Annotated in this window: 49 protein-coding genes (1 of these 49 only partly in view); 26 read left to right on the forward strand and 23 right to left on the reverse strand. The window is 42.4% G+C overall.

Annotated features, from left to right (window positions below; genetic code table 11):
- Positions 1–257 precede the first annotated feature (257 nt).
- From K7X70_RS11680 to K7X70_RS11695, 4 genes are all read left to right on the forward strand, one after another.
- Positions 258–3,662: a TonB-dependent receptor gene (locus tag K7X70_RS11680; RefSeq protein ID WP_222537278.1), complete on the forward strand. Its 3,405-nt coding sequence runs from the start codon at positions 258–260 to the stop codon at positions 3,660–3,662.
- Positions 3,663–3,674: 12 nt separating this feature from the next.
- A complete protein-coding gene (locus tag K7X70_RS11685) occupies positions 3,675–5,333 on the forward strand; it encodes a RagB/SusD family nutrient uptake outer membrane protein (RefSeq protein WP_222537279.1) in 1,659 nt (552 codons plus the stop codon).
- A gap of 56 nt (positions 5,334–5,389) precedes the next feature.
- Positions 5,390–6,913 (forward strand): sulfatase family protein, encoded by a 1,524-nt coding sequence (locus K7X70_RS11690; RefSeq protein ID WP_255607108.1) that lies wholly within the window; start codon positions 5,390–5,392, stop codon positions 6,911–6,913.
- A gap of 185 nt (positions 6,914–7,098) precedes the next feature.
- Positions 7,099–9,381, forward strand: coding sequence for a helix-turn-helix domain-containing protein (locus K7X70_RS11695; RefSeq protein WP_222537280.1), 2,283 nt, complete (start codon positions 7,099–7,101; stop codon positions 9,379–9,381).
- Here K7X70_RS11695 and dapF read toward each other — a convergent pair whose 3' ends face one another.
- Complete coding sequence (dapF, locus tag K7X70_RS11700) at positions 9,382–10,167, reverse strand: diaminopimelate epimerase (RefSeq protein WP_222537281.1); 786 nt, start codon at positions 10,165–10,167, stop codon at positions 9,382–9,384.
- 221 nt (positions 10,168–10,388) lie between these two features.
- On the opposite strand from dapF, the gene K7X70_RS11705 reads away from it, so the two are divergent.
- The 4 genes from K7X70_RS11705 to K7X70_RS11720 all read left to right on the forward strand — a co-directional run bounded on the left by K7X70_RS11705 (position 10,389) and on the right by K7X70_RS11720 (position 15,631).
- Positions 10,389–11,927, forward strand: coding sequence for a trypsin-like peptidase domain-containing protein (locus tag K7X70_RS11705; RefSeq protein ID WP_222537282.1), 1,539 nt, complete (start codon positions 10,389–10,391; stop codon positions 11,925–11,927).
- A 221-nt stretch (positions 11,928–12,148) separates the two neighbouring features.
- The gene (locus K7X70_RS11710) at positions 12,149–12,829 is read left to right on the forward strand and encodes a succinate dehydrogenase cytochrome b subunit (RefSeq protein WP_222537283.1); all 681 of its coding nucleotides are present in this window, start codon (positions 12,149–12,151) and stop codon (positions 12,827–12,829) included.
- A gap of 29 nt (positions 12,830–12,858) precedes the next feature.
- Positions 12,859–14,838, forward strand: coding sequence for a fumarate reductase/succinate dehydrogenase flavoprotein subunit (locus K7X70_RS11715; protein ID WP_222537284.1), 1,980 nt, complete (start codon positions 12,859–12,861; stop codon positions 14,836–14,838).
- 22 nt (positions 14,839–14,860) lie between these two features.
- The gene (locus K7X70_RS11720) at positions 14,861–15,631 is read left to right on the forward strand and encodes a succinate dehydrogenase/fumarate reductase iron-sulfur subunit (RefSeq protein WP_222537285.1); all 771 of its coding nucleotides are present in this window, start codon (positions 14,861–14,863) and stop codon (positions 15,629–15,631) included.
- A 96-nt stretch (positions 15,632–15,727) separates the two neighbouring features.
- Here the strand turns inward: K7X70_RS11720 and K7X70_RS11725 are convergent, their stop codons facing one another.
- The 4 genes from K7X70_RS11725 to K7X70_RS11740 all read right to left on the reverse strand — a co-directional run bounded on the left by K7X70_RS11725 (position 15,728) and on the right by K7X70_RS11740 (position 20,189).
- Positions 15,728–17,665 carry a TonB family protein gene (locus K7X70_RS11725; protein WP_222537286.1) on the reverse strand — a complete coding sequence of 646 codons (1,938 nt, stop codon included), beginning with the start codon at positions 17,663–17,665 and terminating at the stop codon, positions 15,728–15,730.
- The gene (locus tag K7X70_RS11730) at positions 17,662–18,039 is read right to left on the reverse strand and encodes a BlaI/MecI/CopY family transcriptional regulator (RefSeq protein ID WP_222537287.1); all 378 of its coding nucleotides are present in this window, start codon (positions 18,037–18,039) and stop codon (positions 17,662–17,664) included. The genes K7X70_RS11725 and K7X70_RS11730 overlap by 4 nt, the downstream gene beginning before the upstream one ends.
- Positions 18,040–18,225: 186 nt before the next feature.
- Entirely contained in the window at positions 18,226–19,797 is a 1,572-nt protein-coding gene (locus K7X70_RS11735; protein ID WP_222537288.1) for a M28 family metallopeptidase, read from the reverse strand.
- 218 nt (positions 19,798–20,015) lie between these two features.
- Complete coding sequence (locus tag K7X70_RS11740) at positions 20,016–20,189, reverse strand: hypothetical protein (RefSeq protein WP_157262555.1); 174 nt, start codon at positions 20,187–20,189, stop codon at positions 20,016–20,018.
- A gap of 255 nt (positions 20,190–20,444) precedes the next feature.
- Here K7X70_RS11740 and K7X70_RS11745 point away from each other — a divergent pair, with 255 nt between their 5' ends.
- Both K7X70_RS11745 and K7X70_RS11750 read left to right on the forward strand, forming a co-directional pair.
- Complete coding sequence (locus K7X70_RS11745) at positions 20,445–21,473, forward strand: sensor histidine kinase (protein ID WP_222537289.1); 1,029 nt, start codon at positions 20,445–20,447, stop codon at positions 21,471–21,473.
- Positions 21,470–22,228 carry a LytR/AlgR family response regulator transcription factor gene (locus K7X70_RS11750; protein ID WP_222537290.1) on the forward strand — a complete coding sequence of 253 codons (759 nt, stop codon included), beginning with the start codon at positions 21,470–21,472 and terminating at the stop codon, positions 22,226–22,228. The genes K7X70_RS11745 and K7X70_RS11750 overlap by 4 nt, the downstream gene beginning before the upstream one ends.
- Positions 22,229–22,253: 25 nt before the next feature.
- Here the strand turns inward: K7X70_RS11750 and K7X70_RS11755 are convergent, their stop codons facing one another.
- From K7X70_RS11755 to K7X70_RS11765, 3 genes are read right to left on the reverse strand one after another with little or no spacing between them, the layout of a single operon-like run.
- Positions 22,254–22,988, reverse strand: a complete 735-nt coding sequence (locus K7X70_RS11755) for a lysophospholipid acyltransferase family protein (protein WP_222537291.1) — start codon at positions 22,986–22,988, stop codon at positions 22,254–22,256.
- 17 nt (positions 22,989–23,005) lie between these two features.
- A complete protein-coding gene (locus K7X70_RS11760) occupies positions 23,006–23,560 on the reverse strand; it encodes an NUDIX domain-containing protein (RefSeq protein WP_222537292.1) in 555 nt (184 codons plus the stop codon).
- Positions 23,561–23,574: 14 nt separating this feature from the next.
- Complete coding sequence (locus tag K7X70_RS11765; protein WP_222537293.1) at positions 23,575–26,067, reverse strand: TonB-dependent receptor; 2,493 nt, start codon at positions 26,065–26,067, stop codon at positions 23,575–23,577.
- 99 nt (positions 26,068–26,166) lie between these two features.
- Here K7X70_RS11765 and K7X70_RS11770 point away from each other — a divergent pair, with 99 nt between their 5' ends.
- Positions 26,167–26,766 (forward strand): thioredoxin family protein, encoded by a 600-nt coding sequence (locus tag K7X70_RS11770; RefSeq protein ID WP_222537294.1) that lies wholly within the window; start codon positions 26,167–26,169, stop codon positions 26,764–26,766.
- A gap of 64 nt (positions 26,767–26,830) precedes the next feature.
- On the opposite strand, the gene K7X70_RS11775 is transcribed toward K7X70_RS11770, so the two are convergent.
- A complete protein-coding gene (locus K7X70_RS11775) occupies positions 26,831–27,112 on the reverse strand; it encodes an ATP-dependent Clp protease adaptor ClpS (protein WP_062550664.1) in 282 nt (93 codons plus the stop codon).
- 80 nt (positions 27,113–27,192) lie between these two features.
- Between K7X70_RS11775 and K7X70_RS11780 the strand changes: the two genes are divergently transcribed.
- On the forward strand, positions 27,193–28,239 hold the full coding sequence (locus K7X70_RS11780) for a 3-oxoacyl-ACP synthase III family protein (protein WP_222537295.1): 1,047 nt from the start codon (positions 27,193–27,195) through the stop codon (positions 28,237–28,239).
- A gap of 63 nt (positions 28,240–28,302) precedes the next feature.
- Here the strand turns inward: K7X70_RS11780 and K7X70_RS11785 are convergent, their stop codons facing one another.
- The 4 genes from K7X70_RS11785 to dcd form a co-directional block, all read right to left on the reverse strand.
- Positions 28,303–29,178: an SDR family oxidoreductase gene (locus tag K7X70_RS11785; RefSeq protein ID WP_222537296.1), complete on the reverse strand. Its 876-nt coding sequence runs from the start codon at positions 29,176–29,178 to the stop codon at positions 28,303–28,305.
- A gap of 3 nt (positions 29,179–29,181) precedes the next feature.
- Positions 29,182–29,943, reverse strand: coding sequence for an enoyl-CoA hydratase/isomerase family protein (locus K7X70_RS11790; protein ID WP_222537297.1), 762 nt, complete (start codon positions 29,941–29,943; stop codon positions 29,182–29,184).
- Positions 29,944–29,950: 7 nt separating this feature from the next.
- Positions 29,951–32,644 carry a TonB-dependent receptor plug domain-containing protein gene (locus K7X70_RS11795; protein ID WP_222537298.1) on the reverse strand — a complete coding sequence of 898 codons (2,694 nt, stop codon included), beginning with the start codon at positions 32,642–32,644 and terminating at the stop codon, positions 29,951–29,953.
- A gap of 86 nt (positions 32,645–32,730) precedes the next feature.
- The gene (dcd, locus tag K7X70_RS11800) at positions 32,731–33,267 is read right to left on the reverse strand and encodes a dCTP deaminase (RefSeq protein WP_062550660.1); all 537 of its coding nucleotides are present in this window, start codon (positions 33,265–33,267) and stop codon (positions 32,731–32,733) included.
- Between the two features lie 66 nt (positions 33,268–33,333).
- Here dcd and K7X70_RS11805 point away from each other — a divergent pair, with 66 nt between their 5' ends.
- The 5 genes from K7X70_RS11805 to K7X70_RS11825 all read left to right on the forward strand — a co-directional run bounded on the left by K7X70_RS11805 (position 33,334) and on the right by K7X70_RS11825 (position 36,259).
- Positions 33,334–33,975, forward strand: coding sequence for a 4'-phosphopantetheinyl transferase family protein (locus K7X70_RS11805; RefSeq protein ID WP_062550659.1), 642 nt, complete (start codon positions 33,334–33,336; stop codon positions 33,973–33,975).
- A 10-nt stretch (positions 33,976–33,985) separates the two neighbouring features.
- Positions 33,986–34,681, forward strand: coding sequence for a lipoyl(octanoyl) transferase LipB (gene lipB, locus K7X70_RS11810; protein WP_222537299.1), 696 nt, complete (start codon positions 33,986–33,988; stop codon positions 34,679–34,681).
- A gap of 76 nt (positions 34,682–34,757) precedes the next feature.
- Positions 34,758–35,204, forward strand: coding sequence for a DUF5684 domain-containing protein (locus tag K7X70_RS11815; RefSeq protein ID WP_222537300.1), 447 nt, complete (start codon positions 34,758–34,760; stop codon positions 35,202–35,204).
- Between the two features lie 12 nt (positions 35,205–35,216).
- Positions 35,217–35,549, forward strand: coding sequence for a DUF2752 domain-containing protein (locus tag K7X70_RS11820; protein ID WP_222537301.1), 333 nt, complete (start codon positions 35,217–35,219; stop codon positions 35,547–35,549).
- A 20-nt stretch (positions 35,550–35,569) separates the two neighbouring features.
- A complete protein-coding gene (locus K7X70_RS11825; RefSeq protein ID WP_222537302.1) occupies positions 35,570–36,259 on the forward strand; it encodes an SGNH/GDSL hydrolase family protein in 690 nt (229 codons plus the stop codon).
- A gap of 23 nt (positions 36,260–36,282) precedes the next feature.
- On the opposite strand, the gene K7X70_RS11830 is transcribed toward K7X70_RS11825, so the two are convergent.
- The 9 genes from K7X70_RS11830 to miaB form a co-directional block, all read right to left on the reverse strand.
- Positions 36,283–37,710, reverse strand: a complete 1,428-nt coding sequence (locus tag K7X70_RS11830) for an L-serine ammonia-lyase (RefSeq protein WP_222537303.1) — start codon at positions 37,708–37,710, stop codon at positions 36,283–36,285.
- A gap of 78 nt (positions 37,711–37,788) precedes the next feature.
- The gene (locus K7X70_RS11835; RefSeq protein WP_222537304.1) at positions 37,789–38,445 is read right to left on the reverse strand and encodes an MgtC/SapB family protein; all 657 of its coding nucleotides are present in this window, start codon (positions 38,443–38,445) and stop codon (positions 37,789–37,791) included.
- A gap of 99 nt (positions 38,446–38,544) precedes the next feature.
- Complete coding sequence (gene groL / locus K7X70_RS11840; protein WP_222537305.1) at positions 38,545–40,185, reverse strand: chaperonin GroEL; 1,641 nt, start codon at positions 40,183–40,185, stop codon at positions 38,545–38,547.
- Between the two features lie 58 nt (positions 40,186–40,243).
- Positions 40,244–40,537 (reverse strand): co-chaperone GroES, encoded by a 294-nt coding sequence (gene groES / locus K7X70_RS11845; RefSeq protein WP_062550653.1) that lies wholly within the window; start codon positions 40,535–40,537, stop codon positions 40,244–40,246.
- A gap of 237 nt (positions 40,538–40,774) precedes the next feature.
- Positions 40,775–41,125, reverse strand: coding sequence for a preprotein translocase subunit SecG (gene secG, locus K7X70_RS11850; RefSeq protein ID WP_062550652.1), 351 nt, complete (start codon positions 41,123–41,125; stop codon positions 40,775–40,777).
- A 14-nt stretch (positions 41,126–41,139) separates the two neighbouring features.
- Positions 41,140–42,201 (reverse strand): DUF8458 domain-containing protein, encoded by a 1,062-nt coding sequence (locus K7X70_RS11855; RefSeq protein ID WP_222537306.1) that lies wholly within the window; start codon positions 42,199–42,201, stop codon positions 41,140–41,142.
- 31 nt (positions 42,202–42,232) lie between these two features.
- Entirely contained in the window at positions 42,233–42,745 is a 513-nt protein-coding gene (gene lptE, locus K7X70_RS11860; RefSeq protein ID WP_222537307.1) for an LPS assembly lipoprotein LptE, read from the reverse strand.
- Between the two features lie 36 nt (positions 42,746–42,781).
- Entirely contained in the window at positions 42,782–44,011 is a 1,230-nt protein-coding gene (locus K7X70_RS11865) for a sigma-54 interaction domain-containing protein (RefSeq protein ID WP_222537308.1), read from the reverse strand.
- Positions 44,012–44,030: 19 nt separating this feature from the next.
- Entirely contained in the window at positions 44,031–45,479 is a 1,449-nt protein-coding gene (miaB, locus tag K7X70_RS11870; RefSeq protein ID WP_062550648.1) for a tRNA (N6-isopentenyl adenosine(37)-C2)-methylthiotransferase MiaB, read from the reverse strand.
- A gap of 172 nt (positions 45,480–45,651) precedes the next feature.
- On the opposite strand from miaB, the gene K7X70_RS11875 reads away from it, so the two are divergent.
- The 9 genes from K7X70_RS11875 (at position 45,652) to K7X70_RS11915 (ending at position 56,698) form a co-directional block, all read left to right on the forward strand.
- Positions 45,652–46,452, forward strand: coding sequence for a TIGR04325 family methyltransferase (locus K7X70_RS11875; RefSeq protein WP_222537309.1), 801 nt, complete (start codon positions 45,652–45,654; stop codon positions 46,450–46,452).
- Complete coding sequence (locus tag K7X70_RS11880) at positions 46,445–47,452, forward strand: glycosyl transferase (protein ID WP_222537310.1); 1,008 nt, start codon at positions 46,445–46,447, stop codon at positions 47,450–47,452. Before K7X70_RS11875 ends, K7X70_RS11880 begins: the two co-directional genes overlap by 8 nt.
- 62 nt (positions 47,453–47,514) lie before the next feature.
- Positions 47,515–47,994 carry a hypothetical protein gene (locus tag K7X70_RS11885; RefSeq protein WP_222537311.1) on the forward strand — a complete coding sequence of 160 codons (480 nt, stop codon included), beginning with the start codon at positions 47,515–47,517 and terminating at the stop codon, positions 47,992–47,994.
- A gap of 7 nt (positions 47,995–48,001) precedes the next feature.
- Positions 48,002–48,613, forward strand: a complete 612-nt coding sequence (locus K7X70_RS11890; RefSeq protein ID WP_255607109.1) for an RNA polymerase sigma factor — start codon at positions 48,002–48,004, stop codon at positions 48,611–48,613.
- Positions 48,614–48,623: 10 nt separating this feature from the next.
- On the forward strand, positions 48,624–49,640 hold the full coding sequence (locus K7X70_RS11895) for a FecR family protein (protein ID WP_222537312.1): 1,017 nt from the start codon (positions 48,624–48,626) through the stop codon (positions 49,638–49,640).
- The gene (locus K7X70_RS11900) at positions 49,640–52,189 is read left to right on the forward strand and encodes a TonB-dependent receptor (protein WP_222537313.1); all 2,550 of its coding nucleotides are present in this window, start codon (positions 49,640–49,642) and stop codon (positions 52,187–52,189) included. Before K7X70_RS11895 ends, K7X70_RS11900 begins: the two co-directional genes overlap by 1 nt.
- A 1-nt stretch (position 52,190) precedes the next feature.
- Complete coding sequence (locus K7X70_RS11905; RefSeq protein WP_222537314.1) at positions 52,191–53,021, forward strand: hypothetical protein; 831 nt, start codon at positions 52,191–52,193, stop codon at positions 53,019–53,021.
- A 41-nt stretch (positions 53,022–53,062) separates the two neighbouring features.
- Complete coding sequence (locus K7X70_RS11910) at positions 53,063–54,853, forward strand: AsmA family protein (protein ID WP_222537315.1); 1,791 nt, start codon at positions 53,063–53,065, stop codon at positions 54,851–54,853.
- A 33-nt stretch (positions 54,854–54,886) separates the two neighbouring features.
- Positions 54,887–56,698: an AsmA family protein gene (locus K7X70_RS11915; protein WP_222537316.1), complete on the forward strand. Its 1,812-nt coding sequence runs from the start codon at positions 54,887–54,889 to the stop codon at positions 56,696–56,698.
- Positions 56,699–56,739: 41 nt separating this feature from the next.
- Here K7X70_RS11915 and K7X70_RS11920 read toward each other — a convergent pair whose 3' ends face one another.
- Positions 56,740–57,671 carry the 3' portion of a phytase gene (locus K7X70_RS11920; protein WP_222537317.1) on the reverse strand. It continues 133 nt past the right edge of the window, so the window shows 932 of its 1,065 coding nt (coding positions 134–1,065); the start codon falls outside the window, past its right edge; it ends in the stop codon at positions 56,740–56,742.

Raw genomic sequence — 57,671 nt, forward strand, 5'->3', positions numbered from 1 at the left:
AGAAAGAGATTCATTCTATTAAATCGTACAATTAATAAATACAATTAACCTAAAACCAAATTAACCAGCTATGAACACAAACACATCTCCTTAAGGACGACATCGCCCTATTCTGAAAAATTGGGAGTGCTCGTAACACCCCCAAATTCTTCTGGGCTACCTCAATGCTTGCTGAATCAATTGTCAATTAAAACACCTGCTGTGCTTCCCTAATCTGTTGGAGGAAAGGGAAGCTACGCGTAAACCAAACCAAATGTATGAAATTTTACCATCTGTTTAGAAGCGGCGAATTAGCCGGGTCTTCTAAGACAATCCTTCGAATTATGAGGCTCACCATGATTATAATGACCACTTGCCTGCTGCAGGTAAGTGCTGCTGGTTTTGCACAGAGAATTACCCTTTCTGAAAGAAACACGGCATTAGTAAAGATTATCCAAAAAATAAGGACACAAAGCGGCTATGATTTTATGATCGATAGTAAGCTTTTGAATAAGGCAAAGCCGGTGACGGTTAATTTGAAAGGTGCCACGATAGAAGAAGCCATGAAAGCCTGTTTGGAAGGGCAGCAGATCAGCTTTTCTATTGAAAATAAAATCGTCCTGCTCAATCTGAAAGAAAGTTCAGTGATTGATCGCTTGCTGGATTATATCAATGCCATAGACATTAAAGGAAAGGTATTGGATGAAAGCGGACAAGGCTTGCCTGGTGCTAGTGTCAAGGTAAAAGGGAAAACTCAAACGGCCGTGACGGATGCAAATGGGGCATTCGCTTTAAAGAACCTAACGGAAGATGACGTCCTGCAGATTTCTTATGTTGGCTATGTCACGCAGGAACTGAAAGTTTCAAAATCGGCAGACATCAATATTAAATTGGTACCACAGCCTTCACAGCTGGGAGAGCTGGTAGTGGTGGGTTTTGGAACGCAGAAGAAAGCGAATGTGATCGGATCGGTGGCACAGGTTTCCGCAAAAGAGATCAACGATCGCCCGGTGAGCTCTTTGTCGAACGCCTTAACAGGAATGCTGCCTGGAGTAAGTATCATTCAGCGCAGCGGACAGCCGGGGCTGACTAATACTTCCATTCAAGTAAGGGGAGTTGGCTCTTTTGGTGCCAGTGCGGCGGCTTTGATTTTGGTAGATGGGATTCCAGTAAATTCATTTGATGATATCGATCCAAATGACGTAGAGAATATTTCCGTGCTGAAGGATGCTTCTACTGCGGCAATTTATGGTTCCCGCGCTTCTAACGGCGTAATCCTGGTGACCACCAAAACAGGTAAGAGCAGCGATGGCAAGATAAAAATCGCCTATAATGGCTATTCTGGGACGCAAAAAGCAACGGAGTATCCTGAGTTTGTCAATTCCGCAGACTATGCTACTTTAATGAATGAAGCGGTTCCGGGCGCCTATACAGCAGAGCAGATTGAGAAATATAGAAATGGTTCCGATCCGGATAACTATCCGAATGTGAATTATGCTGACCTGGTGTTTAAGAAATCTACCTTTCAAACCGGTCATAACCTTTCCTTTTCGAATAGCACACAAAACACACAATACATGTTGTCTATGGGTTACCTGTATCAAAATGGGATTGTAAAAAATAACGATTACAGCCGTTACAATCTGCGGTTCAATATGACCAATACTTTTACCCCAAACTTGAAATTAACTACTCGTTTGTCTGGCGCACAATACCTGAATCATGAGCCTGCACCACCGGCCACCTTGGATTGGACAAATATGCTGGGTAATATCAGTCAGGTGATCCGGGTGCCTGCCATCTATGTGAATCAACTGAGCAATGGGGATTATGGTCTTGGGGTAGTGGGTAAAGGAACACCCGTTTCTTACACCGATAACGATTCCTTTTTCAAGGATAAACAAACCGATCTATTGGTCAACACCCGTTTGGATTGGGATCCGATCAAAGACCTGAAGTTATCTGTCATTGCAGGATACACCCAATTGAACGATAATTCACAGCGTTTCCTGGCCAATCAACGCCTGACTTCCAAGCTGACTTTAGGCCCGGGTTCACTGAGCCAGGGAAATGCACTGAATACCTATAAGACTTTACAGCAGCTGGCAGAATATAAAAAAACGATCGGTAAGCATGAATTCGGTGTTTTGCTGGGACATTCTTATGAATACAAAAAGTTCTCCTCTTTTTCGGCCAATAGGACAGGTTACAACAGTAACACGCTGACAGAACTCAATGCCGGTGATGCCAACACACAGAAGAATACGGGAACGGCGGCAGAATATGCGCTGGATTCTTATTTTGGCAGGTTAAATTATAACTATGGTGGGAAATATCTTGCGGAAGGAACGATCAGGTATGATGGCTCTTCCCGCTTTCCTACAAATGACAAATATGCAGGTTTCTCTGCAATGGCTGTAGGCTGGAGAATTTCTGAAGAGTCCTTCCTGAAAGACAAGCTGGGCTGGCTGACAGATTTAAAATTAAAAGCTTCAATCGGCGTACTGGGCAATCAGAATATCCTGTTCAATAATGCGCAGGATTATTACCCTTATCAGGGAAAATTAACACCAGGCAGTAATTATCCCTTTGGAGGAGCGCTTTCTTCCGGGGTGGCTTATGTGACTTTAACTGATCCAACCATTCACTGGGAGTCTACCAGGACGAAGGATGCAGGAGTTGATGCGACCTTGTTTAAAGGGAAGTTAAATCTGAGTGCTACTTATTTCGACCGTTATACTTATGACATTCTGGTAAGTCCGGCAGGTAGTGTATCCAATGTACTGGGCTTCGGCGTAGGGGTTCAGAACTCCGGAAAGCTGAGTAACAAAGGCTGGGAATTTACTGCGGCTTATCGGGATCAGATTGGTGAATTCTCTTATAATATCAGTACTAATCTTTCCATTATCAACAATAAGGTGCTGGATCTTGGCGTAGGAAATATTACCCAGTTAAATGGGCTAACGGGTAATGGAAGTTCTCTGTTTATTGGTTCTCCAATGAACATCTACTACGGATATCAGGCAGATGGTTTATTTAAAGATGCCAATGATATCGCCAATTATGCAGATCAGAAGACGATCAATCCGAAAGTTCAGCCAGGAGATATTAAATATAAAGACATTAGTGGTCCAAACGGTGTACCAGATGGTAAGGTAGATGCCATTTATGACCGCACCGTATTGGGCAGTACAATTCCTAAGTATAGTTACGGAATCAATCTGGGCGCTAGTTATCACAATTTTGATATCTCTATCCTCTTACAGGGAGTAGCTAAAGTAAATGGCTATTTAAGTGAATATGCAGGGTATGCTTTCTATCAAAATGGAAATATTCAGAAATGGCAGGCAGAAGACCACTGGTCGGCCGCCAACCCAAATCCGAATGCGAAATACCCCCGCTTAGAGGCAATCACCAATCAGGGAACACCAAATACGCTGACTTCTTCTTTCTGGATGCTGAATGGAAACTACCTGAAAGTAAGAAATGTGCAGCTGGGGTATAAGTTTAATGGTATCGCGCTGAAAAAAGCAGGGATAGAAAACTTAAGGGTATATCTGACGGCACAAAATCCATTGGCATTTAGTAAATATCCTAAAGGCTGGGATCCGGAGATCAATACTACGGGGAATTATTATCCTATTATGGCGAATTATACGCTGGGTCTAAATGTTAATTTCTAAAAGCTATTTAAAATGAAGATTACCTATCTATATAAATTTCTGCTGCCGGTATTGTTAGTCTCGGCAGTATGGAGCTCCTGCAAAAAGGAACTCAATAAAACACCATTGGACCAGTTTTCTACCGAGTCTTTCTGGACGAGCCAAGCCAATGTAAACCTGGCGCTGGCAGGGATGTACAGAGGGAATATCCAAATGTCAGCGAACCCTACCGGGGCGGAATATTCGGCTACTGACTGGTGGTCTTACCATGGCTTGCTGTACACAGAGTTTGCTACGGATAATGCGTACGACAGACGCGGCGACAATTCCGGCTTTAATACCCTGACCAATGGAACACTGACCGCTACCAATAGTTATCTCGGAAATTACTGGACGGCCAGTTATGCCCGGATTGCGCGTTGTAATTACTTTATGGAAAATATTTCCAAAGCGGATATTGATCCGGCCATTCAAGCCAGGATGGTTGCGGAAGCCAGGTTTTTGAGGGCATGTCAGTATTTTTACCTTTCTCAGTTCTTTGGTTCGGTGCCATTGATACAAAAAGTACTGACCGCAGCAGAAGCCAATACCGTAACGAAGGCCAGCAAACAAGCGGTTCAGGATTTTGCAGAACAAGAGTTTAAAGCAACTGCACTGGCATTGCCAAGATATGGACAGATGGCAGGATCGGAAAGAGGGAGAGCAACTGCGCAGGCAGCTTTGGCTTTTCTAGGCCGTTTATACCTGGCGGAAGAAAAATGGACGGATGCTGCGGCGGCCTATAAACAGATCATTGATTTTGGCGACAACAGCATAGATCCGAACTTTGAAAGTTTATTTAATGGCACGAATGAAACGAGCAAAGAGATCATTTTTGCAACACAATATCAGCAGGATCTGGCGCCGAATGCCATGATGCAGCACAATTACCCAGCTACATTGGGTGGTTTTATGCTGGATTGTCCATTGGGAAGTCTGGTAGAATCTTATGAATTTAATGATGGGACGCCTTTTTCCTTTACTGATCCAAGGTATAATGCCGCGAATCCGGGACTGAACCGTGATCCAAGATTAAAGTTCACGGTGCTCTACAATGGACAGCCATTTAAAAATATCATCTATAATAGTCATCCAGATGCAACCAGTTCAGCAGATCAGCTGACTACTACCAAGCAGGGAACGAGAACAGGTTTCGCGTTAAAGAAATTCAATAGTGAAGCCTTTAGCGGTGGCGATTTACAAAATTCAGGGATCGATTTGCCGATTATCCGTTATGCGGAAGTGTTGCTAGGGTATCTGGAGGCAAAACTGGAAGCAGGACAAGCCAGTGATCAAGGCCTGTTGGATGCCACAATTAACAAGGTTAGAGGACGCAGTACGGTGAATATGCCTCCGGTAACAGAAATGAATCCTGCCGCGCTGCGTGTGATTTTGCGCAGGGAACGTAGAAATGAACTTGCCCTGGAAGGCATTCGTTATTGGGATTTACTGCGCTGGAAAAACATCGGACAGGTATTGAACGGTGATTTTTATGGGGCTGCATTTCCAGGTGCCGTAAACCTCCGTAAAAAGGGAAGTACGGTTGATCCTTACAGCCGCTGGTATGTGACTTCGAAAACATTTCGCATCGGACAGGATGAGTTATGGCCTATCCCACAGTCGGAAGTGAGTATTAACCCAAATCTGAAGTAATTTATCTGGCCGCCCCTATTTGTTTTTATCTTAGGGGCAGCTTAAATCACACACACATGAATAAGAACCTATTGACCCTTTTTTTTATGGCATTGGCCTGTACGGCCATTGGCCAGACCGCAAAAAAGCCCAAGAAAAATTTACCCAACGTCATTTATATTTGTGCAGATGACCTCGGTTATGGAGATCTGAGCTGTTATGGCGCTACAAAGATCAATACCCCAAACTTAGACCGCCTGGCGGCAGAAGGCATCCGCTTTACCGATGGCCATGCCACCTCTGCTACCTGCACGCCTTCGCGTTATGCCTTCATGACCGGCGAATATCCATGGCGTAGAAAAGGAACCGGAATTTTGCCTGGTGATGCCGCATTGATCATTCCTACCGATAAGACTACACTGCCGAATCTTTTTAAGAAAGCAGGTTATCAAACTGGGATTGTCGGAAAATGGCATCTGGGTATTGGTGAAGCCGTTGCTAAAGATTGGAACGGAGAGTTGAAACCAGGACCTAATGAGGTTGGTTTTGACTATTCGTTCATTTTTCCTGCTACTGCAGACCGCGTACCAACGGTATTCCTGGAAAACCATAAAGTGCTGGCTTTAGAAGCTAATGATCCTATTGAAGTCGATTATAAACAAAAAGTTGGAAACGATCCAACCGGAAAAGACCATCCTGAATTGCTGAAAATGCAGAGCTCGCCAGGACAAGGGCACAACCAGACCATCGTGAATGGCATTGGCCGTATCGGTTACATGAGCGGTGGTAAAATGGCAAGATGGGTAGATGAAGAGGTTTCGACCACTTTCTTAAGTACTGCTCAGGGCTTTATTGAGAAAAATCAGCACCAGCCTTTCTTCCTGTATTATGCCTTAACAGAGCCGCATGTGCCGCGTATGCCGGCCACCCGATTTAAAGGTATGAGTGGCTTAGGTTTGCGTGGGGACGCAATTTTACAGTTAGACTGGACGATTGGCGAGATCATGAAACAGCTGAAATTGTTGGGCATTGATAAAAATACCATGATTGTATTTACTAGTGACAATGGTCCGGTACTGGACGATGGTTATCAGGATGAGGCAGTCACAAAACAGAATGGACATCAGCCTGCAGGTGTACTGCGCGGTGGAAAATACAGTGCGTTAGAAGGTGGTACAAGGGTCCCATTTATTGTGAGCTGGCCAGGTCAGCTGAAACCTCAAGTGTCTTCGGCATTAGTGAGTCAAATGGATTTACTGGCTTCTTTTTCGAAGTTGATCCAACAGCCGATTCCTGCTGGTGATGCGCCAGATAGTGAAAACGTATTGGAGGCGCTGATGGGTAAATCCCAAAAAGGCAGATCTGTATTTGTGGAACAAGGAGGCCCGCTTTCGCTATTGAAAGATGGCTGGAAATACATTAGTCCGAGTAATGGCGGTGCTTTTATGCAGGACGTAGGAATTGAAACCGGCAATCTGCCCACCGCACAATTGTACCATTTAACGGAAGATCTTGCAGAAAAGAACAACCTGGCTTCAAAATATCCGGAAAGGGTAAAAGAGATGGCCGCGTTGCTGGAAGAGATTAAATCGAAAAAATAAATAGTATTCAGCAGAGCCCGATCTTCGATTCGGGCTCTTTTTATTTTAGGCGCTTTGCATAGGGTATAAATCCGTGTTTTATATCGTAAAACGATCGGTTTTTAATCATTATTAATTAACAGCATTCTTCTTATCTTTGAGCACAACAATTTAAAGATGGTTTATTTTTAATTGATGCCAATAATATGTCTGAACACAACCCCGCCGAGCTTGCCGCTAAATTTGTAAACTATACTGCTAAACACATCTTTCTGACAGGAAAGGCCGGCACCGGTAAAACAACCTTTTTGCGTAACCTGATAGAGCTGACTCATAAAAAAGCAGTGATTGCAGCACCAACGGGGATTGCAGCGATCAATGCAGCGGGAGTCACGATTCATTCTTTATTTCAGCTTCCTTTTGGAACGTATCTGCCTAAAGCTCCGGCTGCAGATGGGGATCATTATAACCAGCAATACAATACCCCGAAATCAATTGTCCGCCATTTAAACATGACTTCCTCGAAAAGGAAAGTGCTGATGGATATGGAATTGCTGATCATCGATGAGGTGAGTATGCTCCGTGCCGATTTACTGGATGCCATAGATATGGTGCTGCGCTATATCAGGAGGAACAATACCGCTAGTTTTGGAGGCGTACAAGTGTTGTTTATCGGTGATTTACACCAGCTGCCACCCGTAGTGAAGTCTTCGGAATGGAACCTGATGGGGCAATTTTATAACAGTGCTTACTTTTTCGATGCGCTGGCCCTGCAGAATAATCCACCAATCTATATCGAGCTGGAGAAAATTTACAGACAGGCAGATCAGGTGTTCATCAATCTGCTAAATAACCTCCGCAACAATGAAGTCACGGCCCAGGATGTGGCGCTATTGGATAAATATTATAAGGCCGATTTTAAGCCTACCGTAAATGATAAATACATTACCCTGACCACCCACAATAATAAAGCAGATGCCTTAAACAAGGAAAGACTAGAGGAATTAAAAGCCCCTTCTTACCTGTATACTGCTAAAGTGGAGAACGATTTTTCTGAGTACGCCTATCCTGCTGAACACGTTTTGGAGCTTAAAAAAGGTGCTCAGGTCATGTTCATTAAGAATGATCCTACCGGAGAACAGCGTTTTTTCAATGGAAAGATCGCCGTCGTGACCGAGCTCAGAACAGATTTGATTGAGGTGCAGGCAGAAGGGACCAATGAGAAAATTATCCTGGAAAAATATACCTGGAAAAACATTAAATACACGACGGATAAGGTGACCGGAGAGATTGAAGAAGAGCTGGCAGGAACATTTACCCAGTATCCTTTGAAACTGGCCTGGGCAATTACCGTGCATAAGAGCCAGGGTTTAACCTTCGATAAGGCGATCATTGATATCGGCAGTGCTTTTGCCCCTGGGCAAATTTATGTGGCGCTTTCCCGTCTTCGTTCCCTGGATGGATTGATCCTGACCTCTAAGATTTCAGGTTCCGGTATCCGACAGGATCAAAACGTATCTTTCTTTTCGAAAACCAAAGAAAGTCAGATGAGCCTGGATGCGCAGATCGTGACCGAACGTGATGCCTTTTTGAGAAACTACCTGCTGCAGTGTTTTGATTTGACGCCGCTGGATAATTATGTGTACGAGCATGTGCATTCTTATACCAAAGACATTAATAAATCTGCAAAGCAGAAACATGTGAAATGGGCCGGACAGCTGTTGAAAGACCTGAGTGAAGTGAAGGCCAATGCCAATAAGTTCCTTTCGCAGATTCAGCGTATGTACGCAGTGGATACTCCGGAAGGAAGAGCCGCGCTGCTGGAACGTACGATTGCTGCAGAAAACTATTTTAATCCGATTGTAGTTGGCTTTTCCAAACGTATTTTTGAGCGTATGGAGCTGGTGAAAATGGATAAACAGGTGACTGCTTATTTAACAGAGCTGCTGGAAATGGAAGCTTTGTTTTATGATCAGTATAAGAAAATCAGGAAAGCCACGGCGATGTTGAATTCTACCATTAATGGAACAGAATTTACTAAAAAGGAGGTGACTGCCCTGATGAGCCAGGAAGAAAGAGCCGCTACCATGGCCAAAGTGTTTGCCGTTCCTGGTAAACTGGACTTTACCGCTAAAAAGGGTAAAACTACAAAAAGTAAAACGACTGCTGCGAAGGTGGAGAAAGCACCAAAAGTAGATACGAAAGAGGTTTCCCTGGAAATGCTAAAGTCAGGAAAAACACTGGCTGAGATCGCGTCAGAACGTAAAATGGTGATTGGTACGATTGAAGGGCATTTGGCTTATTACGTCGCGAAACATGAGGTTTCTGCGAAGGATATCCTTGGTAAAAGGAAGCTGGATAATATCCTGAAGGCCATTCAGGATTTAAAGACCCTCCAGATGAATCCGATTAGGGAACACCTGGGCAGGGACTATACGTTTGGCGAAATTAAAATCGGTGTGGCCGCACACCTTGCAGAGGGGGAGTAATTAAACGTTAACTTCTCCTGTAAAAACCTGCACTGCCGGGCCGCAAAGAAAGATATTTCTGAATTTTGAACCATCATAATCAAACTGGATGCTTAAATCGCCTCCTAATACTTTGATTGGGGTTTCGATATGGCCTGCTTGTTTTAAGTGCTGTGCCATAGATAGGGCTACAGCGGTGACGCCAGTTCCGCAAGCATAAGTTTCATCTTCGACACCTCTTTCGAAGGTGCGTACAAAGAAATGATCACCTTGGTTTTCTACAAAATTCACATTGATTCCCGCTGCTTTATAAGTGTCGTTATTGCGGATCGCTTTTCCTTCTGTGAATACATCTTTGTCTTTTAAGCCGGTCACCTGCAATACATAATGTGGTGATCCCGTATTTAAAACATAGGCATCTCCGTCTTTTTCGATGGTATCGATGTCGATCATTTGCAGATTTACCCAGTCGCCTTCTGCTGAAATTTTGGCATAATGAGGGCCGTCGACTGCCAGAAATTCAGTCTCTATGTCAATGATGCCCAGGTACTTGGCGAATGCAACAATACACCTTCCACCGTTCCCGCACATGCTGCCTAATTTTCCATCTGCATTGAAGTATAACATTTCGAAATCATAGTCTTCATGATCCTGAAGCAGCATTAATCCGTCTGCTCCAATTCCAAAACGCCTGTTACACAGGCCCAAAACCGTATTATTATCCTTATATTGGAAAGATAAATCACGGTTGTCAATTAAAATGAAGTCATTTCCTGCGCCCTGGTACTTGAAGAACTTGGTTTTCATAAACGGTATGGGGTTTTTATTTTAACATTTTTTAACAGTTTTAAAGGGCTGTTACTACTACAAATATCGTTGATATGGTATTAAATTTGACTATATCATTGAAAAGAAAAGTTCTTAACAGGTAAAATTAATAAATAGCTTCTGGCTTTTCGCCAATCAGGCAGATCGGTCGAACCAGAAGGAATGGACATAATTAAAAACATACAAAAAATAGGAGACAAATGAAAAAAATAGGATTGATAGCATTAGCCGCATTAATGGGTGGAGCGGCTGCATTAGGTGGCTATAAATTATTAGAACGTAATCAGGATAGTAGAACACTAACTGAGCAACAAAATGTACTTTTCGCAAATAACCCGGCGAAGATTTCCTCTACGGGAGCGGTAGATTTTGTACAGGCCGCAGCAGCAGTATCGCCAGGGGTAGTGCATATTAAGACTACTTATGGTGGGAAAAGCAGCGAGCAATCAGGTGGAGGTTCTCCAGCAGATATGTTCGAAGAGTTTTTTGGTCGTGGTGGCCGTAGTATGCCGCGTGCACCAAGAGCCGCTTCAGGTTCAGGTGTAATTTTAACACCAGACGGGTATATTGTAACCAATAACCACGTGGTGGAAAATGCGGATAAAATTGAGGTGATCCTTTCTGATCGCCGTAAGGTAGTGGCTAAAGTAATTGGTACAGATCCAAATACTGACCTTGCCTTGATTAAGGTAGAAGAAACCGGATTGCCAGTTGTAAAAATGGGTAACTCTGATAATGTTCAGATTGGTGAATGGGTATTGGCCGTAGGTTTCCCATTGGATCTTCAAACTACCGTTACTGCAGGTATTGTGAGTGCAAAAGCCAGAAGTATTGGTATTCTTGCCAGACAGCAAAACCAGTTAACGGAACAAGAGTATGAAGAATACCGCAGAACAGGTAAAGCGCCACAGCGTACCAATACCAGTATTGAGTCTTTCATTCAAACTGATGCGGCAATTAACCCTGGAAACAGTGGTGGTGCGTTGGTGAATGCAAATGGAGAGCTGATCGGTATCAATGCCGCTATTGCTTCTCAAACAGGTACGAATGAAGGTTATGGATTCGCGATCCCAGTGAATCTTGCTAAAAAGATCCTGGAAGATTTCAGGAAATATGGTGCCGTAAAACGTGGTTTCATTGGCGTTTCTTTCCGTCCGCTGGATGCAGATGCTGCGGAAGATTTGAAAGTTAAAGACATCAATGGTCTGTATGTAATGGATGTGGTAGAAAATGGTGGTGGTGCCGCTGCGGGCATCAAGAAAGGTGATATCATCAAGAAAGTAGAAGGTCAGCCAATTTATGACTCTCCTGATTTACAGGAAAAAATTGGCCGTATGAGCCCTGGTGATAAAATCAACCTGACCATTCTGAGAGATGGTGCTTTGAAAGATATCAATGTAACCTTAAAAGGTGAAAGCAGTGTAACTGCGCCTAAAACTGCGGCTTCAGGTAAAGCTACCGGTGCAACAATCGGTAAATTGGGTGCAAGTTTTGCCCCAGCTCCGGCTACACTGAAAGCAAAATTGGGAGCAAGATCTGGAGTAGTAGTTACTGCGGTTGAACCAGGAAAACTGTTCGATTCTTTGGATATTCCAAAAGGATTGTTGATTACAGGGGTGAATGGTAAACCAGTGAACTCTGCGAAAGATGTAGAAGCGGCATTGCCAACTTCTAAAAATGGAATGACAACGATCACTGGTGTAGGTGCCGATGGTCAGAATTATTCCTTCACTTTCTAAGGAATCTCATTTTCATAAATGATTTAAACGGGAGGCAGTTTTTCTGCTTCCCGTTTTTTTTTGTCTGATCGGACGCCCTTTCGCTAGAATGAGACCGGTTTTTTGATTCCAAAGTCTAGAACGTTTCTAAATAAACCAATTGTCGGTTTTTTATGACAATCCTTAACCAATTAATTCTTTTATTAAATACTTTTGCATGAATAGAACTAAAATACAATCAAATGGCTAGTTTCGGAAACGCTTTTTCCTCGTCTATAGGAAAAAAACTAATAATGGGTATCACCGGCCTGTTTCTTATTTCATTTCTCGCAGTTCACTGCTTTATCAATTTATTGATATTTGTAAATGACGGTGGCTTAACCTTCAATGTAGGGGCACATTTTATGGCTACTAACTGGCTGATCAGAGCGATGGAAGTCGTGTTGATGGCTGGATTACTGGCACACATTATCCAGGGTTTACGTTTGGTTTTCCAAAATCAGGCTGCTCGTCCGGTAAAGTATGCGGTAGTAGATGGCGCAGCAAACAGTAAATGGTATTCCAGATCAATGGGCTTATTAGGAACCATCCTTTTAATTTTCCTGATCGTGCATTTATCTGATTTCTGGGTAGTTTCTCGTTTTACAGGAATTCCTACAGTAGACGCGAATGGACATGAGAACCTTTTTGCAGTAATGGTTGCAAGATTCCAAACCCTTTGGGTAGTGATCTTATATGCGATCGCAATGGCTTCTTTATGTTACCACTTATTACACGGTTTTGCTTCTGCATTCCAGACTTTAGGATGGAATCATAAAAAATACACGCCGCTAATAAAAGCATTTGGTGTATGGTATTCAATTATCATCGCAATTCTATTTGCTATTATGCCTGTTGCAATTTACGCAGGTTATATTAAATAATTTTTGAACTTATATAAAGCTTAAATAAAATGGCTGAATTAAATGCAAATATACCGGAAGGTGATTTAATGGAAAAATGGACGAAATTAAAGTCGTCGATGCCATTAGTTAACCCGGCAAATAAAAGAAGCATAGAAGTTATTGTAGTAGGTTCTGGGTTGGCAGGTGCTTCTGCAGCAGCAACTCTAGCTGAAATGGGTTATAAAGTGAAGTGTTTCTGCTTCCAGGATTCACCAAGAAGAGCGCACTCTATCGCTGCTCAGGGTGGTATCAATGCCGCAAAAAACTATCAGAATGATGGCGACAGTACTTACCGTCTATTCTACGATACCATTAAAGGTGGTGATTACCGTGCTCGTGAAGCAAACGTTTACCGTTTAGCAGAAGTGAGTGCAAACATTATAGATCAGTGTGTGGCACAAGGGGTGCCTTTAGCAAGAGAGTATGGTGGTCTTTTAGACAACCGTTCTTTTGGTGGTACACAGGTTCAAAGAACATTCTACGCTGCCGGTCAAACGGGTCAGCAATTGCTTTTAGGAGCATATAGCGCTTTAGAGCGCCAAATTGGTATGGGTAAAGTGGAAATGTTTACCCGCCATGAAATGATGGAAGTAGTAGTTATCGATGGTAAAGCACGTGGTATCATTGCCCGTAACTTAATCACTGGTGAACTGGAACGCCATTTCGGTCATGCCGTATTGCTAGGAACTGGTGGTTACGGTAACGTATTCTACCTTTCTACAAATGCAATGGGCAGTAACGTAACGGCAGCCTGGAAAGCACACAAAAAAGGTGCATTCTTCGGTAACCCTTGCTATACGCAGATTCACCCTACTTGTATCCCTGTTTCAGGAGATCACCAAAGTAAATTAACCCTGATGTCGGAGTCATTACGTAATGATGGAAGAATCTGGGTGCCTAAGAAAAAAGGTGATGACCGTTCTCCAGTTGATATTCCTGAAGAAGAAAGAGATTATTATTTAGAGCGCAGATACCCTGCTTTCGGTAACCTTGTTCCTCGTGATGTGGCTTCCCGTGCTGCAAAAGAGCGTTGTGATGCAGGTTATGGCGTGGGTAAATCTAAACTGGCAGTATACCTGGATTTCAAAGCAAATACAGAACGTTACGGCCGTATTGAAGCGAATAAACACAACATCCATAATCCTGATAAAGAAACCTGCATGCGCTTAGGCCGTGAGGTGATCAAGGAAAAATATGGTAACCTGTTTGATATGTACAAGCAAATCACCGGAGAAGATCCTTATGAGTTGCCAATGCGTATTTATCCTGCTGTTCACTACACAATGGGTGGACTATGGGTAGATTACAACTTGATGACTACAGTTCCAGGATTGTACGCTTTGGGTGAAGCTAACTTCTCAGATCATGGTGCAAACCGTTTGGGTGCCTCTGCATTGATGCAGGGTCTTGCAGATGGTTACTTCGTGATCCCGCTTACTATTGGTGCTTACTTATCTAAAGAGATTGCTACTAAAGCGATTCCATTGGATCACCCTGCATTTGTGGAAGCTGAGGCGAGTGTGAAAGGTATTGTCGATAAGTTATTCGCCATTAAAGGAACTAAATCTGTAGATCATTTCCATAAGAAATTAGGAAAGATCATGTGGGATAAATGCGGTATGGCCCGTAATGCAAAAGGATTAACGGAAGCTATTGCGGAAATTCAGCAGCTGCGTAAAGACTTCTGGTCGGATGTACGTGTTCCAGGTGAAGCGAATGAATTCAATCCTGAATTAGAAAAAGCAGGTCGTGTGGCCGACTTTATCGAGTTGGGTGAATTGATGTGTATCGATGCCTTAAACAGAAATGAATCTTGTGGTGGTCACTTCAGAGAAGAGTTCCAGACAGAAGAAGGTGAAGCACTTCGTGATGATGAAAACTATGCTTATGTATCGGCATGGGAATACAAAGGAGATGTGACTTTCAATCTGCATAAAGAGGAATTGAAGTTCGAAAACATCAAGGTGGCACAAAGAAGTTATAAATAGCAAGTACTAAAATCTCAATATCATGAGTACAGGAAATATGAATTTAACGCTGAAAATCTGGCGTCAGAAGAATAGCAAAACCAATGGTAAATTGGTGGATTATAAGTTGTCAGAGATTTCTCCTGATATGTCATTCTTAGAAATGTTTGACGTGTTGAATGAGGAGTTAATTTCAAAAGGTGATGAGCCGGTTGTTTTTGATCACGATTGTAGAGAAGGGATCTGTGGTGCCTGCTCTATGTACATCAACGGCCGTCCTCACGGACCAAAAGAAGGAGTAACTACTTGTCAGTTGCACATGCGTTCATTTAAAGATGGAGATACAATCGTTGTGGAACCATGGAGAGCGAAAGCTTTCCCGGTGATCAAAGATTTAACGGTAGATCGTACTGCATTTGACCGCGTTATTGCAGCTGGTGGATTTATTTCAGTGAATACAGGGAATGCACAGGATGCGAACAACCTGCCAATTCCAAAAGTACAGGCGGATTCAGCTTTCGAAGCTGCAGCTTGTATCGGATGTGGTGCTTGTGTAGCAACCTGTAAAAATGCTTCGGCGATGTTATTCGTTTCTGCTAAGATTTCTCAGTTGGCACAATTGCCTCAGGGACAGCCAGAACGTTACCGCAGGGTACAAAGTATGGTGGCGCAAATGGATGCCGAAGGATTCGGAAATTGTACCAATACTGGTGCTTGTGAAGCCGAATGCCCTAAAGGAATTTCTTTAGAGAATATTGCGCGTATGAATAGAGACTTTTTATCAGCAAAATTTGTATCTGAGGAATCTATTTAATAGCTTTAAGTAACGAGACAAGGATATTTAACACGAAAGCCCGGCTATAATAGCTGGGCTTTCGTGTTTTAAGCGGGTTGTTTTTTTGTGGCTTATTTATTCTTTAGTCCCTTTTTTAAGGGTGATGCTGAGGACACCCTTAACTGCTTCTGTACCATATATAGTTGTGGCGGCTTTACCCTTTAAGACCTCTACCGACTCGATCCTGTCTTCCTGGATACTTGATAGGCTTTCAGTACTTTTCTTTCCATTCACATAGATTAATGGGGCTTGTTCAGTGCTGATTCCTCTGATCTTAATCGAATTGATCTGGCCTGTTTTCTGAAGGGAGTTGGATAAGCTGAAATTGATCGGGATATTGTACTTCACACGTACAGGGGTACGATTCACTATTCCAGGATCCCATTTCGGGGATTCCCTTAGCACTCTGATGGCTTCTTCATCGGTGCCGTATCCCAATGTTCTTTCCACTTTAATATCGCTTAGTTTTCCATCTTTTTCTACGATGAAGGACAAGAAAGTTTTTCCTTCTATTTTATTGGCATAAGCTTCTTTAGGGTATTTAATACTGTTCTTTATATAGCTATAGAAGTTGGCCATGCCGCCAGGAAAGCTAGGTTGCCTGTCGACATTTACAAAATCATAAACTTTTACGTCTTCCACACTGACCGCTACTTCATTAAGGCTGCCGGTTTTACCTTCAGCTGCAGTTGCTGTGATTTTGCCAAAACCAATTATTGTTATAAGGTTTAAATTCGTATACCCTTTGAGTTTGGTTAATACAGGGTTTTTTATTGGGCTGGCTGATTCATCATTTTTAAATAATACAGGAAGGGTGTAATTCCCATCCTGGGCAGCAGTAAATCCTTCGTAAGCAGTCAGGACTCTAATGACTTCGGCATCACAACCTGCCCCTAATTTTTTCAGGATGCTAATGTTGCTGACTTCTCCAGCTTTAAGGCTGAATTTAATCTGGCTATGGCCTTGTAAGCCACTTTCTTGTGCTGCGGCAGGATAACGAATTCTTTTTCTGGAGAAATCATAGAATTTGTCCCATACAGGAGATTTTAAGTCTAGGATTGTGGTTTTAACCATCTTTGCTTTTTTGGAGCTTAGACTGGCTTTAACGGGTGCGACAATGACTTCATTAATGGCAGTTAGTGGTTCGTTTAAGGGGATCTCTTCTGTTACTGCAATGATGGTTTCATTACTGCGGATTGTGGCAGAAGAAAGCATCAGCGTGATGGCAAAAAGAGGGAGGAACAGTCCGTATTTTAATATGGCGGTTCTGGTTGATCGTTTCTTGTGAAGCATAAATATTCTCTTTTTTATCAGTGATTTATTAAAGAAAGTATTGGTGAGACTGTTGGGTGCAATACCGAATGCCTTGCTCAATAAAAGTAAAGCGTATTGTTCCTTGTCTCCCTGGAATTTGGCAGCTTCCTCATCTGCCAGGTACTCATGGATGTTTTTTATGGTGTACTTGTAACCATAAATGATGGGATTAAACCAGGTGAAAATGCTCAATAATTCAAAAAAGAGGATATCCAGACTGTGCAACTGAGTAATGTGAATCTCTTCATGCTTGTTGATGATTCCTAGCTGCGGCAAGCCTGGATCTATTCTCTTTTTGCTAAAGAAAGAAAAGGCGTTGCCTGTGGTGTTTTGCTTTAAGAGGTGGTACACCGCTGCCAGTTTATACATGAAAAATAGGCTGAAAATCATTACACCTGCCAGATAAATCAAAACCAGCAAATTTCCCGTACTGAACCTTTCTGGTACGTCCGGATAGATGCTCACTTGTGTGACAAAGTCCTGCAGCTGGTCTACACCCGAATAAATGGGCTGTGCAACCGGTTGCTTTGTGAACCATTCGATTCTTAAAAAAGGAATGGCCAAGGACAGTATCCCTGCCATGACCAGGTAAATCCTGTTCATGGTAAAGTAAGTTTCATTTGCTAAAAACAATTTATAAAAGCCATAGAATATCACTAAATAGATATTGGCCTGCAGGATGTAATGTGCCCAACTCATCGCGGTCTGTTTTTAAATTTGTTAATCATTTTAAGAATTTCATCCACATCACCCAGGTCAAGTTTCTCTTCTTTTACAAAGAAGGAAAACATGCTTTCCACCGAGTTTTCAAAGTAGTTTCCCAATAGCTTTTCTGTTGCATGGCGTTTGTAATCCTCTCTGCTGATGAGGGGAAAGTACTGGTGCGATTTCCCGAAGGCCTCATGCCCCACAAAACCTTTGACTTCCAGGATCCTGATGATCGTAGATACGGTGTTATAGGCTGGCTTTGGCTCTGGTAAAAAGTCCATTACTTCTTTCACGAAACCCTTTTCCATTTGCCACAGAATCTGCATAATCTGTTCTTCTGCTTTTGTTAAATCTTTAATCTCCATCGTGTTTTATTTTTTACCGGTTTTTTTAATTGGTTTCAGCATCATGTTTACTCGTCAGTAAACAAACAACTAAAACCTTAGTATAAACTTAAAACTAATATCTTAGTTTTCATAATATTTGTGCGGTTATTTTTTTTTCAAAAAAAAAACCTCCATAAAGGAGGTTTCTAACGAGATATATAGGTTTTAATTTTTTGCTGCTTCAGGAGCTTTTGGCAATTCTTTTCTTGGAATTTGCGCGTCTCGCTGTGCGGTATGGTAGACGAAGGAGGCGACAATCGTGGCCGCTCTTTTTAAGTCTTCTTCTGCCAGGCGGTCAAAAGTATCCTGATTGCTATGATGTGTGCGGGTATTGTAATCCATCGGATCCTGGATGAACTGGAATCCTGGGATGCCCAGGGCATCAAAGGCGAGGTGATCTGTACCTCCGGTATTGTTGAGGGTCACTGTTTTTGCACCCAGGTCCTGAAAGGGATTCAGCCATTCCTGAAAAATAGGCGCAGCAGCAGTATTTCCCTGGGCATAGATTCCTCTGATGGCACCTGTTCCGTTATCAAGGTTATAATAAGCACTGATTTTTTTCTGGTCTTTGGTCAAAGTCATGGTTTTAGGATCACCGAAGTGTTTGGCTACATAACCTCTGGAACCATGAAGTCCTTGTTCTTCTGAACTCCATAATGCGATTCTGATCGTGCGTTTAGGTTTGAAGTTAATGGTTTTCAGGATGCGCATGGCCTCCATCATAACCGCAGCACCGGCAGCATTGTCTGTGGCACCGGTAGCGGAATGCCAGGAGTCATAATGCCCGCCAATCATCACGACTTCTTCTTTTAGTTTTCGGTCAGTACCTGGAATTTCTGCAATCACGTTATAGCCATTTGGGTCCTGATCGTAGAAGGAGGTTTTAATATCGGCCTCAATCTCTACTTTTTGTCCGGCACGCAGTAAGCGCAGGATGTGCAGGTAATCTTCGGAAGAGATTTCCAGCTCTGGTGAAACTGCCGGCGCATCCAATGCATAGGAAGCACCATTGCTGGTAAAGAAGGTGCCATAGCTGCCCCTGGCATACGTAAGGATCATGCCTACTTGTTCATCCTTCAGGAAACTGGCCATGGCGGCGCGTGTGGCTCTCATTTTCATCATCTGGGCCATCATATTGTTTGCCGCTCCTGCACGCGGAGAACGCTGCCCCTGGCCTTGTAAATCTGCAGCGGCCATTTTGCTCAAAGTGGAATCAGAATGGCGAACTACATCCGGCTGGTAGGAAGGCGCTAAAGGCTGCAGGGTAATCTGGTCAAAGAGCACGATTTTTCCGGCTAGCTTTCCTTTGTAGGGAGCGAGGTCGGTCACTGTATCCGCTTTGAGCAGGATCACTTCAGATTTTATCGGGCCTTTGGTACCTGGAGTCCAGGCTTTAGGTGCGCCAATAATTGCATGATAGTAAGGAAGGGTGGTCGCTGCATAGTATTTGTCGATTTGCCAGCCTTTCCCAAATTGACCCCAGGCTTCTAATTGTACATTTTTTAATCCCCAGGAAGTAAATTGCTGTACGGCCCAGTCCTGCGCACGCTTAAGGCCTGGTGAGTTGGACAATCTCGGCCCTGCCACGTCGGTGATCTGGAAGGCAATGTCCATAACTTTTGAGTTTTCCAGTCCTTCCTGGCGGATTTTCTGGATCGCTGGCAAGTCTAGCTTTTCCTGTGCAAACAAGGAGATGCTGAGGCTAATGGCCAGCGCGGTAAGGGTAAATTTTCTCATATAATAAGGTTCTTTTGGTCTGTTTGATTACCTGAATTTACAGGAAAAGACAATGGCTTGTATTTTTTTAGCCAAATTATTACAGCAGGGGGGCTTGTAAAAAAAAAAGGGCGGTACTAGACCACCATTTTCTGACATTAAGTAAACTAAAAACTATATTTTTCCCTTTCGGATGGTGAGGTTTATAGCCGATCCTAACAGGAGATCTGGAATTTCTTTTATTTGAAAGAAATGCTGCTTACCTGTGCAATTCCTTTTACGGAAGTGTTGGCTTTTGCGGCGATTTCTTCATCTTGTGCATGGCTAATGCTAGTAGCAATGGTCAGCACCATCATCATGAATACAGGTACCAATAACAATAAGAATGGAGATACATTTGCTAATCTTTTCATGATGTTTGTATTTATAGATGCAGTTTTCATAATTGTTTCGTTTTGATGAAACAAATAGAATAAAATAAAAAATACTGCTAAAATCTTTTAGACCAAGCACATATTATCCTAGATAAACGCCTGTTTAAGCAAGTTTTGTGATTGATTGCCTGATTTGCCGATTTGGTAGAAAAATAATGCCCGTTCGTCGAAAGGAATTACCTAAAACACCGAAAAAAATATACTTTAGACGTATTAAGTAACTAAAATTTCTGAATGAAAAACAAAGGGCCTCTTATTGTACATCTGATTTTTTGGTCGTTCATTATATTTCTGCTGGTATTGAGTGTACTCTTTTCTAAAGAACCTCAGACTGTATATACGATCGCTGTTAATTTTGGATATTCCGGGCTGATCAATATTTCCATTTTTTACATCAACTATACCTTACTGATTCCTTTACTGGTGAAGGAGCAGAAGAAGTATGGCCTTTACATGGGTGCGATCTTATTGCTGATTGTGGTGATGAGTGCGATTAAAACGGTATTGGCAAGTTTAAATGCAGACATCGTATTGCTGGTGAGCGATGGGGGTAGAAGGGAATTTGTAACGCTGGGCAAATATGCATTAGCGGCTGTATTTACTTCCGGATTTTTTATTGTAGTCAGTTCCCTGCTTAAATTCGGGATCGACTGGTTTGGGAATGAACGCATTCAAAGGGATCTGGAATCTGAGAAGAAAGAGATGGAACTTCAGTTTTTGAAGTCTCAGCTGAATCCTCATTTTTTATTCAATTCCCTGAATAATATTTATTCCCTGGCTTATCAGAAGTCGGATAAAACAGCAGATGCCATCATGAAACTTTCAGAGATCATGAGGTACATGATTTATGAAAGTAATGACAGCTGGGTATCCCTCAGTAAAGAAATTGAATACCTGCACAGTTATATAGAACTGCAGAAACTGAGGTTCAGAGATGGTGCTGCAGTAGAGTTTCAGCTGAATGGCGAGATTGATGACCAGCAGATTGTTCCCCTCATTTTAATCTCTTTTGTGGAGAATGCATTTAAGCATGGGGTGGCCAATGATCCCAAAGATCCAATTAAGATCAACATCATTGCCAATCAAAAGATCCTGCATTTCAGTATCACCAATAAGAAAAACCAACACAATAAGGATGAGGTAGGGGGCGTAGGCCTAAACAATGTAGAACGTAGGTTACAATTGTTATATCCTGACAGATATAAATTAAATATTGTAAATTCGGCTACCCATTACACGAGTGAATTAATGCTAGATTTATGACAAAGTTAAGATGTATAGCAGTCGATGATGAACCATTGGCGCTGGATATTATAGAAGATTACGTGTCTAAAGTACCATTCTTAGAATTGGTCAAAAGAACAGAAAATGCGATTGAAGCCTTACAATTGGTACAGGCAGGTGGAATTGATCTGGTATTCCTGGACATTCAAATGCCTGAGCTTACCGGAATTCAGTTTCTCAAAATTGCGAATGGTAAATCTAATTATATCCTGACTACCGCTTACTCTCAATATGCCTTAGAAAGTTACGATCTGAATGTTTCCGATTACCTGCTGAAACCGATTGCGTTCGACAGGTTCTATAAAGCGGTAGAAAAAGTACATAACCAACAGCAGAAAGCGGTGGAGCAGAGTCCTCCTCCAGCCCCTGTAATTGCTGCTCCAGTGGCAGCGCCAGCACCTACTGCACATCCGGTACAGGATTTTATCTTTGTGAAAACAGAGCATAAAATCCAGAAGATTCAGCTGGATGACATTCTTTATATCGAAGGCTTAAAAGATTATATCTCTATTTATACCAAGGCAGAAAGGGTGATTACCCTGCAAAATATGAAGAAGATGGAAGAAACCCTGCCGAGCAGTCAGTTTATCCGAGTGCATAAATCTTACATCATCTCCCTGGATAAAATTGAAAGTATTGAGCGCAGCAGAATTACCATTTTCGGTAAGGTCATCCCAATTGGAGATACTTATCGTGATGAGTTTTTCAAGCGTATCGACAACAAGAACATTTAGAATTACCGAATATTTTCAGGAAAGGCTATTGGCCCAATTTGTGGCGAATGGCCTTTTCTGCTTCCTGAGTTACCTCCTCAGGACCTTTACCTGCAGGCTCTATTGGCGTTAATACGGTCCATCGGATCTTTTCCCCAAAGCTTAATGGATAACTTCCATATTGTACCAGTTTCCATGAATTCTCAATTGCAATAGGCACAATCAGTGCATTCGGCACCTTTTTAAGTAAAGTGGCAATACCACCTACATGAAAGGGTTTCAGGAGTCCGTCTTTAGAACGGGTACCTTCTGGAAAGATCATTGCCGACCAGTTGTTTGCTTTCATGCGTTCTCCCAGTTTGATGATTTCTCCAACCGCTTGCTTGCTGTCTTTACGGTTGATATTGGCACCACCACCGTGTTTCAGGTTGAAAGAGATGGAAGGAATGCCTTTGGTCAGTTCAATTTTAGAAATAAACTTGACATGGTATTTCCTTAAAAACCAGATCAGTCCCGGAATGTCATACATACTTTGGTGATTGGCAATGAAGATGATCGGGCGGTCTGTGGGCAGGTCCTGGGTATTAATGAAGTTAATGGAAGCACCCATAAACAGGTCACAGTAGGTGAGGCAGAAATTCAGTGCATCTACGGAAGCTTTATGTGCTTTATAGCCAAAAACATGGAAACAAATCCATTGAACTGGCTGAAAAATAAGCAGGCTGAGTAGAAATAATATATAAAATATCGGGCTGAAAATATATCCTAAGAACTTATTCATAAAGGGCTATGGTATCGTTAAATATGAGTTTCCTGTAAAAGTATTTTGGTTTTAAGAATGGCGGCAACGCTCATGCTATCGGTAATTTCACCGCTTAAGACCATTTGATAGGCGGCTTCGAAAGGAAGTTTCTTGATTTGAAGCTGTTCTGTCTCTTCGGGTTCAGATTCGCCAAATTTGAGGCCTCGGGCGATATAGATGATGGCCAGTTCATCGCTCACAGAATTGGATAAATGCATGCGCTGGATTTCTTCCCAATGGGCAGCGATAATGCCGGTTTCTTCCGCGAGTTCGCGCTTTGCGCTGTCTAGAGGATCGGCATCTAGTGGGCCTCCACCTTCAGGAATTTCCCAGCTATAAGCTTTCATAGGAAAGCGGTATTGTCCAACAAGCCAGGTGTTCAATTGATCATCTAAAGGAAGGATACCTATAGCGTAGTTTTTAAAATGTACTTCGCCATATATTCCTTTGCCTCCAGATGGATTGAGCACCTGGTGTTCTGTTAATCCGATCCAGTTATTTTCATAGACCTTTCGGCTTTCCAGAGTGGTCCAGGGATTTTTTTCTTCCATGGACGCAAATATACTTAAAATGACTCTTCATCGGAACGCATTTCCGACTGGTCAGGTTTTTTGCCTTTTTTGGACTTGAAATCAGTTTTTCCGAAACGGTAAGAGTAGGTAATGTTACCCATCGTTCCCTGCATGTAACGTTTGAAATCGGTAATAGAGTTGTTGGTGCTGGTGGTCATGCTCCAGGCACGGGTATTGAAAATATCCCTTACATTCAGACTTAAAGATGATTTCTTGTTTTTAAAGTCGTATTTAGCACCGGCATCCACACCATACATGGCATTTCTGGTTCCCTGTGCCATCACCTGACGTGCACGATAATCTCCTTTTAGCTGTAACGTAATCCCATAAGGCAATACGAAGTTGTTAGTTAAATTGGCATTCCAGGTAAAACCAGAGTTTTCTATGATTCCAAATGCAGGAACACCGTTGATTTTACTCTGGTATAAATTGGCATTGGCCGTGAAATTCCATGCTTTAACCACGTCAAATCTACCGATTAACTCTAGTCCGCTGGAGATTTCTTTGGTTAAGTTTTCAGGAGTGGTAATGGTAATTCCATTATCATCAGGTTCTGTTCTGATCCTTTGGATCACATCATTTGTTTGACGCATGTAAGCGGTAGAAATGAAAGTTACCTTTGGCCAGAATTTGCTGTAGCTCAGTTCAAAGGCATGTACATCCTCCGGCTTAAGGTTAGGATTCCCCTGACGGTAGTTTAATGGGTCTGAAACATCAAGGAAAGGATTGGTATCCCAGCCTCTCGGTCTGTTTACCCTTCTGCTATAGCTCAGCTGTACCTGCTGTTCTTTTTCTAGTTTTTGTGTTAAGAAGATACTTGGATATAACCTGGTGTAAGCTACTTTTCCAGGGATATAACTCAGTTGGCCAGCAGTGTTGTATACGCCTAATTTAGTATCTAATGTCGCATCTTCCGCTCTCAACCCTACCTGATAACCGAAGTTTTTAACGCTGTTCTGGTAGTTGGCATAAATAGCATGTACCTGATCCTTACTGTTAAAATCATTGGTTAAATCCAAATTTGGCCGGTATCCTTCCACATTGTTGTGGTAGGTTTCGGAGAAGGTACTGTTTTCTGCAATGCGAATCTGACTGCGGTAACCGGCTTCCAGTTTTCCTGTTTTTCCTATAGGCAGTGTATAATCCGTTTGTGCGTTATAATTTCTGTTGAGGCCGCTTCCATCGTTACGGATCAATTCCGGACGCTGACTAACCGGAACACCATCTACGTTATAAATATCCGTATTGTAGAGTTGTAGGTTGTCATTGGTTCCCTCAGAAAAACTCAGGTTAAAGGTGATTTCTTCTCTTGGTTTTTTGAATTTATGGCTGTAATCCAGGTTTAGGTCATAACTACCGCCAGATCCCAGGTTGGAATTTACTCTGTTGCTCAGTTCCACAGGCTGATTCAGCGCGTTTAACTTATTGATGTTCAGAAACTCGTTTCTATCGTTGTCTCTCAGGTTAAAACCTGCAGCAAAGCTCAGCATGTCTTTATCTGTCAGGTAATAATCCAGACCTGCTTTCGCATTGTGTCCTTTATCTAAAGATTCTGAAATCGTATTCTGATTGGCAAAGGCAATTGGGGAGCTAGAATTCAGGTAGCTGATGTTGTTATAACCACCACCATTTCTGTTGCCATAGCGATAACTGTAATTTCCATAAAGGTTTACTTTGCTGTTCTGGAAGCTTAAGCTGGTACTCGCATTGTAATTGTCGCGGTTTCCGGCAGTTAAAGCCAGGTTTCCGTTTAGTCCTAATTTCTTGTTTTTCTTTAACACGATATTGATGATCCCTGATTGGCCTTCCGCATCATATTTCGCAGATGGGTTGGTGATCAGTTCGACACTTTCAATAGAGCTTGCCGGAATAGACTGCAGGATTTGCGCCACATTTCCGCCAGCAATCAGCGAAGGTTTTCCGTCGATCAGTACTTTAACCCCCGTAGAACCTCTTAAGCTTACATTTCCTTCGATGTCTGTGGTAACAGAAGGTACGTTTTGTAAAAGATCGGAAGCCGAGCCACCCTCACTTACTAAACTTTGGTCCACGGAGAATATTTTCTTATCCACGCCCAATTGTATGGTGCTTTTTGGTGCGGTAATCGTTACCTCATTCAAGGCTGTTCCTTTGGCAGTGCCCATTTTGATGGTGCCCAGGTTGATGTTATTGACTGTGCCATTGATCGAGATGGAGTCGCGAACCATGGTTTGGTAACCGACATAACTCAGTTTAAAGGTAAAAACTCCTTTTGGCAAGCCTACCATGGATAAATTTCCGTTGATATCAGTTTGGACACCTTTTACCAGTGCTTTGGTTTTCCTGTTGAGGATAACGGCCGTGGCAAATGGAATGGTTTCATTGGTTTTTGCATCTACTACTTTTGCGGTAATCTTACCGTCGCCGGTAGTCTGAGCATTAAGTTTTACAGTTGTAATACAAATTGCAAGGGCTAAAAATAGTACTTTGTGTAACGGATTCTTCATCGGAACTTTCTCTCTTAGTTTTGGTGTTGTTTAGGATGGACAAAGAAAGGGGCCCGAAGTTTAAAAAGGGAGTCGTAACTATTTTATTACAGCTTAAATATGGTAAATTACAGTAATATTTTTGATAGCGATGGGATCAGCTATGCGGCCTATCGGGAATTGATAGATCAGCTGCTGCTGGAAAAGAAGACAACGGGCGAAGATGATTCGGAAGCCATGTTGCATTATACGAAGATGAATGTGCAGAGAATGAGTCGGGTAGATAAAACGGTGGCGTTAAATGCAGACCTTTTAGAAGCCTTGAAAAACCTTAAAAAAAACTATCGTTTCCTGGTGATCTCTGAAGGATGGTGTGGTGATGCGGCACAAATTGTCCCGGTTTTTAATAAAATTGCGACCGCTTTCCCGGAAAAAATAAACTTAAAATTTGTTTTGCGAGATCAGCATTTACCATTGATAGATGCACATCTGACGAATGGTGGCAGAGCGATTCCGGTATTACTGATTTTGGATGAGGCTGGACAGGTGGTTTGTAAATGGGGACCTCGGCCGAAAGTGCTGCAAACTTTATTAAAGGAATGGAAGAATGCCAGCACGGATATGCTGCGGATCGCCGAACAGCTCCATGGCTGGTATGCCAAAGATAAAACGCAAAGCACACATCAGGAACTTCGCGAAGTGATTCAACAGTTAGATTAAATCGACACTAAAAGGCCTGTGAAATAGGTCTTATACCGGATCAAAAGAAACAATAAGGGAGGTTTTAGTCGACAGTAACGGTTAAACCTTCCTGTTGTAAGATTTTACGGTAAACTTCCATTTCCGTGAAGGAACCTTCCAATACCGCACATTTTCCTTTGTTATGGACTTCCATAGCAATTTTCTCTGCCTGGCTTTCTGAGTAATCCAGGTATTTCATCATACAGTAAATGACATGGTCGAATGTGTTTACATCATCATTCCAAAGGATCAGCCGATGGACGGTTTTTAATGAGGTTAAGATCTCTTCTAATGTAAAGGTTTCTTCTTTTGTTTCTGTTGACATCTTACAAAAATAAGCTAATTTCAAAATAATGTTGTAGTTAAAGTTTATTTTGCTTAAAATTTGTATTAAATCCAAATATGATGCATCGTTCAAAAATCGCCGGAATAGGTTATTACGTGCCTAAGAATGTTTATACCAATGATGATTTGTCCCGTTTCATGGATACAAATGATGCCTGGATACAGGAGCGTACCGGAATAAAAGAGCGCAGATTTGCAGATCGCCTGGAAGAAACGACCACCACAATGGGCGTGGAAGCTGCGAAAATTGCCATCGAACGTGCAGGAACAACCGCACAAGACATCGACTTTGTCATCTTTGCCACCTTAAGTCCGGATTATTATTTTCCTGGATGCGGCGTTTTGCTGCAGCGGGAAATGAAAATGAAAGAGATTGGGGCATTGGATGTGAGAAATCAATGTTCAGGATTTGTGTACGCCCTTTCTATCGCCGATCAGTTCATTAAAACCGGAATGTATAAGAATATCCTGGTGGTGGGCAGTGAGAAACATTCTTTTGCGATGGATTTTGAAACCCGCAGCAGGAATGTGTCTGTGATCTTTGGTGATGGTGCAGGAGCAGTGGTTTTGCAGCCTTCTACAAAAGACGGACAAGGAATTATGAGTACGCATTTACATAGTGATGGTGCAGATGCAGAAATTCTGGCCATGTATTATCCAGGTGCAAGTGCTAATAAATGGCTGAAGGACAAGCCTGGGTACCCGGACCAGGAATTAGGGGGATTATTTATGACCACAGAGCAGCTGGAAAGCGGCGCTGCATTGGCGCACATGGATGGTCCCGCCGTCTTTAAGAAGGCGGTTGTGAAGTTTCCGGAAGTGATCAAGGAAGCGCTGGAAGCCAATAACCTGACACCTGCAGACCTGGATATGCTGATTCCGCATCAGGCAAATCTAAGAATCAGTCAGTATGTACAGCAATTGCTGGGATTGAGCGACGATCAGGTCTTCAATAATATTCAAAAATATGGAAATACCACCGCGGCTTCTGTGCCGATCGCTTTGTGTGAAGCATGGGAGGCGGGGAAAATTAAAGAAGGCGACCTGGTATGCCTGGCCGCCTTTGGATCAGGTTTTACCTGGGCCAGTGCTTTAATCAGATGGTAATTTTTGCCAGCAATTGAAAGTTATTTGCTTTCAATTGCTGGCTGATCTATTTTATGGGAAGGCCTAACTTCCTTTAGCCGATTTCGTCATTTGTGCAAACATATCCCACATGTTGTCCGGGATGGCTTCGAGTCCGTTAAACTGACCGGCGCCCTGCAGCCATTCTCCGCCATCAATACTGATGACTTCCCCATTGATATAGCCAGCGAAATCACTGATCAGAAAGGCAGCCAGATTGGCCAGTTCCTGATGTTCTCCAACACGTTTCAATGGGACCCTGTTTTTAAAGTCGAATTTCTCTGCAAGATCTCCTGGTAACAAGCGCTCCCAGGCTCCTTTTGTAGGGAATGGCCCCGGAGCAATGGCATTGGTACGAATGCCGTATTTACCCCATTCCACTGCCAAAGATCGCGTCATGGCCAGTACACCACCTTTTGCACAGGCAGAAGGAACCACATAGGCAGAACCGGTAAAGGCATAAGTAGTGACAATATTTAATACGTTAGCACTCTGTTTTTCTTTGATCCAGTGTTTGCCAAAGGCCAGTGTACAGTTTACAGAACCTTTCAACACAATGTCAATTACCGTAGAAAAGGCATTGGCAGAAAGACGTTCGGTAGGGGATATAAAGTTCCCAGCGGCATTATTCAGCAAGACGTCTACTCGGCCAAAGGCTTTCAGGGTTTCTGCAAGCACGTTTTCTACCTGTTCATATTCACGAACATCGCAGGCAACGGCCAATACTTTACCACCGGTTTCTTTTTCCATTTCTGCAGCGGTCTTTTCCAGGACATCAGCTTTTCTGCTGGTGATGACCAGATTGGCACCAAGTTTCAGGAAATAGGTACCCATGGCTTTGCCCAGGCCGGTTCCGCCACCAGTAATGACGATTGTTTTTCCTTTTAAAGCGTCATCTCTTAACATAGGTTGATTGTACATGAGCTATTTTTTTTGCAGGTTATCAATGATGGTTTTCAAAATGTTTCTGGTGGTTGGTGCCCACCATTGTTTCAGCATAATGGCCAGTGCTTCTGTTTGGTTGGCACGAGTGGCGGCAATCAGGTCTTTTCTGATGTTCAGCTTACTTTGTTCCCAGGTATTTCTTTCCATGGCCATATATTTTCTGATCTTGCGTTCTGCTGCGGTCAGGATGCTTTCCGGATTGATCAATTCATCTACCAGCCCAATTTTAAGCGCTTCCTCCGGACTGAATAGTTTCCCTTCCAGCAGACTTCTCGTGGCATGGGCCGTTCCAATCCAGAACGAATACAGGCTAAAAATGCTTCCGGGCACAATGATGCCCACCGGAACCTCATTGAGGCCGATAATCGCTTTTCCTTCCGACATGATTCTATAATCGCAGGCCAGGGCAATCACGCAGCCTCCAGCCGGACTATGGCCATTGATCGCCGCAACCAGTGGTTTACGGAAAGCTGTGATATTGGCCGTAAAGTCAAGAAAAAGGTGCCAGAAAGATTCTGCTTCTTCCTCTGAATAACCGTAAAGCTCAATTAAGTCCAGCCCTGCAGAGAAGAAATTCTCTTTTCCAGTGATGATCACTCCTGCAATATTGGGGTCTGAAGAGATGCTGTTCATCATGTCATTCAGTTCGGTGATCATCTCCCGGTTTAAAGCGTTGGACCTTCCGCGGTCTAGGGTAATCAGTGCTAAATGGTCTTTTATAGTGACTTTTATCGTATTCATAGGTTTGTTATTTTACTTCATAAGTGTAGACCGTTCTTGCCAGGTGGCCCATCAGGTCCATTCCTTCCAGAACGACTCTGTAAGTACCTGCCTCGTCGGTATTAAAGAATGTGAAATTAGTTTTTCCTGTGGCATCGCTCAGCAGCTGCGGGCCCCAATATACGGTAGATCTGAAATCTGGTGTGTTGCCAGGTTGAGGAACATCATATTTAGGCGAATAAAAATCTTTTGGAACGGAATAGCCTCTAGGATTAAAAACGATGAGCCCCGGTGTAGGTACAGCGGAAAAATTGCCAACTCCACGCTTCGTGGTGATCACCAACACACCTCCTGCACCATTGCTGCCATAAATGGCGGTATTTCCGATGGATTTAAGGATTTCAATCGTTTCAATATCTGGGACGTTGATGAAATCAAGGTCCGCATCCTGTAAAGGCATTCCATCCAGAACGATAGTCATCGGAATTCTTCCCCCATTTCTGGTCAGGTAGGCTTTCCCATTGGTAATGATCAGTCCGGCAATACGGCCTTGTAAACACATGGAGAGTTGAGGACAGGTAGAAAGTTGTTCGGCAGTAATGACCGCATCTGCTCTTCCGTTTCCATTTAAGTTCTGCGAGTTTTTGACCTTTGGTTTTTCCTGTGTGATTTTCACTTCTTTTAATTGTAATACCTTTTGTAATAATCCACGCTTGCTCTGGTCATCAAAATAGTTATTGCTTTGTTTTAAGTAGGCAGACAATGCTTCATTAACGTTGATTTCTAGGTCTCCAGTATTTTTGCTCTTCGTCACAATCTGTCCGGGAACCACATCCATTTTTACATCCAGTCGGGTTTTTCCCTTAGCAGTTCTTGCCTGGATGATGAATTTAGGATCATCAAGGAAAAGCAACCGATCGAAGTTAAACCTTCCTTGTGCATCTGTTAAGGTATCCAGCGTGAAGAATCCACTTGCTGTAGAAAGGAGTGTCACTTTGGTGTTTGGTACAGGTTTGCCTCCATAATTGACAATCGTTCCGCTAAAGCCTAAAGATTTTTCCGGTTGGAACTTGATGATCGGAGGGGTGTTATTGATGACATTTTTCCACAGGATTCTGCTCCATCCTTGCGTCAGCATCAGGTTGTCCATGTTTTGGATCACCTCTGGTCCTTCTTCAATAAAGTAATAATTGGGTTTTTCAATATAGCCAATCAGGTCGGAGGTAAGCAATAGGTTGCTGAGGATATTGCTTTCCGTTTCCGGCTCGGGTTTCACCGCATTGTTATTGGTTACCGCAACGGAGAACATGCCTTGTACTGGTGTTCCATTAAAGGTACTGTTGAGCTGGATGTCAACTTTCTCTCTTTTTGTATAGACTTTCTTCCCGGTGCTCAGCTGGACGTTTACCCGGTCTGCAGGATTATAAATAAAAGCTAATCGCTCGGCAATAGGCTTGTTGTCTTCAGAAAACAGGCTGAGCTGTAAAATGCCTTCCGTCAGTTCCTTTTTAGGAATGGTGACGGTGGCAAGCTGGTCTGCCATAGAAACAATCGGGCTGAAGATCACATTGCCATCATGCTGACCAACAAGTCTGAGCTTTGCAGGGCCAGTCAGGTCGGCACTTCTCATAATTTTGATCGTCAGCTTGTCTTTGTCGGTGCCAGTTACAGCCATGGTATAACCAGTACTTTGTACGATTGGAAGGTTAAAATCTTTTTCTGAGCCATCCGCAAATTTCACTTTGGCGATGTACCTGACGCCACCCTGAGGATTGATCACAAAGTTGCCCATGCCCAGGTGTTTGGTTGCAAAGCGATTGATTTCTAAGCCAGTCTGGTCCACAATGACCCCAGTGATGTTCTCGCCCAGGCCTGAGGAATTGACGGCTTTTACTGCCATTTTGGTCGGCAACCCCTCGATCAGGTTTCCGCTTTCCGGGAAAAACTGTACGTCAATTGATTTGGAAGTGGCTATGATTGGAATTTCACGGGTTACTTTTTGGTCTTCTCCCAAGTTGATGGTGGCCACAATCTTTCCTCGTTTATTGAGATCCGGCCGGGTGTTGAGTACGCTCAGTGCTATTTCTCCCTTTTCATTGGTGGTGGCTTTGCCCTTGAGAAAGCTTTTGGAATCCAGGATCACTTCATACCTGACTTCTTTCCCGGTATAAGGGTTCCCTTCTTTGTCTTTGAAGCTGATGTTTGCTGCCATCTTTTCGCCTTTATCTTCTTTACTATAGCTATAATTGGTATTGGTAAAGACTTTGTTGGTCCAGGAGTAACCTATTTTGATGGTCTTGTCGAAGAAGAACTCCGGACCGGCATTTCTCATCCACTGGGTATAGGCGCGGATTCTGTAATTTCCCTCTGCTAAGGTATCTGGCAGGCTAAAGTTTCCCCATGAAATGCCGCCTAGCACGGGAAGCTTCAATTGCTGCTGTACAGAATCTTTTTCGTTAATGAGCTCTACATACAGCAATTTGCTAATATCTGATGGCTCCTGACTGCTGCTATTGAGGAGGTAGGCTTTAAACCAGATGTTATCGCCTATGGCATAATAAGGCTTGTCGAGGTGAAGGTGAACCTTTTCCTGAGGATTCTTCAGATTGAACTCCTTCATCCTTTCGAGGAGGACATCAAAGTTATCGTTCAGGACTCCCGACGCAAAAGCGAGGAAGACACCGGTGATTAACAAAAGGGGATACAGCAATTTACGTTTCATATATTATGAGCATTAACAAAATAATAAAGCCTCAATATACAAATATTGAGGCTTAAAGTAAATTTAAAAGAAAGGGAATTAAGCGGTTAGAACTCGTTTTTCCACATCATGCTTTCCACCGGTTTAGTGGTCTTGTTGTTATATTTTGCATCTCCTTTATTGTTATACATGGTTTCAATTTCTCCATCTACAGCAAAATAGATCAGCTGTCCGATGGGCATGCCTGCATATATTCTTACTGGCTGTGCACAGGAAATCTCCAGTGTCCAGGTATTGCAGAAACCTACATCTCCTTTTCCGGCTGTGGCATGGATGTCGATACCCAGGCGACCAGTACTCGATTTACCTTCCAGGAAAGGAACGTGTGCATGAGTTTCTGTATATTCCAGGGTTACGCCCAGGTAAAGTGTGCCTGGCTGCAGGACAAATCCGTCTTTTGGAATCTCAAAGTTTTCAATTTTATTATGTGCCTTTGCATCCAGTACTCTATCGGTATAAGTAGCCAGGTATTTGCCTAAATGTACATCATAGGAGTTTGTACCCAGACATTCGGGCTTAAAAGGTTCAATTATGATGGTACCCTTCTCAATTTCTTCGAGAATTCGTTTGTCGGAAAGTATCATTTTATCAAGTATTGGGCTAAATTATGATTAATTTAAGATACTTTTGCATAGTTTTCTAAAATAGAGATGCCCGTAGTTTTTAATAAAAATATTGACGAGAATACCATACTTGCCGTATGGAAAATCGAAGAGACCGAAGAGCAGCTGCTTTCCGGCCTACAATTGAAACAGCATGAGCTGGATTTTATTTCCTCTTTAAGCAACGGGAAACGCCTGCTGCACTGGTTAAGCACCCGTGTATTGCTGAGAACCATGCTAAATACTTCTGAATATATTGATTGTCAGATGGATGAGCATGGTAAGCCCTTTCTACCCAACCTTGATTACCACATCTCCCTGAGTCATTCTTATGATTATGCAGCGGTGATTATCGGTAAAAACAGGAAAGTTGGCGTAGATATCGAGTTGATCAAACATAAAATCAAAAGTATCAGACACAAGTTTCTTTCTGATATTGAGCTGGCTCAAAAGCAAATTGGTGACAACATCAATGGCCTGTATGTTTGCTGGTGTGCCAAAGAAGCCATCTATAAATGGAATGGTAGAAAAGGCCTCGAGTTTAAGCAGGACATTTACATTAAACCTTTCAAATTAAAAAATGAAGGCAGTTTGAATGCACTGGTGACACTTCCTGAAGGGATGAAGGAGCTGACCGTGAATTACTTTAAAACTGCCGACGGCTATATGCTGGGTTATGTAGTCGCTTAATTTTCAAAAGATGAATAAGAAAGTAGCATTCATAGATTGGGGACTGACTGATTATCAGGAAGCCTGGGACAAGCAGGAAAAGATTTTTAATGAGACGATTGCGGTAAAAACCGGTAACCGGAATAATGGTACGGAATTGGAAACACCCAATTACCTGGTTTTTGTAGAGCATCCTCATGTGTATACCTTAGGGAAAAGCGGACATCCGGAAAATCTATTGCTCGATGAACAGGGACTGATCGAAAAAGAGGCTACCTATTATAAGATCAACCGTGGCGGCGACATTACCTACCATGGCCCCGGTCAGATTGTGGGGTATCCGATTCTTGACCTTGATAACTTTTTCACAGACATTCATCTTTACCTGCGCACATTGGAAGACGCCATCATGTTAACGCTAAAAGATTATGGCATTGAATCCGGCAGATCGCCTGGTTTTACTGGTGTATGGCTGGATGCAGATACAGATAAAGCGCGTAAAATATGTGCGATGGGCGTGAGGTGCAGCAGATGGGTCACCATGCATGGCTTTGCTTTCAATGTCAATGCCGACCTCAATTACTTCAAAAATATTGTCCCTTGTGGCATAGACGATAAAGATGTGACTTCGATGGAAAGGGAACTGGGGCGTAAACTGGATATCGAAGAAGTCAAAGGAAAGCTGAAAGGCCATATTGCCCATCTTTTTCAAATGGAGTTATTCTAATCTTCTTATCGTTAATTATAATTATTTCTTGGTTTTTTTACGTTAAATATTATCTTTACTGTAAAACAAAAAAATCATGAACTATAACAACGCGCTCTCTGATACCTCTGGAAGTTTCCTATTGGGTTTCGGTCTATTTTCCTTTGTACTGATTGTGCTGAACATTATCGGTATGTGGAAGATCTTCGTTAAAGCCGGAAAACCTGGCTGGGCATCGATCATCCCAATTTACAATACGATTGTCTTGATCGAGATTGTGGGTAAACCAACCATCTGGATTCTCTGGTTACTGATTCCATGTACAGCGCCTATTTTCAGCATCTGGCTTCTGAATTTACTGAGCAAAAGTTTTGGTAAAACGGAAAGTTACACGGTTGGACTGGTTTTACTTTCCTTCATTTTTGTTCCGATGCTAGGTTTTGGCAGTGCCAAATATTTAGGCCCTTCTGCGGCAGAAGCACAACGATTTAATGGTTTTGGCGGCAATGATCCTTTTAATCAGCCACCAGCTACCCCACAGTAATTGTTGAACTTAATGATATATCTGCGATCCGGCTGGTCTTCTTTTATAGCTCAGGCGGATCGCTTTTTTATCCCCTGCCCGGTCAAATACCTGACGGGAATAGATTGCCCGGGATGTGGCTTTCAAAGGTCTTTCCTGGCTTTAATCAATGGCAATTGGCAAGATAGCTTTCTGCTATATCCGCCAACCATACCACTTCTGCTCACTTTCAGCATCGCATTGCCTGCTCATTTCTTTTATAAGGGGAATACCGATAAACTCATTAAAGTGCTTTATCTGATCACCGGCACGATCATTCTGCTGAACTACGGTTATAAATTGTTTACAGGACATCTTCATACTTAGCCTTTCCGTATATCTATTTTATGAAATCCTTTCTGATATTTCTATCATTATTGGTATTATTGGCTTGCGAAAAAAATAATGCAAACACCATGATGCCTGCAGATACCCTGACTTATTTAGCCATTGGCGATTCTTATACCATTGGAGAAGCTGTTCCGCTGTCCGGTAATTTTCCTCATCAACTGAGCAAACTGTTAAAAGTCAAGGGGCTCGATGTAGGGACGCCAAAGATCATTGCCAAAACAGGTTGGACAACGTCAGAACTACAGCAAGGCATTAAAACTGCCGCAATAAACCAGAAATTTGACCTCGTGACCCTGCTGATTGGCGTAAATAACCAATATCGTGGGGAATCGAAAACGATCTACCGTAAAGAGTTTAAAGATTTGCTGGAAACTGCCATCGCATTTGCAGGAGGGCATAAAGCGCATGTATTTGTGGTCTCTATTCCAGATTGGGGGGCTACCCCTTATGGGCAGCAAAGTGGCAGGGATATTTCAGCTATTGCTGCAGACATTGATGCCTTTAATGCCATCAATAAGGAAGAAACACTGGCGCATGGCATCAGTTATACGGACATCACCGCAGCTTCACGTTTGGCAGCATCAGACGAATCTTTAGTCGCTTCAGATGGCTTACACCCTTCTGAGAAAATGTATTTGGATTGGGCAGTTCAGCTGGAACCAAAAGTAATAAAGGGCTTAAAATAAATTAAACCCTTTAATACTGCAGATTAACATTCCGGTAAACTGATCGGGATGTTGGTGGCCAACCCACCGTCGGAGGTTTCTTTATATTTGGAGTTCATATCCAATGCGGTTTCCCACATGGTATTCACTACGGCATCTAAACTTACTTTTGCTTTGTCAGGGTTACTCTGTAAGGCCAGCTGACTTGCAGTAATGGCTTTAATCGCACCCATGGTATTTCTTTCAATACATGGGATTTGTACCAGGCCTCCAATAGGATCGCAGGTTAAACCTAAATGGTGCTCCATCGCGATCTCTGCAGCCATTAACACCTGGCGCTGAGAACCACCTAAACACTCTGTGAGTGCCGCTGCGGCCATTGCGGAAGAAACACCGATTTCTGCCTGACAGCCACCCATTGCGGCTGAAATAGTGGCGCCTTTTTTGAAAATACTGCCTATTTCTGAGGCACAGGCAATAAACTGGGTGATTTTCTCATCCGTATAACCATCGCAGAAAGCAATATAATATTGTAATACTGCCGGAATTACGCCCGCTGCACCATTGGTAGGTGCAGTGACCACACGTCCAAAGGAAGCATTTTCTTCATTAACAGCCAGGGCAAAACAGCTCACCCAATCCAGGATATAGTTGAAACCATTGCCCCCTGCTCTGATGGCCATAAGCCAGGTTTCATAATTGGTATAAGTTTGATTTCCTACCAGTCGCTTATTCAAGGCACAAGCTCTTCTGGCAACGTTTAGTCCGCCGGGTAAGAATCCTGCTGTATGACAGCCTCTGTAGGTACAGTCTTTCATCACATTGAAATGCTGCATGATGCCTTTCCTGGTTTCGACTTCTGTACGCCAGGCCAGTTCATTTTCCATCACCACTTCTGATACCTTTAATCCGGTAGTCAGGCACCAGTGTAAAAGATCTGCTGCTTTCTCCACCGGGAAGGGCAGGTCAACCTGTTCTTTGTCACTGCCACTTTCTCCTTCTTTCACCACAAAACCACCACCTATAGAATAATAGGTTTCAGAAATTGCTTTTCCAGTATTCAGGAAGGCTTGAAAAGTAACCGCATTGGGGTGGAAAGGAAGACTTTCAAAGAAAAGGAAGACCAGGTCTTCGTCGTAATCGAAGCTGATGTTTTTTTCGCCGTTCAAGTTCAAGACTTTATAAGTTTTGATCTCTTCTACGGTAGAATCAATGGAGTTTACATCGAAGGTAACCGGATCTGCGCCAATTAATCCTAATAGGATGGCCACATCGGTTCCGTGTCCTTTTCCTGTTTTGGCCAGGGAACCATATAATAGAATTTTGACCTGCTCTACTTGTTCCAGCAGGTCTTGCTGTTTTAATAATGCAGTAAATTGCTGAGCCGCCCGCCATGGACCTAAAGTATGTGAGCTGGATGGCCCAACACCTATCTTAAAAATATCAAAAACTGAGATCTGTTCCCTTTGCATCTTACAAAGCTAAGATAGTTCCGGGACATTTTAAGCTATTTATTGGCCTGTAAGCTGATTTTGTGGGTGTTAATGGGGTTAAAAGTCAAAGGCAATGAGCTTTTTGTCCTGCAGCATGCGGTCTACAAAGATTTTATGGTTTTTAGGGCTTCCGATAGCGACCCAGGTACCACTGATGGTGCCATTGGCCAATTCCTGTTTCCCTCTGGTTAAACGCAGTCCTGAACCTTTAAGGTCCTCTTCATATTTTTCCAGGCTCTCCTCTTCATATTTCTTGACGATACGGTAAGTTCTTTTGGTAAATCGCTGCTCTACCATTTCCTCGAGATAAGGAAATATAAAGAGGGCGGCAAGTACGATGAGGGTGACGCCGGTGGCCTGCTCATAATATCCAGCTCCGGTAGCCATGCCAATTGCGGCAACAATCCAGATCACACAGGCGGTAGTCAGGCCTTTGACTTGGTTTTCTTCTTTAAAGATCACTCCGGCACCCAGGAAACCAATCCCGGTCACAATATTAGAGGCAATACGGTCATGACTCATGATACCGATTTTTATCGATAGGATGGTAAACAGGGTGGAGCCTAATCCGATCATGATCATCGTTTTTAGTCCGGCCTGCTTACTCCTAAGCTCTCTTTCCGCGCCAATCAGGCCACACAATAGGGTGGCCAGTAAAAACTTATTGGCCTCCGTTTGTGTCATAAAATGACTGTTTTCTAAAATGTTCTGCATAGCTTGTTGTTGGTTAAAGATAGCAAGCTTTCCTCATAAAAAACAAAAAGCCCCAGAATCAAAATTCTGAGGCTTTTGTAATTGTATTGGGTTGATGAATTACATCATTCCACCCATACCACCACCACCCATTGGAGGCATACCTGCACCAGCAGGAGCATCTTCTGGATCGTCAGCTAATACGCATTCTGTTGTTAACAACATCGCTGCGATAGAAGCTGCGTTTTCTAGTGCTACACGACCTACTTTAGTTGGATCGATTACACCGGCAGCGATTAAGTTTTCATATACATCAGTACGTGCATTGTAACCGAAGTCAGCAGTACCTTCTTTAACTTTTTGTACTACGATAGAACCTTCAATACCTGCATTCTGACAGATTTGACGTAATGGCTCTTCGATTGCGCGTTTAACGATAGCGATACCAGTAGTCTCATCATCATTCACACCTTTCATGCCTTCTAAAGCTTCGATAGCGCGGATGAAAGCAACACCACCACCTGCAACGATACCTTCTTCTACAGCTGCACGAGTGGCATGTAAAGCATCATCAACACGGTCTTTTTTCTCTTTCATTTCAACTTCAGAAGCTGCACCAACATAAAGAACTGCAACACCGCCAGCTAATTTAGCCAAACGCTCTTGTAATTTCTCTTTGTCATAATCAGATGTAGTGGTCTCGATTTGAGATTTAATCTGGTTCACGCGAGCTTTGATGTCATCAGAACTACCAGCACCATTGATGATCGTTGTATTGTCTTTATCAACAATAACTTTCTCAGCAGTACCTAGGTAAGTAAGGTCAGCATTTTCTAATTTATAACCTCTTTCTTCAGAAATTACAGTACCACCAGTTAAGATCGCGATGTCTTCTAACATTGCTTTTCTACGGTCACCGAAACCTGGAGCTTTAACAGCCACAACTTTCAGAGATCCACGGATCTTGTTCACTACCAATGTAGCCAATGCTTCGCCATCTAAGTCTTCCGCAATGATCAATAATGGTTTACCTGTTTGTACTTGTTTCTCTAAAATTGGCAACAATTCTTTCATGTTGCTGATTTTTTTGTCGTAGATTAAGATGTAAGGGTTTTCTAATTCCGCTTCCATTTTATCTGCGTTAGTTACAAAGTATGGAGATAAGTAACCGCGGTCGAATTGCATACCTTCTACTGTTTTTACTTCAGTTTCAGTACCTTTTGCTTCTTCAACAGTAATTACACCATCTTTACCTACTTTGCCCATTGCCTCAGCAATTAGGGAACCAATCACCTCATCATTGTTTGCTGAAATAGAAGCAACTTGTTTGATTTTGTTATTGTCTTCACCTACGGTTTGAGATTGTGCTTTTAAGTTCGCAACGATTGCAGTAACGGCTTTGTCAATACCACGTTTCAAATCCATTGGATTTGCACCAGCAGCAACGTTTTTAATACCTGCAGTTACGATTGCTTGTGCCAATACAGTTGCAGTTGTTGTTCCATCACCTGCGATATCTGCAGTTTTAGAAGCAACTTCTTTTACCATTTGAGCACCCATATTTTCGATAGGATCTTTTAATTCGATCTCTTTCGCTACAGTCACACCATCTTTAGTAATCGCTGGTGAACCGAATTTCTTGTCAATAATTACGTTACGTCCTTTTGGACCTAGAGTTACTTTTACCGCATTAGCCAAAATGTCAACACCTCTTTTCAGGGCGTCACGGGCTTCTACATTATATCTTACTTGCTTTGCCATTTTAAAATATTGTTATTAATGATTGATTGTAATAAGGTTGAATAGGTTAATTCAACGACTAAAGAATTGCGTAAAGGTCAGATTCACGCATAATAAGATACTCTTTACCTTCGAAAGTAATTTCAGTACCACCGTATTTACCATATAATACCACATCGCCAGCTTTAACGCTCAATGGGATTAGGCTACCTGTAGCTTCGGCATATTTGCCTGGGCCTACTGCAACTACTGTTCCTTGCTGAGGTTTTTCTTTAGCTGTATCGGGGATATATAGACCCGAAGCTGTTTTTTCTTCGGCAGGAGCAGCTTCAATTACTACTCTATCTGCAATGGGTTTAATGTTTAAAGCCATAACTTATTCTTGTTTTTAATTTTAAAATTAATGTAAGGATTACGTGCTCCCTATATATCAGTTTCTATGCCAAGCAGGTTTTGCTTGCCAAATTTACACGGCATTGTCAGCTAATAGATTAGACGAAACTATTTTTGTGTCAGAGTGGCAGAATTGTGAACCAAGGAGAGAAAAAATAAAGGCATAAAAAAAGTCCGGTATAAGCATACCGGACTTTAGATATTTTTTTAAAATCTCTTATTTCTTTGCAGTATCTGCAGGAGCAGTTGCTGGAGCGGTTGCCGCTGGAGCTGATGATCCAATTGGAGATGGGGTAGGCATTTTGTCCAAATGTTCCTGGATTTTAGAGTCTACAGCAGCTGCTGTTCCACCTGTTTTTGCAATGGTCGTAATAGATAATGTAAGCACTACGATTAATGCTAATAATACCCAGGTACCTTTTTCAAGAACATCACCTGTACGTTGAACGCCAAACATATTGCTGCCTGATCCACCTGTTGCAAGGCCACCACCTTTAGGGTTTTGTATCAAAACAAATAGCGCTAAGGCAATGCAGACAATGATTAGTAAAATAATTAAAAATAGCATAATCGGTTATATGGTTAAATTTTCTTTTCTATGGATTGGATAAGGTCGGCAAAGTAACGGCTTTTTTCTGGAAACTTCAAACTTAATTTTTCATAAGTCTCTATGGCCTTGTCGTAAAGCATTTGTTCGATATAGATCTTCGCCAGTGTTTCTGATACGAGGTCATTATGATCTTCTGCGCTCTTTTTAGCCTTGTTTTCGGTATTGATGTGCTCGGCTTTCGGCGGACTGATCTGCGGATCATTTTTCAGGAAGCTGTCAATGATTTCAGTTCCTTTAGTATTCAGGTTTCCCGGAATATATTCCGCTGCAGGTTCGTCGGTCAATGGACTTTGTAAATGGAAGATGTGTTCCACATATTGCTGCTGCAGTTCATTAGCCTTGCCCGGCTCATTAGATTTAGACTCCTGTGCTTCCGGACTTGCCTTTGGCGTGGTATAAGGCTGAAAAATCTGCTGGTATTCTTTCCTGGTTTTATGTAACCACCACAAAAAGGTGAACGGCAACTGGTCGTCATCATATTTACTGACGATCACCGGGTCTTCCTGTTTGGCGATTTCCTTTTCTATGGCAGCCAGACGTTCTTCTTCCCGTAAAACGGATTCAGGAACAGGTTCTGGACTAAAGTTATCCTGAAAAGCGAAAAAGTCGGTAGATACAATGTTTTCCAACACGAAATCATCAGTCTCCGGCATCAAATCTTCCATCACTGGATTTGTTTCTTCTGATTCTGCCGGTACTTCATCCAGGACAATCTCATCTAATGTTTCTGCCTGATTACTCAGCAGGTCGAAAGCAGGAGATAAAACAACATTGAATTTTGTATCTACTAAATATTCCGGTTCGTAAATGAAGTTATGGAGCAATTGTCCATTTGTATATAAAGCAGCGGTAGCCAGGAAGCTGTTTTCTTCTGAAGCTTCCAGATTGGCTTTCGCCAGTAAAAGGTGCAGTGGTTGAAAATACGGATATTTCGACACCAGATCTTTGAGCATAGGCGCATGATCGGGTCTTACCTTTTCAGGTTCCGCTAATAATACTTCCAGTTCTTGTCTCATGTCTAATTCCTGCTCCACGTTGCTAAGTTAACAATTGAATTTTCAAATTCTACCAATTTGCAAATGCGCGGTTAAAAATATCTGTTGTAATCAAATCCATTACTTTTTTGATATTATCCGCTTCCAGTTGAGTGGCATTACCACCCGCTGTTGGATAATCAGAATAACGTTCAATAGGCTCTTCAAAGCTCATTTTGGGATTCAGGTTGTTGGTGTATTTTACATTGACACGAATGGTCAACCTGTTTAGCGGAGAGGTATTCCCAACGCCAGAGTTATTCGCATCCACAATCGTTGCCGGGCGAATGTCAAAATTGGTAATGCTGCCAGAAAAAACTGCATCCGGATCATTTGTCGTAATGTTCAGACGGGTCTGGTTACGAATCATGTTTTTTAATGCTTCCGTGAAGTTGGTCGACATGGTCGGGACTACTAAAGTTGCATTGTTTTCAAAAAAGAGCACGTTTGCTGTTTTCATCTCCGGCGGGATAGATGCCCCGCTAAATTTAATCGAACAAGCGCTGAAAAGGCCTACAACCAGCAGCAATAATAACTTTTTCATTCGTATGTTTTTAATTCTTTGACAATTGAGCTCAGACTAGCTTAGGTTGAGTTCTTTAATTTTTCTATAAAGCGTACGCTCCGAAATGCCCAGCTCCTGTGCAGCAAATTTGCGTTTTCCTTTGTGTTTCTTCAGGGCTTTTTTAATCAGGTCAGATTCTTTATCAATGAGCGATAATGATTCTTCCACTTCTTCCGCTTCCTGTGTATAGTTATAGTCTAAGGGCGCATTCTGAGCAGGCTTCTTAATGGTAAAAGTTGGCTCATTAACGGTTTGGTCTACTTCCTGATATAGCTGATTGATGTAATGCGTATTGTCGGCAATGATGTGAGAAGTATTTCCGCCGCTTTGAATGATCTCTGCAACCAGTTTCTTCAACTCCATCATGTCTTTCTTCATGTCAAACAGCACTTTGTAAAGGATGTCGCGCTCGGTATAATCTTCTTTAGAACTGCCATTGATCGCCATAGGCAAATTGGTAGCGCTTTCATTTGGAATATAATTCAGCAAGGCGGCAGCCGTCACATTACGGTCTTTCTCCAATACACAGATTTGCTCCGCAATGTTTTTCAGCTGTCGGACGTTACCTGGCCAGCTGTAATTGCTGAGCATTTGTATCGCATCCGGTTCCAGCTGGATCCCAGGGCTTCTGTATTTATCGCTGAAATCAGCAGAGAATTTTCTGAATAAAAGGTAGATGTCTTCTTTACGCTCATGCAAAGCAGGGATGCGCAAAGGCACGGTGTTCAGCCTGTAGTATAAATCCTCACGGAATTTACCCGATTTAACGCGGTTATACACGTCAACGTTGGTAGCGGCAATAATCCTGACATCTGTTTTCTGTACTTTAGAAGAACCTACACGCAGGTATTCTCCACTTTCCAGAATTCTAAGTAAGCGTGCTTGTGTACCCAATGGCAATTCGGCCACCTCATCTAAAAATATCGTTCCGCCATTGGCCACTTCAAAATAACCTTTACGGGCCTCATGTGCTCCGGTAAAAGATCCTTTCTCATGTCCAAAAAGCTCTGAATCTATCGTTCCTTCAGGAATGGCACCGCAGTTAACGGCAATAAATGCACCGTGTTTGCGGGTACTCATCTGGTGGATGATGTGAGAGAAGACCTCTTTACCACTTCCACTTTCTCCGGTAATTAATACAGACATGTCTGTTGGCGCAACTTGTCTGGCAATATCTATTGCCCGGTTCAATAGCGGAGAGCCACCAATGATACCGAAGCGGTTTTTAATGTCTTGTATGTCCAAAGTAATTTGTCTTTATTGATTAAACAATTTCAGGTACTTCAACGGCAATGGTTCCTAATAAGGTAGCAGATGTACAGCGGTCAATATAAACATTTACATAAGTTCCAGCTTTAACACCAGGCGCTGCAGGGAAAACCACCATCGCATTCTGATCATTTCTTCCACAAAGGTCAAGGTCAGATTTTTTGGAAGTACCCTCCACTAAAATTCTAACAGTTTTTCCAACAAATTGTTGTAGGCGCATTAAAGAAGTTTCCTGTGCTTTCAGTAATATTTCTGCTAACCTGCGTTTTTTCACCGGTTCAGGAATATCATCTGCCAGTTTTCTGGCTGCCAGTGTACCTGGTCTTTCAGAATAACTGAAGGTAAATGCGAAATCATAACCTACATAATCCATGATGCTCAATGTTTCCTGGTGTTCTTCTTCTGTTTCCGTACAGAAACCAGCGATGATGTCCGAAGAAATTGCGCATCCTGGAATGATGCGTCTGATGGCATCAATTCTATTGATATACCATTCTCTGGTATATGTTCTGTTCATCAATTCCAATACCCTGCTGCTTCCAGATTGAACTGGCAGGTGGATGTAATTACAGATGTTATCGTATTTGGCGATGGCATATAATACCTCGTCAGTAATGTCTTTAGGGTGTGAAGTAGAAAATCTGATCCTCAATTCAGGACTGATTAAAGCTACTTTTTCCAGTAATTGTGCAAAGTTTACTTCGATTTCTGCAGTTTCTTCCGCATCAGCGCCTTTCCATTTGTAAGAATCTACATTCTGTCCCAACAAAGTGACTTCTTTATAACCTTTGTCGAACAGATCCTGTGCTTCTGCAAGGATGGAATAAGGGTCTCTGCTTCTCTCGCGTCCTCTTGTAAAAGGAACGACGCAGAAAGAACACATATTATCGCAGCCACGCATGATCGAAATGAATGCAGTGATGCCATTGCCATTCAGGCGAACCGGACTAATGTCTGCATAAGTCTCCTCGCGGGATAGCAATACATTAATGGCTTTATGACCATCTTCTACCTGACTGATCAATTGAGGAAGGTCACGGTAAGCATCCGGGCCAACCACCATGTCCACTAATTTCTCTTCTTCCAGGAATTTTGATTTTAAACGCTCTGCCATACACCCTAAAACGCCAACCACCAATTTGGGGTTTCTACGTTTTTCCGCACCAAACTGCGACAGTCGGTTGCGGACTCTTTGCTCCGCATTTTCGCGGATAGAGCAGGTATTGATAAAGACTACATCTGCTTCATGATAATCACCAGTGGTTTCAAAACCCTGATCTTTTAAAATCGAGGCAACGATCTCACTATCTGCGAAATTCATCTGACAGCCATAGCTTTCAATGTATAACTTTCGGCCATTACGGACCTCTGGTGCATCAATAACTAAAGCCTCGCCCTGGCGCTCTTCATCGTGTGTCTTATCTGTAAGCTGTAAATCAATCATAAATGGTTAACATTTTTCTGGGCTCCAAAAATACACAATTAAATTTAGAAATGACAAAGTGGCAGAATCTTAAACGGAAAGAAATTTTTATGGAAAAAATCTAAAAACATATAGGACCTTTTTCAGGATCCATTGTCTTTGAGGAGAAATAACAGCTAAACTCCCTTTAAATATGTTCAAATGCCTGTTCGCGAAAACCCCTAAGGACCTGTATGGCTGGTTTGGTGATTATTCTTCCTGGACGGAACTGGCCGCAGAAACCAGTGGATATGACGCAGCAGTGATTCTTGAAAAAACAAAAAATGCCATCCTGAAAGTGAAAAATGGAACAGCAGTATATGAAAGAGATTCCCTGAACCTGCCGAAAAAGGAGTATCCTTTTCCTTTAATCTCTTTTTTAATGCACAGTGCAGCACTGAAAAAGAGGCCGCTGCGTGTACTTGATTTTGGAGGCTCATTGGGTAGTACCTATTTTCAGGTCAAGGAATTTTTAACTGAGGGTGTTTGTGCCAGCTGGAATGTAGTAGAGCAGGAGCATTATGTTACCTGTGGTAAAGCGCATTTTGAAGATGATCAGCTGAAATTTTATACCAGCATCGCTGAAGCATTAAAGTCCACAGAAATCGACCTGGTCATCCTTTCATCAGTAGTACAGTACCTGGAAAAACCACATGAGTTTTTGAAAGAACTGGTTGCCTATCAGTTCCCATTTTTATTGTTCGACCGTACTGCTTTCCATCATGGAGATCAGGATCGGCTCACCCTACAAATTGTACCTCCACAAATATATGCGGCTTCTTACCCCTCCTGGTTTTTTAATCAGCAGGGGTTTTTAAGCCATTTCCAGAATCATTACCAACAGATCGCAGAATTTTCTTCCTATGTAAAAGGAGAAGAAACGATGCTGATCAATGGGAAAGAACTGGGTTACGACAAAGGTTTTTACTTTATTAATTCATCAGGATATGCTTAAATTCTGTACGCTTTTTAATACCACCTATCTTTCCCGTGGCTTAGCCATGTACCATTCTCTGGAGCAAAACTGCCCGGACTTTCATTTGTATATTTTCGCGTTCGATGCGCATTGCTATGAGGTGTTGTCAAATATGACACTCCCAAAGGTGAGCGTCATCTCCCTGGAAGAATTTGAAAATGAAGCACTGCTGGCGGTAAAACCGGGGCGGACTGCACAGGAATACTGCTGGACTTCCGCTTCCTCCACCATTAAATATTGTATAGAAAGTTTTAAGCTGGACCATTGTACTTACGTGGATGCCGACTTATTATTCTTCAGCAATCCTCAGGTGTTGATGGATGGAATGGCTGAAAAATCGGTGCTCATTACGGAACACCGTTATACACCTTGTTACGACCAGTCCGTTAAAAGCGGCATTTACTGCGTGCAGTACATGACCTTTAAGAATACAGAAGAAGGGATGGAGGTGCTGAATTACTGGGTAGATTCCTGCCTGGAATGGTGTTTCAACAGGATTGAAGATGGGAAGTTTGGTGACCAGAAGTACCTGGACAACTGGACAACGCAGTTTTCCTGTGTGCAGGTATGCGAGCATCTCGGTGCAGGAGTTGCACCCTGGAACATTCAGCAGTATAATTTTAAGTCGAAATCTGGAAAGCCAAGAGGTGTGGAACTAGCCAGCGGTCAGGAGTTTGACCTCGTGTTTTACCACTACCATGGCTTCAGTTATTCGATGAAAAACAGCTATATGCTGACGCATGCGGTTTATCAGCTCAGCAGAAATCAGATCAAACAAATTTACAGACCCTATGTAGCGGCACTTTCTATCGCTGAGCGAAGGATCAATACCACAGATCGCAACCTGATTCCTCATGAGATTAACAATGAAATGGAGTTGATTACCAGGGTTTTAGGACGATTCCTGATTTTTTCTCTGCTGGGCTATTATAAAAATTTATATACCAAAAGATCTTTTCAGTATAGCTTTATATATTAATAAAATGTAGCAGTAAGGATCTTCAATAAATTAGTATTTTAGTCGCCGACTAAAATACTAATATGTGGGATGTTAAAGGTCAGGGATTTACATTATTCAGGATAGGGGTGTTGTGGATGATGGCTGTGCTGGCAGGCTGTAAAAAAGAACCGGTGCAAAGTCAGAAGATTAAACCCCCACTGAGGTCTTATGTAGTCACTGCAAGGATAGATAAAAAGGGAACAAATACAGACTCTGAAGGTACTGCGGTACTCAAGGGTGATTATGATCAGGGAACCAAATTATTAAGGTATTCACTGGAGTATGAGAAAATAGTGCCCGAACAAATTAGTTTGCGAAATGGAGTGAAGGGCTCTAAAGGAACATTAATCCTGGAGCTGTATAAGCCGGGGAGTACCAAATTGGGCGCTCCTTTGTCTGGGTCAATTGTATTGACACCCCTGCAGGAAAGGAACCTGCTGAAAGGACTCTGGTTTGTTGCAATCAATACTTTACAGCGTTCTCCTGAAATTTCAGGAGTGCTTACCTTGAAACAAAGCTAAGCAGCGGATGAGTAAAGCAGAGATGAATACCGGGCCTGATGATGATTTGTTGCTGATGGATGCCATCAGAAATAAAGATAGAAAGGTGTTTGAAGCCTTTTATAAAAAGTATTACCGACAGCTGTTTATCCTCGCTTTTAGATATGTAGGGAAAACTGAAGCTGCAGAAGAGATTGTACATGATTTGTTTATTAATATATGGAATAAAGCCGGTCATTTAAATATTCAGTATGCGATGAAAAGCTATTTGTTCCGGTCAATTGTCAATGCATCCCTGAACTTCCTGAAAAAGGAAAAGCAGGATGCCGTAAAACAGCTGACCTATCTGGCCGATCTGCAGCCTGAAAATCCGGAAGAAGAAAACCTAAACAAAGAAGAATTGTTGTTGAAAAATCTGGAAGAAGCACTGGCACTCTTACCTCCGAAATGTAAAGAGGTGATGTACCTGAGCCGATTTGGTAAATTGAAACAACAGGAAATTGCCGACCAGATGAATATCTCGTTGAAAACAGTTAAAAACCATTTGACATATGGCTTTCAGAAGTTAAGGGAACACCTCGGAAAGTCTGCAGCGCTCTTGCTGGCGATAGTTGTGTTCCTAAAAACGCTGTTACGTTAAACCGCCTGATATGAAAAATTTTGAAACAAATGAATCGTTTATTTTTTCCCTGATCATAGAAGATCTCGAAGAAACGATTAGTGCGGAAAATAAAATAATCCTCAGCCAATGGAGAAATGCAGATCCGGAAAATGAAAAACTTTACCAGGAATTTTTAGGGGTACAGATCAACCTGGATAAATTGATGGAACGACACGAGCTGGATGCACATCATTCCTGGACTGTGCTGGATCAGAAACTCGACCAGGATACGTCATTCTTTTCGGAACATAACGATCAGGTTCCTACCTTGAAAAATAAGAACATGTCTTATTTCTGGATCAAAGTAGCAGCCATGTTCTTGATTTTATCAACACTGGGCTACGGTTACTTCTTTTGGAAAAATAAGGATATTGTGATCAATACCGGAACTGCCATGCTCACCAATGTGGTGCTTCCTGACGGTACAGACCTAAAACTTAATGCAGGAACGAGCATTAGCTATAGCAAGAATAACTTTCTGGCAGATCGTAAACTGGTGCTGATCAAAGGAGAGGCCTTTGTTCAGGTAGCTGCCAATCCTACTTCGCGTTTCAGGGTGGAACTGGGAGAGGTAGAAGCGAAAGATATTGGTACGCGCTTTAACATCATTAGAAATGAAAATCAATCTGCGGTAACTGTGGAAGAAGGACAAGTTGAGTTATGGGAATACGGAACCGTCAGAAAAGTAAACCTGACTGCAGGTAAACTTGGTATTTATGACGTTGTGAATAAAACATTAATGGCCATTGATAATCCTGATCCAAACTATAAAGCATGGCTGGACAAGAGTTTCGTCTTTAATGCCGTTCCGCTGCCGGAAGTACTGCAAAAACTGGAAACAGTTTATCAGACTAAAATTGAGATGCAAGGGCAGGAGTTGAAGCATAGAAAGCTGACTGCAAAATTGAAGTATCAGCAGCCGGATAGTGCCTTAGCAGTGATTGCTGCTACTTTAGATTGTCAATTGATCCAGCGCAATGGAAAGTTTGTTTTAGCCGGTAAATAATGACTTTCTATTTTCGCACGCTGATATGCCTTTTATTATTATTTGCTGCGGGAACAACGCTTGTCTCCGCTCAGCATAAAAGCGTACTTAATCATCCGGTCAGCATTTATGTGCCTGCTGATTCTCTCCTCCGCGTATTGAAATTATTGGAAGAGAAAGCAAAATGTAATTTTGCCTTTGATCCGGACTTATTGAGAAATAAAAAATCAGCAGCGCTAAATTTCGTTCAAACACCATTGTCGGAGGTTTTAAGCCAATTGTTATTTGGCTCTAATTTGGGTTTTACGCTGGTAGGGAAGGACATTGTGATCAGCCCACTCAAAGAAAAAAACTGGACCATTAGTGGTCATGTTCGGGACCAGGCGAGTGGGGAGGCCTTGATTGGAGCCACTGTTTACCTGCCCAGCCTTGGCCTAGGCATTAATACCAACCAATACGGTTTCTTTTCCTTGTTTATCCCTGAGGGGACTCATAAATTAATGATCTCCAATACCGGCTTTCAAACGCGGGAAGAAATCATTCGCCTGGATCAGGAGCTGCAACTCAATATCGAGCTTGCCTTAAAGACCAACCGCTTAGAGGAAGTAGAGATAAAATCAAGCAACATTACGCCAAATCCTATTCTCCTAAATGAACAGAATTTAGGCCCTGCCCAGTTAAATAATGCCGCATATTATGCCGGTGAAGTAGATGTAGTGAAAAGATTGCAAATGCAGAACGGTATAAAGTCATTGTCGGAAGGCAGTTCAGGCCTGTTTGTGAGGGGAGGAAACTCCGATCAGAACCTAATTCTACTCGATGAGGCCATCGTGTATAACCCTTCACATTTATATGGACTGGTTTCTGTTTTTAATCCGGATGTGGTCAATAATATCCAGGTATACCGGGATTATATCCCCGCGAATTTTGGCGGGCGGCTCTCTGCCGTAGTCATCAACCGGATGACTGAAGGGAATAATAAACAGTTCCAGCTGAGTGGAGGACTCAATTTTCTTTCTGCACGCATTGCCGCCGAAGGACCTATTGTAAAAGATAAAAGTTCTTTTATTGTCGCCTTTAGAAGGAGCTTACTAGATGTTTTTCAAAGTAAGTTTAAGCTGTTCAATCCTTTTTCCGTGTATTATGATATCAATGCAAAGGCGAATTATAAGCTCAACCAAAATAACACCATTTTCTATTCTGTTTATGCCGGAAAAGATAAATTACTCTCTGAGAACGCCTATACCAACAACTGGGGAAACCTGACTTCCACCTTCCGCTGGAACCATGTTTTTAACGCCACTATTTTTCAAAACGTATCATTGATCTATAGCAATTACAACAACCTGCTGGATTTAAATGCAGATACGCTATCGCAAAAAACACAGTGGCAAACGAGGGTAAGGGATGTGACGCTGAAAGCGGATTATACCTATTACCTGAATCCTTTAAATCAGATTAAATTTGGCGGCTCGGGTATCTACCACCAGTTTAATCCTGGTGAGGCGAAACAATCACCGAATGATGAGTTCAATATTCCTGGAGACCAGAGTCTGGAAGCAGCATTGTACTATTCGCAGCGCCTCAGTTTAAGTGCGCATTTTGAATTGGATTATGGCCTCCGTCTGAGTTTATTTAAAAATAATGAACTGCGCAATAATGTGTTTGACGACCAGGGCAACCGGATAGAAATGCATGAGGTTAAACTGTTTGTAAATCCAGAACCCCGTTTCAACCTGAGTTATCTGCCAACTAAAGACCAGCGCTATTTCTTTACTTACAACCGGAATTTTCAATACCTACAGCTGATTCAAAATAGTACACTGGCATTTTCTTCTCTGGAACCCTGGATCCCAGCTTCAAAAAATATCAAGCCACAGCGCTCAGACTATTTTTCTCTGGGCTACCGCTATATGCCCAATCGGTATACCTGGTCGGCAAACGCCTATTACAAGCGGATGGAGAATCAGCTGGAACTGACAGACCACGCTCAAATCATCAAAAATCCTGAAGTCAGGCAGCAATTGAAATCGGGAATGGCCAGGGCTTACGGGATGGAACTGGAGCTCACTAAAACGGAAGGACAGTTTTCCGGTACCCTTGCCTATAGCTATTCCAGGGTATTCCGAAAAATAGAGTCGCTCAATTTCGGACAAGAGTTTGTAGCCAATTACGACATCCCTCATGAGCTGAAAATTACCGCTAAATACGATATGACTAAGCGGTTGTCTTTCCAAAGCTTCTTTATTTGTTCAACAGGCAGACCGTTAACCCTTCCCGTTGGCTATTATCAGCATGATGGATTAAACGTACCTATTTTTGAAGAAAGAAATACGGCCAGATTTCCAGTGTTCAGCAGACTGGACCTTTCCGCACAATACCAGTTCAAGAGCAGGATCGCCGGCGAAAGATTCCTATCCAGCGTGCTTTCTGTAGGTGTTTACAATCTTTATAACCGCAAAAACCCATTGTATTACCACTTGAATCCTTCTTCTTTTGAAGCAAAAAAGAGTAGTATTGAGTATGGTTTAGGAATTTATCCATGGATAGCTTACAGTTTTAAAATTTAGGATGAAAAGACATCGTTTAACTTTAGCACTATTGCTCTTACTGGGCTTTTCCAGCTGTAAGAAAACACTGGATGAGCGGTTTCTATCTCCCAAGCGTCAGTACGATCTTGCAGTGGAAGGGGGCTACAATACCCGCATTTCCACACAATCTATCCGGTTAACTAAGCCTGCCTTAACCGTAGATGGACAGCCTACGCCTATTTCAAAGGCAGTGGTTAGCATGAATGACGGTAAATCGGAAATGATATTCAAAGAATCTGCTACCGCAGGGCTCTATACTTCAACAAGCAACAATGAACCTAATTATAATGGTGCCTATAAACTGAAGGTGGTTTACAATGGACAAACCTATACCGCAGTGGATACCCTAAGGCAGGTGGTCAATATTGTGGATGATTTCCTGCCCCTTTCTACCAGCTTACTCCCAGATGGTACTTATGCCGGTACCATTCCAAAACATACTTTCGGCTACCTGAATCCTAATAAATGGATGATTTCCTATAAGGATATTCCACAATGGAACCCTGGTAAGTTCGACCAGTCCAAATATTACAGTTATACTCATTTTCTGGGCTCCCCAAATTCCTTGTACCCACTCAATAATCTGAAAAGGGATTTTGTGCTGGGTAAAGACGATTACCTGTACATCTATAAAATCTCCCTTTCCGAGCGTTATGCCAAATACCTGTATGATGTGTTTATGGAAACGGATTGGAATGGATTGTTTTCTGCGGTACCGGTCAATGCCACAGGAAATATAACCGGAAATGCACAGGGGTACTTCTATGCGATTGATGTGGATGCTGGAAGATATAAAGCCAGTGAACTTTAATTATGGCCTCGATATTGCAGTAGTTCTGTAAGCAAGGCAATATGGAAAAGGACAAATCAGGAAAGAAAACATGGTGGAAATGGCTGTTGGGAAGTTTAGGGGTGATTTTGGTGCTCATTGGCGGACTAGCCTTTTACTTCAGTACCAAATGGAAACCACTGATCTCTGAGAAGATCAAAACAGGCATACAAGAAGGTTCCGCAGGACTTTATCACCTGGATTTTAAAGACATTCACCTCAACTTGCTGACGGGAACGGCCTCCTTGGATGAAGTCAGCCTTGTTCCTGATACCGCCGTATTTAACCGTTTAAAAGCACAGGGAGCTGCACCTATTCATATCTTTCAATTGAAAGTTAAAAAAGTGCAGGTCAACCACCTGGGATTGCTCAATGCATACTTTAAGAAAACAATTCACATCAACAGTATTGTCCTTGATCAGCCCTCCATCAATATGCTGCATTACCAGTTGAAAAAGAAGAAAAAAGATACCAGCAGCAAGACCATTTATCAGCTGCTGTCCAAAAGTTTAAGGTCCCTGGATATCGATGCCATCAGGATTGTAAACGCTGATTTTGATTATGTAGATGGGCTGAGTAATAAACCCTTGCACCGCATTAAAAAACTTAATCTGAATGTGAAAGACCTGCTGATCGATTCACTTTCGCAATTCGACAGCACCAGATTTTACTATACCAAAGACATCTCTTTTGAAATCACTGGCTACCAGTCTAAAGATAAAATGTACCTCAGAAAAATAGATACGATTTCTGGGTCTGCAGTAAAAAGAAATATGCTGATCAAGGGTTTTAAAATGACCCCATTATATCCTGATCTGGCCTTCAGCAGGATGTATAAATATGGAAAAGATCGCTACGACCTGAAGTTTGACAAAATCAGCTTTACCGGGGTAGACTTTCTCCGTTTAAATGACGAAGGGACCTTTCATGCCAGCAGGATTACTTTAGGTCCGGCAAAAGCAGGGATCTTTTTAAACCGGGAAATGCCTGCAGTACCGAACCTGGATAAAGGGAAAAACTTCCCGCACCTGGCCTTAAGAAGATTGACCATCCCAACACTGGTGGATACGCTAAGGATTGACAATATCGATGTGGCCTATACAGAATACAATCCCATCAGCCAGAAAAGAGGAACAATATACTTTCAAAATCTGACAGGGAATATCCTCAATCTGACCAATGATTCGTTGAGCGTGGTAAAAAACAACCATGCCGTCGCCAATTTAACTGCATTGGTGATGAAGAAATCGAAGATCAACATCAAGATTGATTTTAGTCTGACGGATCCAAAAGGAGCTTTTCATTATTCAGGTGCAGTCGCAGCAATGCATTTGCCAGACTTGAATGTGGTATCTAAGCCATTGGGCCTGATTGAAATTGAATCCGGAGATATGCAGAAGGTAGATTTTGACATCCAGGCGAATACGGCGGGTTCAAAAGGAAAAGTTCATTTTTATTATACCAATCTGAAATTAAAGCTGCTCAAAGAAGGAGAGGATGGTGCCGCACCAAAGAAAAGAGGTTTGCTGTCCTTTTTAGCTAATGAGCTGCTGATCACAGATGCAAATCCTACAAAAGGAGAAGCGCCAAGAACGGCAAATGTCACCTTTGAACGTTCTCCCGCAGCCTCGTTCTTTAATCTACTCTGGAAAGGGGTATTTATTGGGATGAGAGAAAGTGCTGGTCTGGGGATCGTACCTGTCAAAACTCCTGAAAAAGCAATGGAAGCGATTAAGGACAAGAAAGAAGAACGAAAAGAGAAAAGAGCCGCGCGCCAGCAGAAAAGAGCAGAACGAAAGAAAAACAATACATAAAAAAAGTATATTAGAATATCCCGTGTATGGCCTATGATCGAAAAAATCCGCAAGCAGAAGAAAATATTGATCCGAATAGGTCTTGGGGTACTGGCACTGGTATTGATCATGGCCCTGACATCCAGATATCTGGCTTATAAATTTAAGCCATTAGTTAAAGCACAAATCAAGGAACTGGTACTGCGCTCTACTGATAGCTTATACCACATCGAATTTTCTGGCATCCGGATGAACCTGCTTACGGCAAATGCGTCCCTAACAGGGGTGAAGGTGATTCCTGATCTTCGTATTTTCAAAAAACTGATCGCCTTAAAGAAAGCACCCAATAACATTTATCACCTGGAACTGGAGAAGCTCGAAATCCGGAATTTCCACCTTTATACTTTCCTCAGGCACCGTAAGCTGCACATTTCTCAGCTGCGCTTAGACCGTCCGGATGTGGTGATGGTGAACCAGCAGTTTGACTTTAATGAAGATAAGCTCAGCAGGCCAAATGCCTCTCCTTTTGATTACATTTCCGAATACCTCAAGGAGCTGGCCATCCATACCATTGATCTGAATAACATCAGCTTTAAATACATTAATAATAATGGGGAAAAACCAAGGGAAGACGCTGTAAAAAACCTGAACATCACACTGAAGGATTATTTAATAGACCCCCATTCTTCTGCAGATAAAAGTAGGCTATACCTGCTGAAAGATGTGGTCATTAAATTGAACAATTACACCTATGCGACACCTGATAGTTTGTATCATATCCGTTTAGATCAGCTGGATTTCTCGGCGGCTTCCGGCAAATTGAATATTCAAAGCCTGGGGGTAGTGCCAAGATATAATGAAATGGAATTTGGGAAATCATTGGGCTATTCCAAAGATCGCTATGCCATCCAGATGAGCGACCTGAGTCTGGAGGGAATTAATCTCCCCTTATATATTCTAAAACAGGAATTACTGGCTAAAGAAATGACTGTTGCCAATGGTTCTGTGAGGGTATTTAATAATAAAGCGCTGCCCAAGCTGATCACTGAAAAGATTGGGCGCTATCCGCATCAGCTGCTGCAAAGAGTAGAGGGAAAATTGACCATAGAGAAATTGAATGTGAGTAATGTAGACATCAGCTATTCGGAATACGATGAAGATAGTCAGCAGAAGGGAACCATTACTTTTGAAAACACTTCCGGGAGTTTAAGCAATGTGACCAATGTGCCAAAGTATAAAGCTAAAAATCCATGGATGACAGCCGATCTGAAGACTTACCTGATGGGGCGGGGAAGGCTGGATGTAGGTTTTAAATTTAACCTGGAGGCCAAAGATGGTGCCTTTTCTTATTCCGGTTTACTGGGCAGTATGGATGGACGTTCCCTGAACCGGATCACCAGACCATTGGGAATGATTGCTATTAAAAGTGGAGATGTGAAGCGGATGGAATTTCAGATATCGGCCAACGACCGCGTCGCAAATGGCATTATGAAATTTGAATACAATAATCTTTCTGTGAATTTACTGAAAAGGGAAGAAGGCGAAAATCGTTTGGTGAGACAGGGCTGGATGTCTTTTCTGGCCAATGCAATCATCTTAAACCCAAATAATCCAAGTAAAGATGGGATGCTGGTCACTGCAAAAATTCATGAAGAGCGCGCAAAGAATGGCTCTTTCTTTCATTTCGTCTGGAAATCCTTATTACAGGGGATCAAGCATAGTGTGGGCATTACGGAAGCAAAGGAGCAAAAGATTAAAACGCAGATTGCCACATTTGAACAGATCAAGATTGATCGGGAGGCCAGGCAAGCCAGAAGAGAAAAGCGAAGGTTACAAAGGGAAAGGGCAAAAAGACATAAAAATTGACGACAGACCGGGAATTGCCTGCCGCCAAATTTAATTCCAGCTTATTTGTTAACCATTAATAGTTTTCCGGCAAGGTCTTCCCATCGGTAATATTGGAAAGTTTTGTCGTCACTCATGGCTACAAATAAACCATGCTGGAAGTCTTTATTCAATGGCTTCGAATAAGTCTCAGAGCCATCGCTATTGTTAGTCGATACTGGGATACTGGTGATCAATGCATGGTCGTGCGGACCCGATTTCCCTTCCCTGTTGAATACCTGGAAGTGGTTTGCCGCCTGATCAGATACTAAAATATAGCCAGTAGAATCAGATGTTTTGTAAATGCTGATGCCTTCATTGTCTTCTTTAAATCCGGTGTTGGCAAATAAGGCCAGTTCTTCATTTCCTTTCGCAGGATCTGCATGGTATTTTCTAACCCCAAATTGTTCATCAGAGTAGTAGATATAACCCAACTCATTGTCTACCGCAATAGACTCGATTTCTTTCTTGCCGCTGTATTTACCGAACTTTCTTTTTAAACTGGCTTTTAATTTTCCGGTGCCATCGTCTTCCAGGAGGTACTGCCATAAATAGCCATCTGCCGGGCCATTTTTACGGCCAACAATCGCATAAATCTGACCTTTTGGATCAGTATACATGGCGATGCCCATCAGGTCACGGTACATTTCTTTAGTCTCCCCTTCAAACATTTCCAAACCGCCATTGTCGATCGGCTTCATATCCGGTAAAGAGAATACACGAAGTTTATGCGTCATTCTTTCCGTGGTCACAGCGATGTCTGTCTTTTTGCCGCCCAGGTTCAATCCGTAAGCTACATCCACGTTGTTCGGTCTTTTCAGGCCTTTTACCACTTTATCTTTGATTACTTTTCCTTGTAAATCGTATACATACAGACCGCCATTTTCGTCTTTATCAGTACCGATGACTAAGGATTGCGAGGAATCTGCCGGGTTTACCCAAATGGCAGGGTCAT

Origin of the sequence: Pedobacter polysacchareus (assembly GCF_019802255.1) — a bacterium.
In the GTDB taxonomy this organism is placed as follows: domain Bacteria; phylum Bacteroidota; class Bacteroidia; order Sphingobacteriales; family Sphingobacteriaceae; genus Pedobacter; species Pedobacter polysacchareus.

Excerpts from the sequence above, each read along its gene's own strand:
- K7X70_RS11680 (WP_222537278.1), top strand. The coding sequence starts at position 258 with ATGAAATTTTACCATCTGTTTAGAAGCGGCGAATTAGCCGGGTCTTCT.
- K7X70_RS11685 (WP_222537279.1), top strand. The coding sequence starts at position 3,675 with ATGAAGATTACCTATCTATATAAATTTCTGCTGCCGGTATTGTTAGTC.
- K7X70_RS11690 (WP_255607108.1), top strand. The coding sequence starts at position 5,390 with ATGAATAAGAACCTATTGACCCTTTTTTTTATGGCATTGGCCTGTACG.
- K7X70_RS11695 (WP_222537280.1), top strand. The coding sequence starts at position 7,099 with ATGTCTGAACACAACCCCGCCGAGCTTGCCGCTAAATTTGTAAACTAT.
- dapF (WP_222537281.1), bottom strand. The coding sequence starts at position 10,167 with ATGAAAACCAAGTTCTTCAAGTACCAGGGCGCAGGAAATGACTTCATT.
- K7X70_RS11705 (WP_222537282.1), top strand. The coding sequence starts at position 10,389 with ATGAAAAAAATAGGATTGATAGCATTAGCCGCATTAATGGGTGGAGCG.
- K7X70_RS11710 (WP_222537283.1), top strand. The coding sequence starts at position 12,149 with ATGGCTAGTTTCGGAAACGCTTTTTCCTCGTCTATAGGAAAAAAACTA.
- K7X70_RS11715 (WP_222537284.1), top strand. The coding sequence starts at position 12,859 with ATGGCTGAATTAAATGCAAATATACCGGAAGGTGATTTAATGGAAAAA.
- K7X70_RS11720 (WP_222537285.1), top strand. The coding sequence starts at position 14,861 with ATGAGTACAGGAAATATGAATTTAACGCTGAAAATCTGGCGTCAGAAG.
- K7X70_RS11725 (WP_222537286.1), bottom strand. The coding sequence starts at position 17,665 with ATGAGTTGGGCACATTACATCCTGCAGGCCAATATCTATTTAGTGATA.
- K7X70_RS11730 (WP_222537287.1), bottom strand. The coding sequence starts at position 18,039 with ATGGAGATTAAAGATTTAACAAAAGCAGAAGAACAGATTATGCAGATT.
- K7X70_RS11735 (WP_222537288.1), bottom strand. The coding sequence starts at position 19,797 with ATGAGAAAATTTACCCTTACCGCGCTGGCCATTAGCCTCAGCATCTCC.
- K7X70_RS11740 (WP_157262555.1), bottom strand. The coding sequence starts at position 20,189 with ATGAAAAGATTAGCAAATGTATCTCCATTCTTATTGTTATTGGTACCT.
- K7X70_RS11745 (WP_222537289.1), top strand. The coding sequence starts at position 20,445 with ATGAAAAACAAAGGGCCTCTTATTGTACATCTGATTTTTTGGTCGTTC.
- K7X70_RS11750 (WP_222537290.1), top strand. The coding sequence starts at position 21,470 with ATGACAAAGTTAAGATGTATAGCAGTCGATGATGAACCATTGGCGCTG.
- K7X70_RS11755 (WP_222537291.1), bottom strand. The coding sequence starts at position 22,988 with ATGAATAAGTTCTTAGGATATATTTTCAGCCCGATATTTTATATATTA.
- K7X70_RS11760 (WP_222537292.1), bottom strand. The coding sequence starts at position 23,560 with ATGGAAGAAAAAAATCCCTGGACCACTCTGGAAAGCCGAAAGGTCTAT.
- K7X70_RS11765 (WP_222537293.1), bottom strand. The coding sequence starts at position 26,067 with ATGAAGAATCCGTTACACAAAGTACTATTTTTAGCCCTTGCAATTTGT.
- K7X70_RS11770 (WP_222537294.1), top strand. The coding sequence starts at position 26,167 with ATGGTAAATTACAGTAATATTTTTGATAGCGATGGGATCAGCTATGCG.
- K7X70_RS11775 (WP_062550664.1), bottom strand. The coding sequence starts at position 27,112 with ATGTCAACAGAAACAAAAGAAGAAACCTTTACATTAGAAGAGATCTTA.
- K7X70_RS11780 (WP_222537295.1), top strand. The coding sequence starts at position 27,193 with ATGCATCGTTCAAAAATCGCCGGAATAGGTTATTACGTGCCTAAGAAT.
- K7X70_RS11785 (WP_222537296.1), bottom strand. The coding sequence starts at position 29,178 with ATGTACAATCAACCTATGTTAAGAGATGACGCTTTAAAAGGAAAAACA.
- K7X70_RS11790 (WP_222537297.1), bottom strand. The coding sequence starts at position 29,943 with ATGAATACGATAAAAGTCACTATAAAAGACCATTTAGCACTGATTACC.
- K7X70_RS11795 (WP_222537298.1), bottom strand. The coding sequence starts at position 32,644 with ATGAAACGTAAATTGCTGTATCCCCTTTTGTTAATCACCGGTGTCTTC.
- dcd (WP_062550660.1), bottom strand. The coding sequence starts at position 33,267 with ATGATACTTTCCGACAAACGAATTCTCGAAGAAATTGAGAAGGGTACC.
- K7X70_RS11805 (WP_062550659.1), top strand. The coding sequence starts at position 33,334 with ATGCCCGTAGTTTTTAATAAAAATATTGACGAGAATACCATACTTGCC.
- lipB (WP_222537299.1), top strand. The coding sequence starts at position 33,986 with ATGAATAAGAAAGTAGCATTCATAGATTGGGGACTGACTGATTATCAG.
- K7X70_RS11815 (WP_222537300.1), top strand. The coding sequence starts at position 34,758 with ATGAACTATAACAACGCGCTCTCTGATACCTCTGGAAGTTTCCTATTG.
- K7X70_RS11820 (WP_222537301.1), top strand. The coding sequence starts at position 35,217 with ATGATATATCTGCGATCCGGCTGGTCTTCTTTTATAGCTCAGGCGGAT.
- K7X70_RS11825 (WP_222537302.1), top strand. The coding sequence starts at position 35,570 with ATGAAATCCTTTCTGATATTTCTATCATTATTGGTATTATTGGCTTGC.
- K7X70_RS11830 (WP_222537303.1), bottom strand. The coding sequence starts at position 37,710 with ATGCAAAGGGAACAGATCTCAGTTTTTGATATTTTTAAGATAGGTGTT.
- K7X70_RS11835 (WP_222537304.1), bottom strand. The coding sequence starts at position 38,445 with ATGCAGAACATTTTAGAAAACAGTCATTTTATGACACAAACGGAGGCC.
- groL (WP_222537305.1), bottom strand. The coding sequence starts at position 40,185 with ATGGCAAAGCAAGTAAGATATAATGTAGAAGCCCGTGACGCCCTGAAA.
- groES (WP_062550653.1), bottom strand. The coding sequence starts at position 40,537 with ATGGCTTTAAACATTAAACCCATTGCAGATAGAGTAGTAATTGAAGCT.
- secG (WP_062550652.1), bottom strand. The coding sequence starts at position 41,125 with ATGCTATTTTTAATTATTTTACTAATCATTGTCTGCATTGCCTTAGCG.
- lptE (WP_222537307.1), bottom strand. The coding sequence starts at position 42,745 with ATGAAAAAGTTATTATTGCTGCTGGTTGTAGGCCTTTTCAGCGCTTGT.
- miaB (WP_062550648.1), bottom strand. The coding sequence starts at position 45,479 with ATGATTGATTTACAGCTTACAGATAAGACACACGATGAAGAGCGCCAG.
- K7X70_RS11875 (WP_222537309.1), top strand. The coding sequence starts at position 45,652 with ATGTTCAAATGCCTGTTCGCGAAAACCCCTAAGGACCTGTATGGCTGG.
- K7X70_RS11880 (WP_222537310.1), top strand. The coding sequence starts at position 46,445 with ATGCTTAAATTCTGTACGCTTTTTAATACCACCTATCTTTCCCGTGGC.
- K7X70_RS11885 (WP_222537311.1), top strand. The coding sequence starts at position 47,515 with ATGTGGGATGTTAAAGGTCAGGGATTTACATTATTCAGGATAGGGGTG.
- K7X70_RS11890 (WP_255607109.1), top strand. The coding sequence starts at position 48,002 with ATGAGTAAAGCAGAGATGAATACCGGGCCTGATGATGATTTGTTGCTG.
- K7X70_RS11895 (WP_222537312.1), top strand. The coding sequence starts at position 48,624 with ATGAAAAATTTTGAAACAAATGAATCGTTTATTTTTTCCCTGATCATA.
- K7X70_RS11900 (WP_222537313.1), top strand. The coding sequence starts at position 49,640 with ATGACTTTCTATTTTCGCACGCTGATATGCCTTTTATTATTATTTGCT.
- K7X70_RS11905 (WP_222537314.1), top strand. The coding sequence starts at position 52,191 with ATGAAAAGACATCGTTTAACTTTAGCACTATTGCTCTTACTGGGCTTT.
- K7X70_RS11910 (WP_222537315.1), top strand. The coding sequence starts at position 53,063 with ATGGAAAAGGACAAATCAGGAAAGAAAACATGGTGGAAATGGCTGTTG.
- K7X70_RS11915 (WP_222537316.1), top strand. The coding sequence starts at position 54,887 with ATGATCGAAAAAATCCGCAAGCAGAAGAAAATATTGATCCGAATAGGT.